This window comes from Novimethylophilus sp., from assembly GCF_036504375.1.
Taxonomy (GTDB): Bacteria; Pseudomonadota; Gammaproteobacteria; order Burkholderiales; family Methylophilaceae; genus Novimethylophilus.
In genome coordinates this window covers 1-52,291 of sequence record NZ_DASXVH010000104.1, presented here as the reverse complement: position 1 = coordinate 52,291, position 52,291 = coordinate 1, and the positions used below count along the sequence as shown (strand labels likewise).

50 protein-coding genes and 1 pseudogene are annotated in these 52,291 nt (G+C 60.4%); 23 read left to right on the top strand and 28 right to left on the bottom strand.

The genetic code is table 11. From position 1 onward, the window contains the following. Positions 1-102: 102 nt before the first annotated feature. Together VGK14_RS14450 and VGK14_RS14445 are read left to right on the top strand one after the other, a co-directional pair. A complete protein-coding gene (locus tag VGK14_RS14450) occupies positions 103-1,965 on the top strand; it encodes a methanol/ethanol family PQQ-dependent dehydrogenase (RefSeq protein WP_331509806.1) in 1,863 nt (620 codons plus the stop codon). A 239-nt stretch (positions 1,966-2,204) separates the two neighbouring features. After that, positions 2,205-4,040: a diguanylate cyclase gene (locus VGK14_RS14445; protein ID WP_331509805.1), complete on the top strand. Its 1,836-nt coding sequence runs from the start codon at positions 2,205-2,207 to the stop codon at positions 4,038-4,040. Here VGK14_RS14445 and VGK14_RS14440 read toward each other — a convergent pair. The 3 genes from VGK14_RS14440 to VGK14_RS14430 form a co-directional block, all read right to left on the bottom strand. After that, positions 4,037-5,392, bottom strand: a complete 1,356-nt coding sequence (locus tag VGK14_RS14440; protein WP_331509804.1) for an ATP-binding protein — start codon at positions 5,390-5,392, stop codon at positions 4,037-4,039. The genes VGK14_RS14445 and VGK14_RS14440 overlap by 4 nt on opposite strands. Continuing rightward, the gene (locus VGK14_RS14435; RefSeq protein ID WP_331509803.1) at positions 5,389-6,102 is read right to left on the bottom strand and encodes a response regulator transcription factor; all 714 of its coding nucleotides are present in this window, start codon (positions 6,100-6,102) and stop codon (positions 5,389-5,391) included. The genes VGK14_RS14440 and VGK14_RS14435 overlap by 4 nt, the downstream gene beginning before the upstream one ends. Before the next feature lie 105 nt (positions 6,103-6,207). Continuing rightward, positions 6,208-7,053 (bottom strand): 23S rRNA (adenine(2030)-N(6))-methyltransferase RlmJ, encoded by an 846-nt coding sequence (locus VGK14_RS14430; RefSeq protein ID WP_331509802.1) that lies wholly within the window; start codon positions 7,051-7,053, stop codon positions 6,208-6,210. Positions 7,054-7,317: 264 nt separating this feature from the next. On the opposite strand from VGK14_RS14430, the gene VGK14_RS14425 reads away from it, so the two are divergent. From VGK14_RS14425 to VGK14_RS14700, 3 genes are all read left to right on the top strand, one after another. Further along, entirely contained in the window at positions 7,318-7,470 is a 153-nt protein-coding gene (locus VGK14_RS14425; RefSeq protein ID WP_331509801.1) for a hypothetical protein, read from the top strand. 52 nt (positions 7,471-7,522) lie between these two features. Next, positions 7,523-7,678, top strand: a complete 156-nt coding sequence (locus VGK14_RS14420) for a hypothetical protein (protein WP_331509800.1) — start codon at positions 7,523-7,525, stop codon at positions 7,676-7,678. Positions 7,679-7,931: 253 nt separating this feature from the next. Beyond that, a complete protein-coding gene (locus tag VGK14_RS14700; protein ID WP_331509798.1) occupies positions 7,932-8,516 on the top strand; it encodes a hypothetical protein in 585 nt (194 codons plus the stop codon). Here the strand turns inward: VGK14_RS14700 and VGK14_RS14410 are convergent. From VGK14_RS14410 to VGK14_RS14345, 14 genes are all read right to left on the bottom strand, one after another. Beyond that, the gene (locus tag VGK14_RS14410) at positions 8,443-8,640 is read right to left on the bottom strand and encodes a (2Fe-2S)-binding protein (protein ID WP_331509797.1); all 198 of its coding nucleotides are present in this window, start codon (positions 8,638-8,640) and stop codon (positions 8,443-8,445) included. The two genes, VGK14_RS14700 and VGK14_RS14410, sit on opposite strands and share 74 nt — an antisense overlap. Positions 8,641-8,791: 151 nt before the next feature. Beyond that, on the bottom strand, positions 8,792-9,274 hold the full coding sequence (bfr, locus tag VGK14_RS14405) for a bacterioferritin (protein ID WP_331509796.1): 483 nt from the start codon (positions 9,272-9,274) through the stop codon (positions 8,792-8,794). 12 nt (positions 9,275-9,286) lie between these two features. Next, positions 9,287-9,769 carry a bacterioferritin gene (bfr, locus tag VGK14_RS14400; RefSeq protein ID WP_331509795.1) on the bottom strand — a complete coding sequence of 161 codons (483 nt, stop codon included), beginning with the start codon at positions 9,767-9,769 and terminating at the stop codon, positions 9,287-9,289. 256 nt (positions 9,770-10,025) lie between these two features. Next, a complete protein-coding gene (locus VGK14_RS14395) occupies positions 10,026-10,670 on the bottom strand; it encodes a PepSY-associated TM helix domain-containing protein (protein WP_331509794.1) in 645 nt (214 codons plus the stop codon). A 7-nt stretch (positions 10,671-10,677) separates the two neighbouring features. Then, positions 10,678-11,334 (bottom strand): hypothetical protein, encoded by a 657-nt coding sequence (locus VGK14_RS14390; protein WP_331509793.1) that lies wholly within the window; start codon positions 11,332-11,334, stop codon positions 10,678-10,680. A gap of 33 nt (positions 11,335-11,367) precedes the next feature. Then, positions 11,368-13,482, bottom strand: coding sequence for a TonB-dependent siderophore receptor (locus VGK14_RS14385; protein WP_331509792.1), 2,115 nt, complete (start codon positions 13,480-13,482; stop codon positions 11,368-11,370). 203 nt (positions 13,483-13,685) lie between these two features. Further along, a complete protein-coding gene (locus VGK14_RS14380; RefSeq protein WP_331509791.1) occupies positions 13,686-14,909 on the bottom strand; it encodes a DUF2325 domain-containing protein in 1,224 nt (407 codons plus the stop codon). Next, a complete protein-coding gene (locus VGK14_RS14375; RefSeq protein WP_331509790.1) occupies positions 14,906-15,190 on the bottom strand; it encodes a hypothetical protein in 285 nt (94 codons plus the stop codon). Before VGK14_RS14375 ends, VGK14_RS14380 begins: the two co-directional genes overlap by 4 nt. Before the next feature lie 42 nt (positions 15,191-15,232). Further along, entirely contained in the window at positions 15,233-15,655 is a 423-nt protein-coding gene (locus tag VGK14_RS14370) for a biopolymer transporter ExbD (RefSeq protein WP_331509789.1), read from the bottom strand. Positions 15,656-15,657: 2 nt separating this feature from the next. Further along, on the bottom strand, positions 15,658-16,413 hold the full coding sequence (locus VGK14_RS14365; protein ID WP_331509788.1) for a MotA/TolQ/ExbB proton channel family protein: 756 nt from the start codon (positions 16,411-16,413) through the stop codon (positions 15,658-15,660). A 50-nt stretch (positions 16,414-16,463) separates the two neighbouring features. After that, positions 16,464-17,132, bottom strand: a complete 669-nt coding sequence (locus tag VGK14_RS14360) for a TonB family protein (RefSeq protein WP_331509787.1) — start codon at positions 17,130-17,132, stop codon at positions 16,464-16,466. After that, positions 17,122-17,364 (bottom strand): hypothetical protein, encoded by a 243-nt coding sequence (locus VGK14_RS14355; protein WP_331509785.1) that lies wholly within the window; start codon positions 17,362-17,364, stop codon positions 17,122-17,124. Before VGK14_RS14355 ends, VGK14_RS14360 begins: the two co-directional genes overlap by 11 nt. 122 nt (positions 17,365-17,486) lie before the next feature. After that, entirely contained in the window at positions 17,487-17,672 is a 186-nt protein-coding gene (gene hemP, locus VGK14_RS14350; RefSeq protein WP_331509784.1) for a hemin uptake protein HemP, read from the bottom strand. Between the two features lie 174 nt (positions 17,673-17,846). Then, entirely contained in the window at positions 17,847-18,050 is a 204-nt protein-coding gene (locus tag VGK14_RS14345) for a cold-shock protein (protein WP_331509783.1), read from the bottom strand. A gap of 292 nt (positions 18,051-18,342) precedes the next feature. Between VGK14_RS14345 and mfd the strand changes: the two genes are divergently transcribed. Both mfd and VGK14_RS14335 read left to right on the top strand, forming a co-directional pair. Continuing rightward, complete coding sequence (gene mfd, locus VGK14_RS14340) at positions 18,343-21,741, top strand: transcription-repair coupling factor (protein WP_331509782.1); 3,399 nt, start codon at positions 18,343-18,345, stop codon at positions 21,739-21,741. 188 nt (positions 21,742-21,929) lie between these two features. Then, on the top strand, positions 21,930-24,977 hold the full coding sequence (locus VGK14_RS14335; RefSeq protein WP_331509781.1) for a bifunctional diguanylate cyclase/phosphodiesterase: 3,048 nt from the start codon (positions 21,930-21,932) through the stop codon (positions 24,975-24,977). A 12-nt stretch (positions 24,978-24,989) separates the two neighbouring features. Here the strand turns inward: VGK14_RS14335 and ybiB are convergent, their stop codons facing one another. After that, positions 24,990-25,940 (bottom strand): DNA-binding protein YbiB, encoded by a 951-nt coding sequence (gene ybiB, locus VGK14_RS14330; protein ID WP_331509780.1) that lies wholly within the window; start codon positions 25,938-25,940, stop codon positions 24,990-24,992. A gap of 176 nt (positions 25,941-26,116) precedes the next feature. On the opposite strand from ybiB, the gene xseA reads away from it, so the two are divergent. Beyond that, entirely contained in the window at positions 26,117-27,394 is a 1,278-nt protein-coding gene (xseA, locus tag VGK14_RS14325; protein WP_331509779.1) for an exodeoxyribonuclease VII large subunit, read from the top strand. Here xseA and VGK14_RS14320 read toward each other — a convergent pair whose 3' ends face one another. After that, a complete protein-coding gene (locus tag VGK14_RS14320) occupies positions 27,395-29,707 on the bottom strand; it encodes a GAF domain-containing protein (RefSeq protein WP_331509778.1) in 2,313 nt (770 codons plus the stop codon). After that, positions 29,704-30,261: a hypothetical protein gene (locus tag VGK14_RS14315; RefSeq protein WP_331509777.1), complete on the bottom strand. Its 558-nt coding sequence runs from the start codon at positions 30,259-30,261 to the stop codon at positions 29,704-29,706. The genes VGK14_RS14320 and VGK14_RS14315 overlap by 4 nt, the downstream gene beginning before the upstream one ends. A gap of 160 nt (positions 30,262-30,421) precedes the next feature. On the opposite strand from VGK14_RS14315, the gene VGK14_RS14310 reads away from it, so the two are divergent. From VGK14_RS14310 to prmB, 14 genes are all read left to right on the top strand, one after another. Further along, positions 30,422-30,580 carry a hypothetical protein gene (locus VGK14_RS14310; protein WP_331509776.1) on the top strand — a complete coding sequence of 53 codons (159 nt, stop codon included), beginning with the start codon at positions 30,422-30,424 and terminating at the stop codon, positions 30,578-30,580. Positions 30,581-30,592: 12 nt separating this feature from the next. After that, positions 30,593-30,829, top strand: coding sequence for an EAL domain-containing protein (locus tag VGK14_RS14305; RefSeq protein WP_331509775.1), 237 nt, complete (start codon positions 30,593-30,595; stop codon positions 30,827-30,829). A 108-nt stretch (positions 30,830-30,937) separates the two neighbouring features. Then, entirely contained in the window at positions 30,938-31,237 is a 300-nt protein-coding gene (locus tag VGK14_RS14300; RefSeq protein WP_331509774.1) for a hypothetical protein, read from the top strand. A gap of 61 nt (positions 31,238-31,298) precedes the next feature. After that, on the top strand, positions 31,299-33,188 hold the full coding sequence (locus VGK14_RS14295; protein ID WP_331509773.1) for a potassium transporter Kup: 1,890 nt from the start codon (positions 31,299-31,301) through the stop codon (positions 33,186-33,188). 45 nt (positions 33,189-33,233) lie between these two features. Next, positions 33,234-33,689 (top strand): EF-hand domain-containing protein, encoded by a 456-nt coding sequence (locus VGK14_RS14290; protein ID WP_331509772.1) that lies wholly within the window; start codon positions 33,234-33,236, stop codon positions 33,687-33,689. Positions 33,690-33,774: 85 nt separating this feature from the next. Continuing rightward, complete coding sequence (locus tag VGK14_RS14285) at positions 33,775-34,614, top strand: M48 family metallopeptidase (RefSeq protein WP_331509771.1); 840 nt, start codon at positions 33,775-33,777, stop codon at positions 34,612-34,614. 97 nt (positions 34,615-34,711) lie between these two features. Further along, positions 34,712-35,290 carry a hypothetical protein gene (locus VGK14_RS14280; protein ID WP_331509770.1) on the top strand — a complete coding sequence of 193 codons (579 nt, stop codon included), beginning with the start codon at positions 34,712-34,714 and terminating at the stop codon, positions 35,288-35,290. Between the two features lie 67 nt (positions 35,291-35,357). Next, entirely contained in the window at positions 35,358-36,185 is an 828-nt protein-coding gene (gene dapD / locus VGK14_RS14275) for a 2,3,4,5-tetrahydropyridine-2,6-dicarboxylate N-succinyltransferase (RefSeq protein WP_331509769.1), read from the top strand. A gap of 65 nt (positions 36,186-36,250) precedes the next feature. Then, positions 36,251-37,582: an alkaline phosphatase family protein gene (locus VGK14_RS14270; protein ID WP_331509768.1), complete on the top strand. Its 1,332-nt coding sequence runs from the start codon at positions 36,251-36,253 to the stop codon at positions 37,580-37,582. Positions 37,583-37,625: 43 nt separating this feature from the next. Beyond that, a complete protein-coding gene (locus VGK14_RS14265; protein WP_331509767.1) occupies positions 37,626-37,970 on the top strand; it encodes an ArsC family reductase in 345 nt (114 codons plus the stop codon). 253 nt (positions 37,971-38,223) lie between these two features. Continuing rightward, entirely contained in the window at positions 38,224-39,411 is a 1,188-nt protein-coding gene (locus VGK14_RS14260) for a methyl-accepting chemotaxis protein (protein WP_331509766.1), read from the top strand. A 22-nt stretch (positions 39,412-39,433) separates the two neighbouring features. Continuing rightward, positions 39,434-40,276, top strand: coding sequence for a hypothetical protein (locus tag VGK14_RS14255; protein WP_331509765.1), 843 nt, complete (start codon positions 39,434-39,436; stop codon positions 40,274-40,276). A gap of 60 nt (positions 40,277-40,336) precedes the next feature. Then, positions 40,337-41,461: a succinyl-diaminopimelate desuccinylase gene (dapE, locus tag VGK14_RS14250; RefSeq protein WP_331509764.1), complete on the top strand. Its 1,125-nt coding sequence runs from the start codon at positions 40,337-40,339 to the stop codon at positions 41,459-41,461. Positions 41,462-41,516: 55 nt separating this feature from the next. Then, complete coding sequence (gene prmB / locus VGK14_RS14245) at positions 41,517-42,413, top strand: 50S ribosomal protein L3 N(5)-glutamine methyltransferase (protein WP_331509763.1); 897 nt, start codon at positions 41,517-41,519, stop codon at positions 42,411-42,413. Positions 42,414-42,451: 38 nt separating this feature from the next. Here the strand turns inward: prmB and VGK14_RS14240 are convergent, their stop codons facing one another. Continuing rightward, positions 42,452-44,224 carry a putative bifunctional diguanylate cyclase/phosphodiesterase gene (locus VGK14_RS14240; RefSeq protein ID WP_331509762.1) on the bottom strand — a complete coding sequence of 591 codons (1,773 nt, stop codon included), beginning with the start codon at positions 44,222-44,224 and terminating at the stop codon, positions 42,452-42,454. A gap of 166 nt (positions 44,225-44,390) precedes the next feature. On the opposite strand from VGK14_RS14240, the gene VGK14_RS14235 reads away from it, so the two are divergent. Further along, positions 44,391-44,747, top strand: coding sequence for a helix-turn-helix transcriptional regulator (locus tag VGK14_RS14235; RefSeq protein ID WP_331509761.1), 357 nt, complete (start codon positions 44,391-44,393; stop codon positions 44,745-44,747). Positions 44,748-44,825: 78 nt separating this feature from the next. Here the strand turns inward: VGK14_RS14235 and VGK14_RS14230 are convergent, their stop codons facing one another. The 7 genes and pseudogenes from VGK14_RS14230 to VGK14_RS14200 all read right to left on the bottom strand — a co-directional run. Beyond that, positions 44,826-46,700, bottom strand: a complete 1,875-nt coding sequence (locus VGK14_RS14230) for a potassium transporter Kup (RefSeq protein WP_331509760.1) — start codon at positions 46,698-46,700, stop codon at positions 44,826-44,828. A gap of 32 nt (positions 46,701-46,732) precedes the next feature. After that, positions 46,733-47,419: a two-component system response regulator KdpE gene (gene kdpE / locus VGK14_RS14225; RefSeq protein WP_331509759.1), complete on the bottom strand. Its 687-nt coding sequence runs from the start codon at positions 47,417-47,419 to the stop codon at positions 46,733-46,735. Beyond that, positions 47,416-48,969 (bottom strand): DUF4118 domain-containing protein, encoded by a 1,554-nt coding sequence (locus VGK14_RS14220; RefSeq protein WP_331509758.1) that lies wholly within the window; start codon positions 48,967-48,969, stop codon positions 47,416-47,418. The genes kdpE and VGK14_RS14220 overlap by 4 nt, the downstream gene beginning before the upstream one ends. 200 nt (positions 48,970-49,169) lie before the next feature. After that, complete coding sequence (locus VGK14_RS14215) at positions 49,170-50,216, bottom strand: pseudouridine synthase (protein WP_331509757.1); 1,047 nt, start codon at positions 50,214-50,216, stop codon at positions 49,170-49,172. Continuing rightward, a complete protein-coding gene (gene scpB / locus VGK14_RS14210) occupies positions 50,213-50,764 on the bottom strand; it encodes an SMC-Scp complex subunit ScpB (protein WP_331509756.1) in 552 nt (183 codons plus the stop codon). The genes VGK14_RS14215 and scpB overlap by 4 nt, the downstream gene beginning before the upstream one ends. Then, entirely contained in the window at positions 50,757-51,545 is a 789-nt protein-coding gene (locus VGK14_RS14205; protein ID WP_331509754.1) for a ScpA family protein, read from the bottom strand. Before VGK14_RS14205 ends, scpB begins: the two co-directional genes overlap by 8 nt. Further along, positions 51,542-52,291 (bottom strand): annotated as a pseudogene (locus VGK14_RS14200) (tryptophan--tRNA ligase); the annotation flags it as partial. The pseudogene VGK14_RS14200 and the gene VGK14_RS14205, both read right to left, overlap by 4 nt.

Below are 52,291 nucleotides of genomic sequence, written 5' to 3'. Positions count from 1 at the left end.
GCATACCGCTTGCGTTTATGTGTTGTGTTGATGATACGGCACAGTCCCTATTGCGACAAATAATATCAATTTTTGGAGGCGATTATCTTGAGAAATAGGAAGATGAAATTGCAGCTCGCTTTGAGCACGGCGCTGCTGGGCATGGTCGCGCTGCCGGCCGGGGCGAACGACGAGCTGATGAAGCTCATGAAGGACGACAATCAGTGGGCGCACCCGCGCAAGGACTTCAGCAATACCGGTTACAGCGGCCTGTCCCAGATCAACACGGGCAACGTCAAAAACCTCAAGCTCGCCTGGACCTTTGCCACCGGCGTGAACCGCGGCCACGAGGGCGCGCCGCTCGTCGTCAACGACATCATGTACGTGCACACCGCGTTCCCCAACAATGTGTACGCGCTGGATCTCAACGACAACCAGAAGATCAAGTGGGCCTATTTCCCCAAGCAGGATCCTTCGGTGCAGGCCGTGCTGTGCTGCGACAACGTGAACAAGGGCCTGGGCTACGGCGACGGCAAGATTTTCCTGCAGCAGAACGACGGCATGCTGGTGGCGCTGGATGCCAAGACCGGCGCCAAGATATGGGATGCGAAGGTCAACGACCCCAAGGTGGGCGCGGCCAACACCAACGCTCCGCACGTCATCAAGGACAAGGTGATTACCGGCTGTTCTGGCGGCGAATACGGCGTGCGTTGCCATATCTCGGCCTACAGCATCAAGGACGGCGCACTGGTGTGGCGCGCCTACAGCACGGGGTCCGACGCCGAGGTGATGATCGGCAAGGACTTCAACCGCGAAAACCCGCATTACAGCGCGCTTTCGCTGTACCAGGACGTCAACGGCGGCAACAAGCAGGGCGGCTCGTTCAAGGCGCTGCCCAAGGAACAGCTGAAGTTCCCCGAAGCCAACCTCGGCATCAAGACCTGGCTCAAGCCGCAGGCCAACCAGGATGGATGGCAGCACGGCGGCGGCCCAACCTGGGGATGGTATTCCTACGACCCCAAGCTCAACCTGATGTATTACGGCACCGGCAATCCCGGCACCTGGAACCCGGACGTGCGCCCCGGCGACAACAAGTGGGCGATGACCATTTTCGCGCGCGACGTCGACACCGGCATGGCCAGGTGGGGCTACCAGATGACGCCGCACGACGAGTGGGACTATGACGGCATGAACGAAATCGTGCTGTGGGAAGCCAACGGCAAGAAGCTGGCATCGCATTTCGACCGCAACGGTTTCGGCTACACCTTCGATCGTACCAACGGCACGCTGCTGGTGGCTGAAAAGATGAATCCCTTCGTCAACTGGGCGACCGGCATCGACATGAAATCCGGCGTTCCTATCAAGGATCCGAAATTCTCCACGCACCAGGACTATAACGCCCAGGGCATCTGCCCCTCGGCGTTGGGCGTCAAGGACGAACAGCCCTCGGCCTATTCGCCCAGGACCAAGCTGTTCTACGTGCCGCTCAACCACGTCTGCATGACCTACGAGCCGACGGAATCCAAATACATCGCCGGCCAGCCCTGGGTGGGTTCGACCTTGACCATGTTCCCCGGCCCCGATGGCGTCATGGGCGGTTTCATGGCCTGGGACGGCTTGAAGGGCAAGGCCAAGTGGTACAACAAGGAGAAGTTCTCGGCCTGGGGCGGCGCGCTGGTCACGGGTTCCGACCTCGTGTTCTACGGCACGCTCGACCGCTGGTTCAAGGCGCTGGACGCCAACACCGGCAAGGAACTGTGGCGCTTCCAGGTGGGTTCCGGCGTAGTCGGCAACGCGATTACCTACGGCCACAAGGGCAAGCAGTACGTCGGCGTGCTGTCCGGCATCGGCGGCTGGGCCGGCGTGGCGATGAATCTCGGCCTCACCAATGAAACCGACGGCCTCGGCGCCGCCGGCGGCTACAAGGAACTCACCAAGTACAACGCGGCGCCCGGCGGCGGCGCGATGAACGTGTTCAGCCTGTAACCGATGCTTTAACCATATGCGTCCGGTCGGCCGGGCCCGGCGACCGCCTGACCGCACCGGATGAATACGGCTCCATGTTAAATCTCCATATCCGGTGATTTAACCCTTCTCCCCTCTCCGCTCAGGAGAGGGGATTTTTTTATTCATATCCATCAGCAGAAAACGGGAGAAACGTACAAGTGACTTGAACCCCGTTTCCATGCAAGAATTAAGAGGTCATTGCAACGTAGCATTCGCCCATGTCAGATCCTGCGGTTATCCTGAATTCCAAAGCCGGTAGCCGGCCAGCCTGGTCGAGCATGCTGACGGCCATTGCCGGTTTGATCCTGATGCTGCTGGGTTTGTCGGTCATGGTCGGCTGGCATACCCATAATACCCTGCTGATCCAGATCGATCCCCACTATGTGCCCATGCAATACAACACCGCTGTCGCGTTCATGCTCAGCGGCTTGAGCATGATGATGATCACCTTCGGCGCATTGCGCCTCGCGTCTGCATGCGGCATTGTGGTGGCACTTCTCGGCGCGCTGACGTTGATCGAGTATCTTTGCGGCCTCGATTTTGCCATCGACCAGAGATTGATCACACCCTATACCACGGTCATGACATCCTATCCGGGCAGAATGGCGCCCAATAGCGCTTTGTGCTTCACGCTCGCAGGCATTGCATTTCTGCTTCCGGGGCTGGCATCCGGTCACCGCAACACGCCCATTGCAATAGGCGTGCTCGGCGCACTGGTGCTGGGGCTGAGCCTGGTGGCACTTTCCGGCTACGCGATGGGCATCGAAACCGCTTTTGGCTGGGGCGCGCTGACGCGGATGGCCATCCATACCGCCCTGGGCTTTAACATTTTGGGAATAGGGCTGCTGACGCTGGCCTGGCAGGAAGCCTCGCGGCATGAATCGGGGCTGCTGCATTACTTTTCGGCTCCGATCGCCATCAGTATTCTGACGGCTTCGGTGCTGCTGTGGCAGGCGCTGCAAATTGGATCCGGCGGCAGCATATATTACGAAAACACCTATCCCAATCTTTTGCTGGCCTTCGGCGCCATTCTGGCTGCGGCGCTGGCATGGACGATGAATCGCGCCTATGCAGCAAAAACACAGGCACGCGCAGCCGAAGCGGCAAGGCAGGCACTGGAAGCCGACATTGCCGAACGCAAGCGAGCCGAGGCCGCACTGAAAGAAAGCGAAGAACGCTTTCGCAGCCTGTTTGAACAGGCCGCCATCGGCATTGCGCAAATCTCCGTTGAAGGCCGTTTCCTAAAAATCAATGACGGCTTCTGCCGTATCATTGGCTACAGCCAGCAGGAGGTTCTGGCGCAGGGCCTGACATTCCAGCAGCTCACGTTTCACGAGGACCTGGCATCCGACATGACTTTCAAGCAGAAACTGCTCGCCGGCCTGATTGAAAACTATTCGGTGGAAAAACGCTATATACGGAAGGACAGAAGCCTCGCCTGGGTGCATCTGTCAACGGCGCTGGTACGGGACGCGGAGAAAAAGCCCTTGTACTTCATCAGCGCGGTGCAGGACATTACCGAGCACAAAAATCTGCAGGCGGAAATCGAGCGCCAGGCCCGCATCGACTATCTGACCGGCCTCGCCAACCGGCGCCATTTCATGGAACTGGCGGAACAGGAGCTGACCCGGGCGATGCGCTACGGCAGCCCGCTTTCAATCGCGATGATGGATATCGACCATTTCAAGCGCGTGAACGACACTTACGGGCACAAGACCGGCGATGTCGTATTGCAGAAGCTGAGTCAGCTATGCCAGGCAACGTTGCGCGAGGTGGATATCATCGGTCGTATCGGCGGCGAGGAATTTGCGATCATACTGCCGGAGACCGACGGCGAAAAGGCCGCCGAAGTGGCCGAACGTCTGCGCGCTTCCATCGCCAAGACCGAAATACCGCTGGAAACCGGCCTGCCGCTGCATTTTACCGTGTCCATCGGCATCGCCACGCTCCAAGGCAGCGACGTCAATGTCGACATGCTGCTCAATCTGGCGGATAAGGCGCTGTACGAAGCCAAGCATTCGGGCCGCAACCGGGTGCGCGTCGCGCATTTTTAGCATACCGCCAGCGACAGCGTGACTTCCAGCCCTAACCCGCCGGTTCGGATATTGCGCAGCTTGAGCGTGCCGCGATGCTTTTCGGCAATATTGCGGGCGATCGTCAGCCCCAGCCCGGTGCCGCCGAATTCGCGCGAGCGCGAGGTTTCCAGGCGGTAAAACGGCTGGAATACCGCGTCCAGCTGTTCGTTTGGAATACCGGGGCCGCCGTCGACGATGGAAACCACGACCCTGTCCCCGTCCCGCTTCGCCGCCACATGGGCGAACTGGCCGTACTTGACGGCGTTTTCGACCAGATTCAGCAGGCAGCGCCGCAAGGCGCGGGGCCGCGCCATCACCGAGACCTCAACCTGGCTGTTATGCGTCACATCCTGACCGGCTTCGGCGGCGTCGCTGCAGATGCTGTCGATCAGCGAATCCAGGTCCAGCATCTCGAACGACTCTTCCGCGTCCAGGCTGCGCGCCAATTCCAGGCCTTCCTTGACCATGGCCTGGGTCGCGGAAAGATCGGCGATCAGTTTCTCCTTCAACTCTTCATCGGAAACTTTTTCCAGGCGCAGCCGCATCCGCGTCAGCGGCGTCTGCAGGTCATGCGCGATTGCCGCCAGCATATGGGTGCGCTCCTGGATGTAATTGCGGATGCGCAGCTGCATGTCGTTGAACGCCGCCGCCGCCTCGCGCACTTCGGCGGGGCCGGCATTCTCAGCCAACGGCGGGCGCTCGATATTGTGTCCGAGATCGTTGGCGGCCTGGGCCAGCTTGCGTAGCGGCCGGGTCGATATCAGCGCCACCAGGAAAGCCAGCGCCGCGACGCACAGCACGAATACCAGCAGATAGGGCAGAAAATCCTTGCTGAAAGGCGGCGGCAAGCGGTTGGATTGGAGTGCGACGTCCAGCCTGATCGGCGAGCCATCCGCCAGATGCATGAACACCGTCCGGCAGCGCCGCGGCTCATTGTTTTGAATCGGCTCGCTAGCGCGGGCCGGGCAATCGTCGCCCGCCCTCTGGAACGCGACGATGTGACGGTCTGCGCCCAGCACCCGCATCAATTCAGCGACAAATTCGCTGTCCGTCGAAGCACCGGGAACGACCGCGTATGCAGAAAAATCGGCGCGGGTGCCGGATTTCTGCGCAATCGCCGCCAGCACAGGACGTGACGCAACTGGCACGGCGTCCAGCGCCAGCACCAATTGCTCGACGCGCTCGGCGGCGTGGCGACTCCTGATCTGGGTGACCATCCCGCGCTGCGCATATGCCGCCAGAGCCAAAGCCAGCGCCGCCGAAGCGATGACGCCGGCGATCAGCAGGATGAACACCCGCCCGCCCATCGAGCGGAAAAACGATTTGATCACGGCCACACCCGCGCTGCCAGCACATAGCCTTCGTTGCGCACGGTCTTGATGATCTGCGGCGCGCGTGCATCCTCGCCCAGTTTTTGGCGCAAACGGCTGACTTGTAAATCTATCGAACGGTCGAAAGGATCGGCATCGCGGCCCTGGGCCATGTTCAGAATCTGGTCGCGGTTGAGCACGTGGTTGGGATGGGTGGCGAATATCTTCAGCAGGCGGAATTCGGCGCCGGACAGCGAGACGATCACGCCCTGCGGACTGACCAGGTGCCGTGCGGGAAGATCCAGCGTCCAGCCGGCGAAATGCAGCTGGCCGGATTCTGCCGGGCCTTTGCCGGACGTGGATTGCGTACGGCGCAACACGGTGCGGATGCGCGACAGCAATTCCCGCGGCTCGAAAGGCTTGCCCAGGTAATCGTCCGCGCCCATTTCCAGCCCGACGATGCGGTCCAGCGTGGCGTCGCGGGCGGTCAGCATGATCACCGGCATATCCGAGCGCACCCGCAATTCGCGGCACAAGGCCAGGCCATCCTTGCCCGGCAGGTTGAGGTCGAGCACAATGAGATCGACCGCGTGCACGTCCAGCATTTGCCACATGCTTGCGCCATCCGCCGCCGTCGCGGCGCGGCAGCCGTTGCCTTCGAGGTACTCGGCCAGCAGCATCCGGATGTCCGGGTCGTCGTCCACGATCAGGATATTGGCCTGTGCATTCATCTGGGCATCCCCGTTCACTCCAGTATCAAGCGCATTTGAGCAGATGTATGTATCGGCCGTTTGTCCGCATGGCCGATTTTTGTAACGCTTTGTATCAGGACCTCGCTAGTTTTCATGAAATTCCAGCTGGTAGGCCGCGCCCGCATCCTGGCCCAACACCCTGACGAGATAAGGCATCGCGTCTTGCAATGCAGCTTTCAATGTCCATGGCGGGTTGAGCACGAACATACCGCTGCCGTGCATGCCGAAGCCGTCCGCAGACGGCGTCGCGACCGTCAGGCTCGCATGCAGCCAACTGTTGGCCGGCAGTGTCTTGAGTTTTTCGGGCAACTGGCGCGATTCCTGGCGCTGCAACAGCGGATACCATACCGCGTAGCTGCCGGTTGCGAAACGCTTGAGCGCGCCCTGCAACGCTGCCGGCACGCGCTGGTAATCCTGTTTTTCCTCGTAAGGCGGGTCGATCAGCACCAGCGCGCGGCGCGGCGGCGGCGGCAACAGCGCCTTCAGGCCGGCAAAGCCGTCCGCCGCCTCCACCGTTGCACGTCGGCCGGCATCGCGAAAATTCTCTTGCAGCAACTCGTGGTCGCTGGGATGAAGCTCGAACAGACGCAGCCGGTCATCTTGGCGCAGCGTCTGCAATGCTATCCATGGCGAGCCGGGATATAACCTGAGCCCGCCGTTCGGGTTCAAGCTGCGTACCAGCGCCGCATACTCCGCCAGCGGCGCCGGCAAGTCGTCCCGTGCCAGCAGCCGGCCGATACCGTCCGCGTATTCGGCATTTTTTGCCGCATAGCCTTGATCCAGCGCATACACTCCGGCCCCGGCATGCGTGTCGATATACCAGTAAGCCTTGTCTTTCTGGTTGAGGTACTGCAGCAATTGCAGCAGCATGAAATGCTTCAGCACATCGGCGTGGTTGCCGGCATGGAAGGCGTGGCGGTAGCTCAGCATCGGGAAATGGCCATTGGTAGCACAAGCGCTATTGTAACCGCTGCGAGAAGCCGTCCAACTGTATCAGGCGCGAGAGCCGCCGAATGGGCTCATGATATTCATGACCTTAAAATCAATACCTGGCATATCTTTTGCATGGAACAAATAGTACAGCACGGCACTCTTACCCGGTATGGTTGGAGTTATTGATGAATTTGAAGGAGCACTGCCATTAGCTACCTAGGATACAAGATTCATGTTCGCAACGTCTGGCAAAGTGACGGCGTGGAGGCCGATATTGTCGGCAAGGACGGCAATTATATTTCCATCCAGGACTGGAACCGGATAACCGCCGAAGAAACGGCGCGTGAGATTGTGAATTACGCAACAAGCCACAATATCAGTCTCGATGTTGCGTCGAAATACGTATTGGTCTGATCCCGCTTTCCCGCATCACCGGTCCTTCCCCCGCTTTCGATTAAGCAATCTGATGACGAACGATTGCGCGGCCCATGCGCTTGCGGCCCGCAGGATCGTTTTGCCCATTTACAGGCCGAAGTTGTGCCACAGCTTCGTCGAGCTACTTCGCGTGGTCGTCGTGTTCGGCATCGCCATTGGCCTGGAGCGCAATGCGGCAAATCGATAACCCGCTGCCGATTCTGGCCGGGCTCGTCTGTCCTTTCTATGGCTTATGGGTATCGTATGGCCGGCAATAGGGTCATCAGCGCGCGCACCGAGTCAAAACCATCTCTCCGGCAATGCAACCGCGCCGTTCTCCGCTGACGCAGTGTGCGCTGCAGTACAGACTTACGGCCGCCACTTTGGATAAATAGCCGACAGATTCAGGCTGCGTCGCACGCAATGCCCGAACCAGGACGATTTCTCTTGCGGAGAACATCATGGCAAACATCTGTCGGAATGCTCACCTAACGGCATCGCGCCTTTTCCCGGCCCTTTTGCTGGCGGCCCTGCTGCTAGTCTTTCCCCCGCTTTGCGCCGCATGGACGATCAGGAATCTCGGCACGCTGGGCGGTGCTTACTGCGAACCGTTGGGCGTCAACAATCTTGGACAGGTCGTGGGGATTTCGCAAACGGACGCCGGCCTGTTTCATGCCTTCGTCACCGCGCCGAATGGCGGGCCGCTGACTGATCTTGAAACCCTGGATGCAGTGGTTCAGGCCGGCTGGAGCAAGATTACCGTGGTAGCCATCAACGATTGGGGGCAGATGGCCGGCACCGGCTTCATCGACGGCAAGCAGCGGGCGTTCTTCTTTGTCGCCCGTGCCGGAGCCTGCCACCAGCGAGCTCATACTGGGCGGACTGGCGATACTGGGAATGGTTTATGGAGGCAGGCGCGGAATGAATTCGATACCCGCCTTCAGGTAACCAAGAGAATGGCCACGGCGCCTTTCAGGCACAGGCCGGAGAGGCTTCCTCCATGGACGTGCCGTGTACATCCCGCAGGCATTGCCGCGCGCAAGTAGCGCAGCGCCCGCACTCGGCCGTAACGCCGAGATCGCGACGCAAATCCTTGAGCGTCTTTGCCCCATCTCTGGCGGCCTGATGAATCTGGCGCTCGGTTACTGCAAGACACACACAAACGTACATGAATGTTTTCCCCTGTTACTGATTCAGCGATCAGGCACACATGAGAAGCATTCTCATTTAACTGAAAACCAGTGTCAAGTATTTCTTGCGCTTGCGGGCATAAAAAACCGCGGACTTGGCCGCGGCTTTGAGTGATGGCGGTTGGCGATTGTCAGTCGCCGGCCGGTTCCATGTGGGATTGCAGATAATTGGGCAGAGTGACGTCCTCAATCAGCGTTTGCTGGGTTTCCAGCCAGTCGATGGCCTCTTCGCAATGTTCCAGCAATTCCTCCAGCAAGTCGCGGCTGACGTAATCCTGCCTCTCTTCGCATAGCGCGATAGCCTCTACCAGCAAGGGACGCTGGATATCTTTCTCGCATTTCAGGTCGCCTGTCAGGCATTCGACCGCGTTTTCACCGATGAGAAGCTTGCCCAGGTTCTGCAAATTGGGCAACCCTTCCAGAAACAGGATGCGCTCGATCACCTCATCGGCTTCCTTCATCACCCGGATGGACTGTTTATATTGGTAGTCGTTGAGCTTTTCCAGCCCCCAGTTACGGAACATGCGGGCATGCAGGAAATACTGGTTGATTGAGGTCAGTTCGTTCTTGAGCACCTTGTTGAGAATGTCGATGACTTTTTTGTCGCCTTTCATTGTCGCTCTCCTTTAAGCCGAGACCGGTTTCATCTGGCTCTGCTGATAGTTCTCCAGCCCCACCAGCCCGATCAGGCGGATCTGCTGCTCCAGCCAGTAGGCATGATCCATTTCCGTGTCTTCCAGTTGCACCGCCAGCATGTCGCGGGACACGTAATCCTGGGCATCCTCGCAGGCGGCAATGGCCTTTTTCAGTTCGCCGACGACATGGTATTCCACCGCCAGGTCGGCCTTGAGCATTTCCGGCACCGTCTTGCCCACCGTAATGGGCAGGCGCTTGACCATGTTGGGTACCCCCTCCAGGAACAGGATGCGCTGGATCAAGGCGCGTGCATGGCGACGTTCATGATCGGATTCATGCAGGGATTTTTCCGCGAGATGCGCGAAACCGGAGTGAGAGTACATCTCGCCGTGGATCAGATATTGGTCTACTGCGGCAAGCTCCCCGGCCAACAGGCCGTTGAGTATTTCGAGTATCTTTTTGTCACCCTTCATGGTTGCCTCCTTGTCGATGGACGGGGTATCCGGATGTCAGACACGATGTGCAAAAAATAATACTCCAATCTGAGCAGGTGGTTGATATCTTTACATGGAGAAGCCGGAGCGAGGAAGACCGGAATGTACAAACAGTGCATGAGGATTTCGACAACGCAGTTACGGCGCAGGTTAACCCGCATAGCGACGTGCGGCGACCGTAGCCAACATCGCGCAACGCCGCAGACGGTCTCCGCAGTAATTTTTAAACGGCTTCTCAGACAGACTGCAACACAAACAATACCGCCAACCCCAGCGAAGCACCGCACAGGCCGGCCATGACGAGCCGCGAGCCGCGCATTTTCGCCCACAACAGCACGCCGGTAACGGCCAGCATGATGAGGGCGCCCGCCAATGAATCGACCAGCAATATCCAGCCCTTGTCCATGCCGACACCCTTATGCAGTCGCATTAAAAATCCGAGGGCGTTGACTTCCTGGCGCTTGACGCTGACGTAGCTGTTGCCGACCAGATATTCGGCGATCCAGGAGCTTTGCAGCGTATGAAACTCCACCCGCCATTGCGCCGGCTGCGGGATCGTCCTGCCGCCCCAATGCAACTGCTTTTCCGGCTCGCTGCTGACCTTGTATGGCGGATGGCCGGTTAGCAACTCATGCTGCAGCCAATCCGCCATGGCCTGGGCACTGGCCAGACGCGCCGCCGGAAGAGCCAGTTCAAACTGGTTCTGTTCCATCCGCAACGCCGGGATCTTCATCACGGCGCGGTGATTGAGCAGGAATCCGGTAACCCCGAACAACAGGCCCAGCACCGCGCCCCACAGCCCCATCCAGCCATGTACGCGGCGCAGCCAGCGCAGGAATTTCCCACGGCCGGGATGCCGTGCCGGCAACGTCGTTGCCACCGTCATCTCAGTGGACGAAGCTCAACGTGCCGACATGGCGTATGCCTTCATAAGCATCGCCCTGGTATTCGCCTTTATCTAGTTCGACATAAGCGACTTCCAGCACATACAGCCCCGGCCAGGGCGTCTCGACGGCCGCTTCGCCACTCGCGTCGGTTTCGTATTCGCGCAACCATTGATTGGGTGCAAAGGCGGTCAGCTTGGCCTTGGCCAGCGGTTTGCCGTGCAAACTGACGCGCACCCTGCCCTTACCCAGCGGCTGGATATCGAGCGCCAGGGGAGATGTCCCTTCGGCATCGGCCGCGGCAAACCGGGTGTAGTACATCGGCTTGACGATGCCGATGTTATTTTTGCGCAGGTCTTTCACCTTCATGGTGATTTCCTGGGCGATCAACGGCGCACCGGCCGCCGCCTGCATGGCGAAATGATCCGCCTTGCGCTGCACCGCCACCGCCGCGCGCTTGCCGTCGTTGGTCTGCGCCTCCGGCATGGCGATACTGTCCAGCCGCCCGCCAGCCTTCTCGCGCAAGCCCTCCTGATATTCGCCGAAACACAGATGCGCCGCGCCGTCGACCGGCTCGATCCAGAGGTAGTGGGCTTGCGCCGGCAAGGCTTGCAACAGCGCCAGCAATGCCAGCGCGAACGGGTATTTAGTGAGTTTCATGACAGTACCTTCTTTAAATAATGGGAGTCGTTTCTAAAACTTGTAGGTCAGCGTGACCTGGATTTCGCGCGGTGCGCCGGGGACAATCAAATTGTCGTTACTGCCGTGCGCCGACACGATGTATTTCTTGTCGGTGACGTTCTTCAAGTTGATTGCCACGTCATACGGCTTCGAGCGATAGTAGGCCGCCAGATCAGCCGTCAGAAACCCTGGCAACACCACGGCATTGCTGGGGGATGCAAAGCGATCGGCCGAGTAGTTCAGCCCGCCACCGGCACTGAAGCCGCCACCCAATTGTTTGACGGCCCACACAAAGGCCGAGTGCCTGGGCGTCAGGCTGGGGCGGTTGCCCTCCAGCGAAATTTGCACCACTGGCGTTTGGGGTGAGGCCTGTTTTGAATTGGACTCCGTGATGCGGCCATCCAGATAGGCATAGCCGGTAGAAATATCCCAACCCTGCGGCAAGCGCCCGTTGGCGGTCAGTTCCAGACCATTGGTGCGTTGCTCGCCCACGTTGATCAAGACAGAAGGCTTGGCCGGGTCTATCGTTTTGATGTCGCTGCGCACAAGATTGAACAAGGCGCCTGTGACCGAAAACGCGCCCTCAAGAAAATCCAGCTTGGTTCCTATCTCGCGGTTCTCGGTCTGCTCGGGGCCATTGACGGCGTTGTTGGCGGCAAGTGCAAACGATTCGCCCGATGGCTGGTACGATTTGCTGTACGACACGTAATAAGACGCAGATTCACTGGGCTGCCAAATCAGGCCGGCACGCGGGCTCCAGTTTTTGTCCGTACGTGCCAGCGGGGCAAACTTGCGTTCAAATTCAGTGTCCTGCTTGAACGAGTCGTAACGTATGCCCAGCAACGCCTTCCATTCCGGCGTCAGCGCAATCTGGTCTTGCGCATACACACCCAGCACCTTGAACACGCTGCTCGTGGGAATGGCAGCGTCACCATTCAATACCGCAGCCGAAATCGGCGGGGCGACCTTGCCGCCAGGGTTGAAGATGGATACCCGATCAATATTGGACTGATTGGCAAACTGTGCATCTTTGGTTTGCCTGCCCACTTCCAGGCCAAACAGCCATTCCTGCTTGAGACCGCCCAGAGCATTCTTGAAGGTGAAATCGGTCTGGTTGAAATAACCGTGTTCCTGCCGTCCGATTTCGCCGCGGTTGCGGCCTACCGTCAACGTTGCCGTATCCACCGTGCCGCCCGGCAAGGTGTTATTGCGGTCAAGATCGTAGTCGTAGTAGCGCGTTGCGTTACGCACCGACAGTGCATCATTGAAGCGGTGATCGAACACCACGGCCAAAGAAGAAACTTCCGTGGCGGTGGTATCGTCGCGCCGTGCATTGCCGGAGCCGTAGTAGGTGCTTCTCGGCACATCCACCGGGCGGCCGTCGAACGACGGGATACCGAAGTCGGTAATGCGCTTGTCCTTGGCAAACTCGCCCTGCATCAGCAGCCTGGTGTCCTCGGTGAATCTGATTGAAACCGCAGGCGCAATGCTACTGCGCTCGACAAAGCCCTGATCCCGGTAACTGCCGGAATCCTCGTACGCACCCGTTACCCGCAGATTAATGTGTTCATTAACGCTGGTATTTGCATCAAAAGAAGTACGCTTGAGGTCATTGCTACCAAAATTCATCGTCACTTCACCAAACGCACCGGCCTGCGGCTTTTTGGTCACCCGATTGATCAAGCCACCCGACGATCCGCGCCCATACAGAACGGCTGCCGGGCCTTTCAGCACCTCGACACGTTCAATATTCGACAAGTCGCGGAAGTAAAGCGCATCGTCACGAATGCCATCGATGAACTGGTCGGCGATGGCCGTGAAGCCACGGATCGTCACCTGGTCGCGCTGCCCGTCGCCGCTGCTCATACCCACACCTGGCACGTTGCGCAGCACGTCCTGCATTGACCGCGCGCCCTGATCGCGAATCAACTGCTGCGGGACGATGTTGACCGTCTGAGGTACATCGCGCAAGGGTGCATTGGATTTGGTAGCACTTGTTGAAAACATCGTGGAATAGCCGGCGTCCTTGTTGCCTTGCACCTTCACTTCCGGCAACGAAGCCTCGGTTTTCTGGTCGGCTGCGCCATCTGCCGCTGCCGCATACAGCGGCATGGCCGTCAGCGTCACCAGCACCGCTACGGGGAGGTGCCTGCGTTTGAATCCGGATGAATCTTTAGTTATGGCCGCTGCGCTTAACGCCGATAAAACCGGCGTTAGCCTCCTCTGAAACTTCGTTTTCATGGTTAAAGCTCCTGTCGTTTTGTATTGATTGGCTGGCGTTACAAGCGACAAGGCTTATTGGCTGGCTCTTAGTTGTAATTACCGAAAAATTATCGCCTTTCAGGCTCGTGCTCTTCTTCTATGGGTTCCGTCCTGTGCCGGGCCAGTTCATCCAGTACCTGGAGAAAACTGCTCAGGCTGGGGTTGGCGACGAAGGTACACGGCTTGCCGGTGCGCTTGCACTGCTCCTTGACGCGCCAGTAGGCGTTGTGGCTGATGCAACCGGTCTGGCAGATGACGGCATCGGCGGCGGCAACCACGGATTCCAGGCGCCGGATGTTTTCTTCGGCACCGCCGTCATGATGAAGGAACGCACCGCCGCGTTTCTCGACCAGGGTGCGGTAGCGGGGAGTGGCGCTGCCCAGTCCGCCCACGCACAGCACCGTGCACCCATCCAGTTGCACGGCATGCATCCGCTGCGAGTCGAGGATGGGCTGCCCGCCCGCCTCCGGTCCGGCCAGGCGCGCCAGTTCCGTTTCGAGACGGCGGTTATCGGCCTCGGCCTTGCCCAGCTGCGTTTCAAGCTCCGCCACCCCGGCCTTCAGAGCCGTGCATTCCGCTTCCGCCGTCAGCATTCGGTACGACAGCCGCAGATGGTCGTCGGCATCGGCGATCATGCCGCGCAGGCTGTCCAATTCGGCGGCGCATCTCGTTGCCGTGCTTTCGTGCCGGACGACATCCGCCCTGGCTGCGGCCAGTTGCTCTTTTAGCGCGGAGATTTCAAGCGTCCGTTCTTCACAATATTTGGTGAATCGGCTCTGGATATCGGCCAACTCCCTCCCCAGCGCAGCATTCTCGTGACGCAGCCGCAACAGGGCGCGCTGCTCGACCCGATGCCCGGCGCCCACCTGGTGTTGCAGCATGTGAACATCGCAATAAACCGCGTGCAGCAGCTCCTCGGTGCAGGAAGCATGGCTGAGGATCGCCCACAGCGGCCCGGCGATGTCGCCGTCCTCCATCGCCTTCTGCCACAGGGCGTATAACCCCTCCGCATCCTTGACCGTCTTGTGGCGCTGTACATAAAGCGCGTATTTCTTCTCCAGCTCCTTGTGCAGCAGACTGGCAAGCGGCGTGTGCGCCTCGCATTCGCGCACAGCGGTGACATGGATTTCGAAATCGTTGGGACGGCCGGGCACCTTCATCACCTTGCCCAGCAGCTTGCGAATTTCGCCCATATCGAAACAAACGCCGACGATCGGGCAATGGCATTTGTGTTCCATCTCCCACAGGCGCGGGCGGCGCGAACCGGCGGGATGCTGAAGTTCGCCGCTCATGGCCGCCCCGCCTGCCGTTGCGATGGCCAGCGATCTGATTGCTGGCGATCCACGACCAGCAGCCAGGCCTCGGACAGTTCGTCGCATGTCCGGCGCAGCAATTCGGGCATATCCTCGCGCCTCGCCAGCTCTTCCAGATGCAGGAAAATACGCTGGCTGAGACGCTGGCAAGACTGCCCCGCCGGCTCGTGCACGGCGTAATGATGAAACAGGCAGAGCAAGGCGGAAATAGCGGCTTCCGGGGCAATCGCAGCGACTGGCTGATCTAGTTCGGGCGGCATGGCGGAGACTCCTTGTCAGTAAATGGTTGGATGTAAACCGTGCTATTGCACGTCGTTCGGGTCGGTGACAAAGCCGATTTTCACCAGCCCGGCTTGCGCGGCATCGCTCATTACCCTGGCCACTTTTTCGTAATGGGTGATGCGGTCGGCGCGCAGGTGCAGTTCGGGCTGCGGGTCGAGCCTGGCCGCAGCCGCCATGCGGGTGCGCAGGCTGGCCTCCTCGACGATTTCACCGTTCCAGTAGACCGTTCCCTGCGCGTTGATGGCGATCTGGATTTTTTCGGCCTGGCTGATGTTCGGGTTGCTGCTGGCGCGCGGCAGGTCGATCTTGACCGCGTGCGTCAACAGCGGCGCGGTGACGATGAAGATGACGAGCAGCACCAGCATCACGTCGATCAGCGGCACCATGTTGATTTCGGCCATGGGCTGGTTGCTGCCGGAACTGTTGAATCCGCCGAACGCCATGCTCAGGCTCCCGCTTTCACGGTAACAGGCTGGATGCTGTTGACCAGGCGCAGATCGCCGGCGCCCGCCCGGTTGCCGGTGGACATGAACGCGAAAAGATCGTGCGCAAAGCCGTCAAGCTGCGCCAGGATGACGCGGTTCTGCCGGGTGAAGGTGTTGTAGGCGAGCACGGCGGGTATGGCGACGGCCAGGCCCAGCGCGGTCATGATCAGCGCCTCGCCCACCGGCCCCGCCACCTTGTCCAGCGTGCCCTGCCCGCTCATGCCGATGGCGAGCAGCGCGTGATAGATCCCCCACACCGTGCCGAACAGGCCGACAAATGGCGCGCTTGATCCCACCGAGGCAAGGAAGGTCAGCCCGGCCTCGCGCCGGGAAGTTTCCTGTTCATAGGCCCGGCGCAGGCTGCGGGTGAGGAATTCGTCGGCCGAACCGGACTCCACCATGCGGTTTCCGTCTTTTTTCGAGAACTGCTCGATGGCGCGGAAACCGTGCGCCGTCATGTGGCTGAACGGGTCATTCACGCCGTCGGCCTTGACATGCGCCTGAATCGCCGCGAGGCTCGGCGCCTCCCAGAAATAGCGCTCGAAATGCGCGCTGCGGCGGCGCTCCAGATAATGACGGACGGACTTGATGGCAATGATCGTCCAGCTCACGACGGACATGAACGTCATGATGGCCAGAATGGCGATTGCCACGCCGTCGGCGTGACTCAGAAAATGGGCGAAGCCCAAGGCTGGTGGTGTTGCAGGTACAGGCATCAAAGAGTTCCTTTGCTTGAAAAATGGTTGCTTGAAAATTTTTTAATGGGTCAATTATTCAGCGACCAGTTCCACGGCACGGTCACGCAGCCGGGCACCGGCTCGTCGCCCCGGCGGGCAGGCTTGAAGCGCCATTGCCGCAGAGCCTCCACGGTGGCGCGGTCGAGCCGCTCGAAACCGCTGGATTTGTTCACCGTGGCGCTCGATACCGTGCCGTCCACCCTGACGCAAACGCGCACCTGCAAACGCCCTTCTTCGCCCAGCCGTCGTGAAATCGCGGGATATTGCGGCAGCGGATTGTTGGCGTAGTCGGCGGAAGTTTCCGGCGGCGTAACCGGCAATATCGGCGGGGCGGCCACCGGCGCGGGCGGGGACGGTGGCAGCGGAGGCGCGTCAATGGCGACCGGTTGCGGCTCGGGTGGCGGAACGTACACTTCTTTAACCGGGGACGGCAAAGGCGTTTGCGCCGCCAGCGGTACCGGCTGGGGTTTCGGCCTCACCGGCTGCGGACGTGGCTTGGGCGGGATGATCCTGGGTGGCTCGGGCGGCGTTTCAGGCTTGACCAGGCTGAACATCAACGTCGTCGCCTCGCTCATCGCCGCGCGGGCGGGTACATATTGCATCAGCGCCCACAGACCCAGCGCGTGCAACAGCGCCACCGCACAGACGGCGGCATAATCGCTGCCGGAAAACCTGGGCATTGCCACGCTAATGGACATTTCTGTCCATCCATCCGGCATTTTCGCTCGCCGCCGGTGCCACATGCAGCCGGTCCAGGTTATAGAGCGCGCCCGCCAGGGTCATCGCCAGCGTGCGCAACGCCAAGCCGTCGAAACGCATGCTCAACGGCCCCACCGAAACTTCGGCCACGCGGCATTCCAGGCAATACTCCACCCGGCAAGCCTCGTTGCTGGCCAGCAGCACTTTATCGCCATGTTTTTCTGAATTCATCGTAGCCACCTTTGCCATTCAATCATCGCTTGGGGTGTTTTCTCACACCCATCCGTATTGGCTGGCTTCCCGGGCACTGGGACCCCGGTGGCTGGCTGCCCACCCTGAGAGTGGGAGAAGAATTATTTGGTAAGAATGAGCTTGCCCTGGCTGGTCACACGCAGCAGGTACTCCTGCCCGGCATGCTCGATCACCACTTCCCGCGCTCCGCCAAACAGCTTGCCGCTGTCGAGGCGGGGGCGCAGTGCAGATATCTGGCGCGCATTGAGCGCTGGAAATTCATCACGGCATGAATTTTTCTTATCCATAACGTTAATGATAATTGTTCTCATTTAAATGTCAAGTTTTTGGGCAGATTGTTTGGGAGCCGATAGAGAAACTTGGGCAGGAGATGCCGGGACGATCTGAAGAATTAACAGCCCCGGCGGATGCCAGGCATAAAAAAACCCCGGCATGCCGGGGTTTTTAATATTCGCCGAGGATTACTCAGGAATGATGTTCGCAGCTTGCTTGCCCTTGGGGCCAGTAGCTTCGTCGTAGGTCACACGCTGGTTTTCACGCAGCGTCTTGAAACCGTCGGACTTGATTGCGGAGAAATGTGCGAAGAGATCTTCGCCGCCGCCGTCTGGAGTAATGAAACCAAAACCCTTAGCGTCGTTGAACCACTTAACGGTACCTGTTGCCATGCTATCTTCCTTAACTAAATTTAATGTGGACGGATGTCCGTACTGTACGAAATCAAGGGAAATATTGGTCAACTAGCGATGCCGCAATTCTACAACTTGAATCCTACAGATGGAGGCATCATACATAGAAATTGAATCTGTGCAAACAGTTTGTGAAAAAAATTGCAAACATGGGCGCCAGACGGCCGATTTGAGCGAAATAACCGAACAGAATTGAAGGTTTCTGCACATTCTTGCATCAAGATAACCGCCTCAAACGCTTATAATATCGCTTTCGTTTGTTGTATCCGACATGGCTTTTCGTATCTCCTTCCCCAAGCCCGGCGCCCTGTTGCGCCAGCCGCGCCAGCACGGCTCGGCAGACAGCCTGTATTTTGCACAGCTGAAGGCCGCCTGCACACAGACTTTGGTCGTCATCACCGAAACGCCGGCCGACGCGCAACGGCTGGTGGAAGAAATCCGTTATTTCGCGCCGCAGTTTGCCACGCATCTCTTGCCTGACTGGGAAACGCTGCCTTACGACCATTTTTCGCCGCATCCCGATCTGGTGTCCGAACGTCTGGCTACTTTGTACCAGATCAGCCAGCGCGCCTGCGATATCGCGGTGCTGCCGGTAAGCACCGCGCTGATGCGGTTAGCACCGCAGCCCTATTTGGCCGCGCATAGTTTTCTGCTGAAAAAAGGCGAACGGCTGGATCTGGATGCCCTAAGAGCGCAGTGTGCCAAGGCCGGCTACACGCATGTGAACCAGGTCGTCACGCCGGGCGAGTTCAGCGTGCGCGGCGGCTTGATCGACTTGTTCCCCACCGGCAGCGCACTGCCCTACCGCATCGACCTGTTCGACGACGAAATCGAAACCATCCGTACCTTCGACGTCGACAGCCAGCGCAGCCTGTATCCGGTGGCGGAAATCCGCCTGTTGCCGGCGCGCGAGTTTCCGCTGGATGAAGCCGGTATCAACCACTTCCGCCAGAGTTTCCGCGAGACGTTCGAAGGCGATCCGTCCAAGTCGCGCATCTATAAGGATGTGAGCAACGGCCTCGCCCCCGGCGGCGCGGAATGGTATCTGCCGCTGTTCTTCGATGAAACGGCCACGCTGCTCGATTACCTGCCGCAAGACACCTTGCTGTGCCTGCACGGCGACCCCAACCGCGCTGCGGAAGCCTACTGGATCGAGACCCGATCGCGCCACCGCCTGCTCGACTACGACCGCGAACGCCCCATCCTGCCGCCGGAGCGGCTGATGATGGCAACTGAGGATTTCTTCAAGGCTACCCATGTTTTCGCCCGCATCGCCCTCGGCGAAGGCAAGAGCAGTGCCCGGCCGGTTGCGGATATCGGCATCGACCGCCGCGCGGAAAACCCGCTGGCAAAACTGCAAGCGTTCGTCGACGGCTATCCCGGCCGCATCCTGCTGGCGGCGGAGAGCCTGGGCCGGCGCGAAACGCTGGCGCAACTGCTCGCCAGCCACGGCCTGAATTCCCATCCCTGCGAGGATTGGACTGCCTTCTCAGAAGCCAGGGATCGCCTGATGCTGGGCGTCGCGCCGCTGCATTTGGGTTTTGTACACGCCGGGTTCACGGTCATCACCGAAGGCGAGCTCTACCCCAGCCAGGTGCGCCAGCAGCGTCGGCGCGAGAAGGAGAAAACACGCAGCGCCGAGGGCATGCTCAAGGACCTGGCCGAACTGCGCGAGCACGACCCAGTGGTGCACGAGCAGCACGGCGTGGGCCGTTACCGCGGACTGGTCAACCTGGATTTCGGCGAAGGCGAGACCGAATTCCTGCTGCTGGAATACGACGGCAGCGACAAATTATATGTGCCGGTTGCGCAGCTGTTCCTGATCTCGCGCTATTCCGGCGGCCCGGCGGAATCGGCCCCGTTGCACAGGCTGGGCAGCGGCCAATGGGACAAGGCCAAGAAAAAAGCGCTCAAGCAGATCCGCGACACCGCCGCCGAACTGCTCAATCTCTATGCACTGCGCGCCGCACGCCAGGGCCACGCCTTCAAGCTCGGCCTGCACGACTACGAAACCTTTGCCGACGGCTTCCCGTTCGAGGAAACGCCGGACCAGGAAGCCGCGATCGAAGCGGTCATCCACGACATGCAGTCGGGCAAGCCCATGGACCGGCTGGTGTGCGGCGACGTCGGCTTCGGCAAGACCGAGGTCGCGCTGCGCGCGGCTTTCGTCGCGGTGATGGGCGGACGCCAGGTAGCGGTGCTGGTGCCGACCACGCTGCTGGCCGAGCAGCACTTCAACAATTTTTCCGACCGTTTTGCCGAGTGGCCGGTGAAAATCGCCGAGATTTCCCGTTTCCGCACCGCCAGGGAACAGGCCGCGGCGCTCGAAGGGCTGCAAAACGGCGACATCGACATCATCATCGGCACCCACCGATTGATTCAAAAGGACGTCAAGTTCAAGAACCTCGGCCTCACCATCATCGACGAGGAGCACCGCTTCGGCGTGCGGCAGAAGGAACAATTGAAGGCATTAAGGGCCGAAGTCGACGTATTGACGCTGACCGCGACGCCGATTCCGCGCACGCTGTCGATGGCGATGGAAGGCCTGCGCGAATTCTCGGTAATCGCCACGCCGCCGCAGAAGCGGCTTTCGATCAAGACTTTCGTCACGTCGTGGTCGGAAGGCGTAATCCGCGAAGCGGTGCTGCGCGAATTGAAGCGCGGCGGGCAGGTATATTTCCTGCACAACGAGGTCGACACCATCCACAGCATGCGCGAGAAACTGGAAAAAATGCTGCCGGAAGCGCGCATCGGCGTCGCCCACGGCCAGCTGCGCGAGCGCGAGCTGGAACACGTGATGAAGGACTTCTACCAGCAGCGCTTCAACCTGCTCTTGTGCACCACCATCATCGAAACCGGCATCGACATCCCCACCGCCAACACCATCGTCATCCACCGCGCCGACAACTTCGGCCTCGCCCAGCTGCACCAGCTCAGAGGCCGCGTCGGGCGCTCGCATCACCAGGCTTACGCTTACTTATTGACAGACCCCAACATCAAGCTCAAAGCCAATGCCGAAAAACGGCTGGAAGCGATCCAGCTGCTGGAAGATCTGGGGGCGGGCTTTCACCTGGCGATGCACGACCTGGAAATCCGCGGTGCCGGTGAACTGCTGGGCGACAATCAATCCGGCGAAATGCACGAAATCGGCTTCGCACTTTATGCCGATATGCTCAACCACGCCGTCAAGCAGCTCAAGGCCGGCAAGGAGCCCGATCTTTCCGCGCCGCTGGGCGTTACCACCGAAATCAACCTGCACACGCCAGCGCTACTGCCGGACGATTATTGCGGCGACGTGCACGAGCGGCTGGTGCTGTACAAGCGCCTCGCCAGTTGCACGCGACTTGAAGATCTGCAGGACATGCAGGAAGAGCTGATCGACCGCTTCGGGTTGTTGCCTATCCAGGCCGAGGCACTGATGGAATGCCACCGCCTGCGCATCCTCGCCAAGCCGCTCGGCATCCACAAGATCGACGCCAGCGGCGAGGCGGTGCAGCTGCATTTTTCGCAGAACACGCCGGTGGAGCCGGACATCATCCTCAAGTTGCTGCAGAAAAGCCCAACCTACCGCATGAACGGACCGGACAAGCTGCGTATCGCGGCCAAGCACGAGCGGATCGGGCCGCGGGCGGATTTCATCGAAGGGCTGCTGCGCGAACTATCCACCTGAAGCAGCCACAGGCCATGCGCGCAATGCGTCCGTTCAGCACATTTGTTTCCTGCTGCAATCGGCCCTACACTGCCAGACACCGATCTCAGTAAATCGGCGCCATGACCAACAAGTCGATAAAAAATGCTTCGTTGCCAGCCGGCCTCTTCCAACGGCCTCGGCTCGGCGCGCTGCTGCCCTGGATAATCTTGGCAGTTTCGCTGACGATCACTTACCAGTTGTGGCTCGGCATGCGCAAGGCCCAGCTGCACGAACTGCAGGCCGAGTTTGACTTCAGCGTGGAAAGAGCCTGCGCACTCATCGAGCAGCGCATGGTGGCCTATGAGCACATCCTGATAGGCGCGCGCGGCTTATTCTATGGCTCCACGAGCGTAGGGCGCGACGAATTCAGCGCCTATGTCACTTCGCTACACCTTGAGCAGCACTATCCCGGTATCCAGGGCGTGGGCTATGCGCAGATCGTGCCGCTATGGCAAAAAAACGCCCATATCGCCGGAATACGCAAACAGGGCTTTCCCGAATATGCCATCAAGCCGGAAGGCAAGCGGGAACTGTATGTCCCCATCATCAACATGGAACCGTTTTCCGGTTCCAATCTGCGCGCCTTCGGATATGACCCCTACACGGTGCCGCAGGCTCGCAGCGCGATGGATCAGGCGCGGGATTCCGACACTGCGGCAATCTCGAAAAAATTCACGCTCGTGCAGGAAACCGGGAACATTAAATCAGCCGGGTTTGTGATGTATCTTGCGGTTTACAAGCGAGACCTGCCACATGGCACGACTGCCGAGCGACGAGCCAACATCATCGGCTGGGTAGATGCGCCTTTCCGCATGAACGACCTGATGTCGGGGTTGTTTCTCAACGCTCGCGCCGGCCTGGACATAAGAATCTATGACGGCGACGAGATATCGGACCAGGCAAAACTTTACGACAACCACCGTCTGGCCCCCGGCGGGGCGGCAACGCCGCTCATCAGGGCAGCCCGCCAGATCAGGATCACCAACCACCCCTGGACGATGGTGTTCCAGTCCACTCCCGCTTTCGAAGCGCGGCTCACCTCAAGAGGACCCGACTTCATCGCTGCCGCCGGCATTGCCATCAGCCTGTTGCTGGCATTCTCGACCTGGCTGCTGGCGACCGGGCGGGAACGCGCGCTGGCGTTGGCCCAGAACATGACCGCCGAGCTGAGGGCCAGCGAGGAGCGCTGGAAATTCGCGCTGGAAGGCGCCGGAGACGGCGTGTGGGACTGGGACATCAAAACCAGCAAAGTGCTGTTCTCCAAACGCTGGAAGGAAATGCTGGGATTTGCCGAAGAAGAAATCGGCCACAGCCTCGACGAGTGGAAAACGCGCCTCCATCCCGAGGACATGCCACGCACGCAGGCGATTCTGCAGGCGCATTTCGAAGGTAGGACGGCGGCCTACGCCGACGAATATCGCATTCTTGGCAAGAACGGCAGCTGGGTATGGATACTTTCCCGCGGCATGGTCGTCAGTCGCGATAACAACGGCGCGCCGCTACGCATGATAGGCACGCATTCCGACATTACCGGGCGCAAATTGACCGAAGAATCCATGTCTCTGGCCGCCCTGGTCTACCAGGCCAGCAGCGAGGCGATGATGGTCAGCGATGCCGAAGGCAACATCATCACCATCAACCCGGCTTTCACCAGGATAACCGGCTACACGCTGGAGGAAATCGTCGGCAAAAACGCCAAGACGTTAAGCTCCGGCCGCCACGACAGGATGTTCTTCGAAAGCATGTGGCACGCGCTCAACTCCACCGGCAAATGGCAAGGCGAAATCTGGGATCGGCGCAAAAACGGCGAAGTCTTTCCCGGCTGGCTGACGATCAACACGACCTTCAATGCCGATGGATCTCCGCATCGCCGGGTCACCCTGTTCTCCGACATCACCGACAAGAAAAAATCCGAGAAGCTGATCTGGCAGCAGGCCAATTTCGATTCGCTCACCGGCCTGCCCAACCGCCGCATGTTCCACGACCGCCTGGAACAGGAAATCAAGAAATCGCACCGGACCGGGCTACCGCTGGCGCTGATGTTCATCGACCTCGACCGCTTCAAGGAAATCAACGACACCTTGGGCCACGACACCGGCGACACTCTGCTCAAGGAAGCGGCGCAGCGCTTGAGCGCCTGCGTGCGCGAAACCGATACCGTGGCGCGGCTGGGCGGAGACGAGTTCACCATTATTGCCGGAGAGCTGGACGACCTCCGCAACGTCCAGCGGGTCGCGCAGAAAATACTGCTTGCGCTGTCCGAGCCGTTCCAGCTGCGGGACGAATGGATCTATGCCTCCGCCAGCATCGGCATCACCCTCTATCCGGAAGATGCTACCGGCATCGAAGAGCTGCTCAAAAACGCCGACCAGGCCATGTATCTCGCCAAGAATACCGGCCGCAACCGCTTCAGCTACTTCACCAAATCCATGCAGGAGGCCGCGCAAAACCGGATGCGGCTGGTCAGCGACATGCGCAGCGCACTGGCTGTCGGGCAATTCTGGCTCGCCTATCAACCCATCGTGGAGCTGACCACCGGCGACATTCACAAAGCCGAGGCGCTGATCCGCTGGCAGCACCCCGAGCGCGGCCCGATCAGCCCTGCCGAGTTCATTCCGCTCGCGGAAGATACCGGGCTGATCATCGACATCGGCGATTGGGTATTCCACACCGCGGCGCAGCAGGTGCAACACTGGCGAGCGGCGTTCCATGCGGAATTCCAGATCAGCGTGAACAAGTCTCCAATGCAGTTATATGACGAGAACGCGACCGGCGCGGCATGGTCCGATCATTTGCGGCAACTGGGCCTGCCCGGGCAGAGCATCGTGGTGGAAATCACCGAAGGCTTGCTGATGGAGGCCGGCCCGGCCGTGATCGACAAATTGCTGGCTTTTCGCGATGCCGGGGTGCAGGTGGCGCTGGATGATTTTGGCACCGGTTATTCATCGCTGTCCTACCTCAAGAAGTTCGATATCGACTACCTCAAGATCGACCAGTCCTTCGTGCGCAACCTGACGCCGGATTCCAGCGACCTGGCATTGTGCGAGGCCATTATCGTGATGGCGCACAAGCTCGGCATCAAGGTGATCGCGGAAGGCATCGAGACGCCGCAGCAGCGCGGCCTGCTGGCCGCCGCCGGCTGCGATTACGGGCAGGGATACCTGTTCTCGAGACCGCTGCCGGCGGCGGAGTTTGAAAGCTTATTCGGCGGATGAGGGGCGCCGGGATCATGAATGACGCTGCGCGGCATCCATGCTCGCCTCCGCGCCGGAGGCATACAGGCAGCAGGCCAACTGCTTCAGGATCGGTCCCGGAATAGGCGTCTCCCCGGCCAGCGCCTGCCGCGTCCAGCGCACGGTGGTCTCCACGTCGAAATCCTCGGCCAGTTGCGGAATTTCGACATCGCCTTCGTCCTGCGGCATCACCACTTCGCCTTGACCATCGTGGAAAAATTCGATACGCGGGCAGCGTTTGGGGTTGGCATAGGGTTCGCCTTCGGCGCCGCGCATCAATAAACCGCGCGTGTTGGTCGCCTGCATGAACGAAGCCATCCTGACCATATAAGGCGGATGCGTGACGCTCACCACGCGCACCGATTCGCCGCCGAACGGATCGACCAGCTTGGCGAGCGTATGGGTGCTGCCGCGCACGCCGAGCCGCCAGCGCAATTCCAGCTGGTCGTCCATCTGCGTGGAAAGCCCGCGTGCGGTAATGAAGGCAAGGCCGGTCTGGCCGAGTTGCGCCTGTGCCTCGGCCGCAGAAGTAGAAATCGGCACGTCCATCGCCGCCAGCGTTTCCGCGGCTGTCACCCGCTTCGGGTCGCGGGTGACGCCATGCACCAGCACCGGCACGCCATGGCGTTGCAGCAGGAATGCCAGCAGCGGCAGCAGGTTGGCCTGCTTGCGCGCACCGTTATAGGCGGGCAGCAGCACCGGCAGCGGTTTGCCGGCGGGTCGCCGAATAGGGTTGATGCGCTCGCCGAGCGCACGATGAAAACCCAGCATTTCGGCTTCCGATTCGCCCTTGATGCGGAAAGCGACGAGTATCGCGCCCAGTTCCAACTCCGAAACCTGCCCGTCCAGAATCGCGCAATAGAGGGCATAGGCCGTGGCCTCGTCGAGATTGGTCGCGCCTTTCACGCCGCGGCCGATTTCCTTGATGATGTTGGTGTAGTTCATTTTGCTATTTTACCGCTCATCATTCCAAAAACCGAATTAACCGCCGATGAACGCCGATAAATGCAGATAAAACAGCAGGAAGCCGTAATGCTTCTTTACTTTACCAGTGCCAAAAATGGGGCAAATCAATATCGGCGTTCATCGGCGGTTCAATGTTTTTCAGGGATAATGCTCGCATGTCCGACGACCTCTTTCACACCCAGCCGACGGTGCTCTCCGTCACCGAACTCAACCGCTCCGTGCGCGAGTTGCTGGAAGCCGGCATCCCGCTGCTTTGGGTAGGCGGCGAGATTTCCAACCTGACGCGCGCGGCGTCCGGCCACTGGTATTTTTCGCTCAAGGACGCCAGGGCCCAGGTGCGCTGCGTGATGTTTCGCAGCCGCAACGCCTGCCTCAACTGGCAGCCGAAGGAGGGCGACCATGTCGAGGCGCGGGTGCTGGTGTCGCTGTACGAGGCGCGCGGCGAGTTCCAGCTGACCGTCGAAGCACTGCGCCGCGCCGGGCTGGGGGCGCTGTTCGAAGCTTTCGAGAAACTCAAGGCCAGGCTGCAGCAGGAAGGCCTGTTCGACTTCGCAAAAAAACGCCCGCTGCCGGCGCATCCCCGCCAGATCGGTATCGTCACTTCCCCCGACGCCGCCGCGCTGCGCGATGTGCTGACCACGCTCAAGCGGCGCATGCCGCATATTCCGGTGGTGCTCTACCCCACCCCGGTGCAGGGCAAGGGCGCGGCGGAGCTGATCGCCAAAGCCATACGCGCCGCCAGCGAACGCGCCGAGTGCGACGTGCTCATTGTGTGCCGCGGCGGCGGCAGCCTGGAAGACTTGTGGCAGTTCAACGAGGAAATTGTCGCCCGCGCCATCGCCGCCTGCACCATGCCGGTGGTCAGCGGCATCGGCCACGAAACCGACTTCAGCATTGCCGACTTCGCCGCCGACGTACGTGCGGCCACGCCCACCGCGGCGGCGGAACTGGTCAGCCAGGACCGCGCGATCTTGCAGCAGCAAATCATCCAGATCAGAAACCGGCTGGCGCGACAGATGGAATACCTGCTGGCCGAGCGCATGCAGAAGCTGGATTACCTGAGCCGCTGTCTGGTGCATCCCGGCGAAAGAATCCGCCAACAGCGGGAATTATTGGGCCAGCTACACGCCCGGCTGGGCAATGCGGTGCAGCGCAGGCTGCATACCGCCCAGGCGGGGCTTGCCCCGATGCCGCAGCGCATGCATCTGGCCGCTGCGTATGATTTCGAACGGCGCCAGTCGGGATTGCAGCGCCTGGCGCAGAGCCTGCAGCACCTGAGTCCGCAGGCGGTGCTGGAGCGCGGCTATAGCCTGGTACAGGCGGCGGACGGCACGGTGGTACGCTCCAGCCGGCAAATCGCCGCCGGCGACAAGCTGCAACTGACGTTCGCGCAGGGTAGCGCGGGCGCCGCGGTGGTCGATACCAGAAACTGACTACTTGGATTCCATTACCCACACGCCGCTCCAGTCCCTGGCCGGCGGGTTCTGCTTGAGGTGCTGCGCGCGTTCGAGGTAGATCTGCGAAGGCTTGTCGTCCGGATTGAGCGCGGCGCATTCCCCGAATAGCCTGATCGCCGACTCCCAGCGCCGGTTGCGGTACGCCGCCAGGCCATCCTTGAACAGGCCCAGCAGTTCGGTGATATTGGGGAAAGTTTCGTCGGTGTGGAAGGCGAGAATTTCATACACAGACACCGGCTGCGTCTTGCCCTTGACCACGACCAGGTCGACTTCTCTTTTACGGTACGTTCCTTGCAGCTTGTGGACGGTGAATTCGCTGACCAGGATTTTCGCGCCGTACTGCTTGCAGGCCGATTCCAGGCGCGAAGCCAGGTTGACGCCGTCGCCGATGATGGTGAAATCCATGCGCTTCTTGGAACCGATGTTGCCGGACACCACGGTGTCGGTATTGAGGCCGATGCCGATATTGACCGGCAGCTTGCCCTCGGCTTGGCGCTGGCGGTTCCAGGTCTCCAGCGTCTTGATCATCGCGATCGACGCGCGCACCGCGCGATCGGGGTCGTCCTCGTGGCCGACGGGTATGCCGAAGGCCGCCATGATCGCGTCGCCGATGAACTTGTCCAGCATGCCCTGCTCGCGCTGGATGCAATCCACCATCAGCGTGAAATATTCGTTGAGTAGCGCCACCGTGCCCTGCGCGCCGAGCTGTTCGGTCAGCGGCGTAAAGCCGCGAATGTCGGAAAACAGCACGGTGGCCTCGATATTCTGCCCGCCCAGCATTTCCGCGCCGCTGGCGACCAGGCGATCGGCGATGCCGGGGTCCATGTAGCGCGACATCGTCGATTTCATGCGCTTTTCGGAGCTGATATCCTCGATCACCATCATCGAGCCGATGCGCTTCTGGTCGATGTTAAGCAAGGACTGCACAGTGAGATTGACCGACAGGGTTTCGTCGCCGATCGCCAGCGGCGCATCCATTGAGGTCTGCTGCTCACCGGTTTCGGCGACCTGCTTGAACTTTTCCACCACCCAGGCGTTGGGGCCGGTGAAGAATTCGGCGACCGGTTGGTGCAGAATCTCCTGCGCCGCCGCACGCAGAATGCGCAGGCCGGCGGCGTTGCAGGTGGCGATACGCTCATTTTCATCCAGCGTGATGAGGCCGTTGGACATCGACTCCAGCATCGCCTCGTTATAGTTCTTCATCGCCTGGACATCCGCAAATAACTTCGCGTTTTCCAGCGCGATCGACACCTGCGCGGTGAAGGCTTTCAACCGCGCCTCGTCCTCCACCGAAAACGGCCCGCCGCGCTTGTTCAATACCTGGGTCACGCCGATGATGCGGCCTTCCTTGTTGATTACCGGCACGCACAGGATGGAGCGGGTGAAAAAACCGCTTTTCTTGTCGAACGCCGGGTTAAAGCGCAGGTCGGCGTAGGCGTAGGGAATGTTGATGGTCTTGCCGGAAGTGAACACCGCACCGGCGATGCCGACATGGTTGGGCAGGCGGATGCGCATGGTTTCCATGCCCTGCCCCACCTCCATCCACAATTCATTGGTTTTTTCGTCGTTGAGAAACAACGTGGAGCGTTCCGCATTCAGCATGCGCGTAGCCTCGCCCATCACCTTCTGCAGCAGCGAGCCGAGCTTGATGTCGGAGGTCATCTCCGACACGATGTTGATGAATTCCAGTTCCTGCTTCCGCACCCGTTCCATGCGCTCGATAAACTGCGCACTTTGCAGCGCCAGCACGCCTTGCGCGGCCATCGCCTCGAACAGGTGCAGGTCGGCGCGGGCGAATTTTCCGCGGCGCTTGTTGAGCGTCTGCGCCACGCCAATCACCTCGCCCCTGGAGGTGCGGATAGGCACGCACAGGATGCTATGCGTGACGAAACCAGTCTGCTCGTCGACCGAACGGTTGAAGCGCGGATCGGCATAGGCGTCGTGGATGATCACGCCTTCGCCGGTAGTGAACACATGGCCCGCGATGCCGCTGGTGTTGAGGATGCGAATTTCGCGCTGGAAATTGCCCTGCGCCACGCGCGAATACAGCTCGCCGGTATCGGCATCGTTGAGAAACAGCGAGCCGCGTTCGGCGTTGAGCTCGCTGGTGGTCATTTCCACCAGCGCGTTCAGCACCGCGTCGAGGCTGTCCATGGCCGAAATGCGGCGCGAAATACCCAGCAGCAGTTCGGATTCGCGCAGGCGGCGCCGGACATCGACGGAAGCGGCAACGGGCTGCGGCCGGGCGGCAGCTTTGGCCGCGGGCTTGATTTCGGTGTCGATTTTCATGCCTTCCTCCCCTCATCCATTGCATCGCGCATGGCCTCGATGGTATCGCGCAATTGCTGCTTTTCCTGCTCGGCCACCAGGCGTTCGTCCTGCACGGTCTGCTCCTGGCGCGTCCGCATCATTTCCAATTGCTCGCGCAGCGCCCCGGCAGTGGCCTTGAGCTGGGCAGTTTCGTTGGCGGAAGCCGCCAACGCCGCCTGTACCTGGGTTTGCTGCTCGATACTAGCGTATTCCAGTTCGTCGCGCAGCGCGGCTACGGTCGTCCTCAGCTGATGGATTTCATCCTGCCCGGCCGCCTGCGCGCGCTGTACTTCCTGTTCGCGCAGGATCTGGGCATGCTCCAGCTCGTCGCGCAATGCCGCAACCGCAACCTTGAGCTGGGCGGCTTCCTGCCCGGCAATAGTTTCCGCCGCCCGCACTGCACGATCTTTTTCGACGTGCGCAGCTTCCAGCGCATGCCGCAACGATTCCACGGTACGCTGCAGGTCGCGCACTTCGGTGCGCACCTGGGCCAACTGCTGCGCAAGCTCGATGCCGGAAATAGCTGAACTCATGATAAAGGGCATTCTAGCCCATGAGGCATGACTCTTGTATTGCCTGGTATATGATTAGATAATAATATCCGTTGATCCTAACAATGAATTTTTAGGTATCCGCCCGCATTCTCGCCCTTTGCCTACCGCAACATCAGAGCCCGGCGAAGGATATTTTCCCTTGCCGACATTCGTGGTTCCGGGAATGGCGATCAGCACTCCGGTCACCATGGCAGGACTCGATCCTGCGATGCCGGAACTGGAGTTGACGGAAAGTATCGCCATGGAAAACCAGGCATTCACCATCGATATGGTAGATAGATGCACGCGCTGGGCATGACACTTGCAATAGATGTTCGGTACCGGTTATTCGTCCCTCGGCTATCTCAAGCGCTTCAAGATCGACAAACTGAAAATCGACCAGTCTTTCGTGCGCGACCTCGGCAAGGATACGGAAGATAAAGCCTCGTCATCGTCATCATCGGCCTGGCCAAAAGTCTGGGCTAAGGTTATCGCCGCAGGCGTGGAAACTGCGGAACAGCTTGCTCTGCTGCGTAAATGGCAAATTTCGGGGTCAGCAGCACGGTAGGCAAAGGCACCAAATTCCGCAACTAGCTGCCGATCGGCCAGACGGATGCAGAATCCGCGTTTCGCTGGACGCGAATGTTAAACTTACGGAAATCCAACGAGAACAATTATGGAACCTCCCGCCCGTCATTACCGCGTTCTGCCAACGGACGACGAAAACAATGTGCTCAACACGCACAAGTTTATCGTTTACACTTCCGCCTCGCCGCAAAAAGCACTGCAGGCGGCACAGAAAATACCTTACCATTGCGCGATTTCCGATTTCCGATTTCCGATTGCCGCTGCCAGGCATGGACGGCGTCGAATTGAAATCTTCGATCGTTCAAGCCATTGCGCAGCGCAATCTGCCGATAGAAAAACATTTGCTGGCAAATACCCTGAAAAAACGCCCGCCCATCAACTGAAATAGCTCCGATAGCCGCCCGGCTCGCCAACAGACCGGGGCGCTTCGAATCCATACAGACCCCAACATGTCCACCTCCTCCGCCGAAAACTCCAACACTCGCCTCGCATCGCTCTCATTAGCCGCACTGGGCGTGGTTTACGGCGACATCGGCACCAGCCCGCTGTACACCATGAAGGAGGTGTTCGCCGGAGCGCACCACCAGGTGCCGGTGACGCCCGACAACGTGCTGGGCATCCTGTCGCTGATTCTGTGGTCGCTGATCATGGTGGTATCGGTGAAATACGTCGGCTTCGTGATGCGCGCAGACAACCGCGGCGAAGGCGGCATCATGGCACTGATCGCGCTGGCGACGCGCCAGGCAGGCGACAACCATGCCAAGCAGCGCTTCATCATGCTGGTGGGCATCCTCGGCGCGTGCATGTTCTACGCCGACGGCATGATCACCCCGGCGATTTCCGTGCTCTCGGCGGTGGAGGGCATGGAAATCGCCACGCCCGCGCTGTCGCACTGGGTAGTGCCGATCACATTGCTGGTGCTGCTGGGACTATTCCTGGTGCAGCGCCGGGGCACCGCCACGATAGGCGTGTTGTTCGGCCCCATCATGGTGCTGTGGTTCGGCACGCTGGGCGCGCTCGGCATTATCAACATAAGGCACGCGCCGGATGTGCTGGCAGCGGTGAATCCGCTATATGCGCTGCATTTTTTTGCGCAAAACGGCACGCTGGCGTTTATCGCGCTGGGCGCGGTGGTACTGGCGGTGACCGGCGGCGAGGCGCGGTATGCCGACATGGGGCATTTCGGCCGCAAGCCGATCCGCATCGCCTGGTTCGGTTTCGTGCTGCCGGCGCTGATGCTGAACTATTTCGGCCAGGGTGCGGAAATCCTGCATCATCCGGAATCGGTCAAAAACCCGTTCTACCTGCTGGCGCCGGACTGGCTGCTGATTCCGCTGGTGCTGCTTTCCACCGCCGCTACCGTAATCGCTTCGCAGGCGGTCATTTCGGGCGCGTTCTCGGTGTCGCGCCAGGCGCTGCAACTGGGCTACTTGCCCAGAATGCTGGTGCAGCACACCTCGGAGCAGGAAGTCGGGCAGATTTACCTGCCGCGCGTGAACTGGACCCTGATGATCGCGGTGATGGCGCTGGTGATCGGGTTCGGTTCTTCCAGCAATCTGGCCGCCGCTTACGGCATTGCGGTGACGGGAGACATGGTGATCACCTCCATCCTCGCCGCAATCGTATTCCACGGCATCTGGGGCTGGAGTTGGGTGCGCACCGCGGTGCTGATTGCGCTGTTCCTGATCGTGGACCTCGCCTTCTTCGGCGCTAACGTGCTGAAAATCCCCGCCGGCGGCTGGTTCCCCATCCTCATGGGCGTGGTCATCTTCACCCTGATGACCACCTGGAAAACCGGGCGCGAGCTGCTCAACAAGCGGCTCAAGGACGACGCAATGGATCTGGAACCTTTTATCGAAGCCATCAGCGCAAATCCGCCAACCCGCGTGCAGGGCACGGCTATTTTCATGACGCAAAACCCGTACTCCGTGCCGCACGCGATGCTGCACAACCTCAAGCACAACAAGGTGATGCACGAGCAGGTAATCCTGGCCACGGTGAAAGTGCAGGACGTGCCCCATGTGCCGCAGCCGGAGCGCGTTGCAGTACAGAATCTGGGGCATGGCTTCTTCCGGGTCATGGTGCACTATGGCTTCAAGGACGACCCGGATCTGCCGCACGAACTGGAAGACTGCGCCCAACATGGATTGCCGCTCGACGTGATGGACACTTCGTTCTTCATCGGCAAGGAAACCTTGATTCCCAGACCGCGTTCGGAAATGGCTTTCTGGCGCGAAAAACTGTTCGTCACGATGTTCCGCAATGCCGACAGCGTGACCAATTATTTCAAGCTGCCCCCCAATCGCGTGGTGGAACTGGGCGCTCAGGTCGCGCTCTAATCACCCAGCTGGTGGTATATTTAATCCTTTGACGTGGAGACTGCAATGCGCAAACTCGGAACCGCAATCCTGACCGCCACCCTGTCTTTTTCACCTTTTGCCCTGGCCAGTCCCGACAGTACCAGCGGCGACCATTGCGACCGCCAAGGCATGAGCCTGACCAAAGCCGACAAGAACGGCGACGGCTTCATCGACAGGGAAGAAGCCAAGGCGATGCAGGAAAAGCATTTCAACGAGATGGATGCCAACCATGACGGCAAGCTATCCAAGGAAGAAATCATGGCCTGCAAGCGCGACGGCATGAAGCACAACAGCATGCATGACAAAGGCACCCATGCCTTCATGGGCGCCGACAAGGACAACAACGGCACACTGGACCGCGAAGAGGCGAAGAAACTGCCGCGCGTTTCCAAGAATTTCGACGCTATCGACACCGACAAGGACGGCACGGTGGATCGCGAGGAAATCCACAAGTACATGACCGATCACCCGAAAAAGTAATTCCAGCCACGGATGAGCGCAGTTTTTATATGATTCAGCCGCATTTGTCCGTGCTCATCCATCCGCGGCCAATTCAGGTTTTAGAATGAAAAAACACTTCTTCAGCTTATTGATTGCCACAGCCGTTGCCCTCGGCGGCTGCGTGCCCGTGCAGACGACAAAATCCGGCACGGTAGGCGTGGAGCGCAAACAGTACATGCTGCTTTCCGAAAAGCAGGTGGAAGCCATGTCGGCGCAAAGTTACGTGCAGACATTGCGACAGGCCGATGCGAAAAAAGCGCTTAATCCCGACTCCGCCGAAACCACGCGCGTTCGCGCCATTGCCCAGCGGCTGATTGCGCAAACTGCAGTGTTCCGCCCCGATGCGGTGAACTGGAAGTGGGAAATCAATGTGCAGGAAAGCAAGGACATCAATGCCTATTGCATGGCGGGCGGCAAGATCATGGTGTATACCGGCCTGATCGACCAGATCAAGCCGACCGATGACGAGCTCGCCGCCGTCATGGGCCATGAGATCGCCCATGCCTTGCGCGAGCACAGCCGTGAGCAGATGTCGGAAGCCTATGTCCAGCAGATCGGCCTGCTGGGCCTCGCTGCCGTGATCGGGGTCACATCCAAGGACTCGAACAAGGCTAACACCACGCTGGCGCTGGGTAGTACCGTCGCCGCCGTGGCCCTGACCCTGCCGCACAGCCGCCGCGCCGAACACGAAGCCGACCAGATCGGCCTTGAACTGGCTGCGCGTGCCGGCTACAACCCCAACGCCGCCATCTCCTTATGGGAAAAAATGGCAAAAGCGGGCGGCGCCAAACCACCCGAGTTCCTCAGCACCCACCCCTCTGACGCTTCGCGCATGGCGGATATCCAGCGCCTGATTCCCACGGTGATGCCGCTTTACGAAGAAGCCAAGGCCAAGCACTCCTGATCCCAGACCATCAGCGCCCCTCGCCTCGACCCGGGAACGCACTCCCGCTAAGCGCGTTCTCGTTGATTCACGCCCTTAACCATGCGCAGGAGCAGCCATGAACACCAGAATCAACGAGATCGTCAACCGCATCAAGGGCATGCAGCTTGAACTCGATGCGGAACTCGACCGCGCGCGGGAAAACCTTAACTACCACCTGGTCAACCACAAAGTGCGCTTCGAACAGGGGGTGCGCGAACAGCATCGCCGTTTCAAGATCAACCTGCTGCGCTATGCGCTGTTTCCACGGCTACGCCATGTGCTGGTGGCGCCGTTCGTCTATGCCGTGCTGCCGACGCTACTGCTGCTCGATCTAATGGCCAGCCTCTACCATGCCGTAGGCTTCCCGCTGCTAGGCATCCCCAAGGTCAAACGCAGCGATTATTTCGTCTATGACCGCCATCATCTCACCTATCTCAACCTGCTGGAAATCGTAAACTGCGCCTACTGCTCGTACGGCAACGGCCTTATCTCCTACATCAAGGAAATCGTCGGCCGCACCGAGCAGTACTGGTGTCCGATCAAGCATGCGCAGCGCGTTCTCGATGCGCATTCGCGTTACCCGATATTCACCGAATACGGCAACGCCGAGGCTTATCGCCGCGAGCTCGACAATATCCGCCAGTTCAAAGACTGACGAAACGCGCTTATCCAAAGTCAAATCCAAGGTAAAATCACGTTTTTTTCAAGCTTAAGGGTCCACCATGCAGGAACTGCAATCCACCATCGAAACCGCGTTCGAGAACCGCGCCAACATCAACCCCGCCAACGCCGACAAGAAGGTCAAGGACGCCGTGTTCGCAGTGCTGGAAGAACTCGATGCCGGACGCCTGCGTGTTGCCACCCGCAAGGGCGACAGCCAGGAGTGGGAAACCCACCAGTGGATCAAGAAAGCCGTGCTGCTGTCGTTCCGCCTCGAAGACAACCATATGTCGGGCGCCGGCTTCACGCACTTTTTCGACAAGGTACCGTCCAAGTTCGCCCATTATTCCGAGGAAGACTTCCGCAACGGCGGCTTCCGCGTGGTGCCGCCGGCCATGGCGCGACGCGGCTCCTTCATCGGCAAGAACGTGGTGCTGATGCCGTCTTATGTCAATATCGGCGCCTACGTCGATGAAGGCACCATGGTAGACACCTGGGCCACCGTCGGCTCCTGCGCGCAGATCGGCAAGAACGTGCATCTCTCCGGCGGCGTCGGCATCGGCGGCGTGCTGGAACCGGTGCAGGCCGGCCCCACCATCATCGGCGACAACTGTTTCATCGGCGCGCGCTCGGAAGTGGTGGAAGGCGTAGTGGTCGAAGACAACTCGGTAATTTCGATGGGCGTGTACATCGGCCAGTCCACCAGGATTTACGACCGCGAAACCGGCACAGTCAGCTATGGCCGCATCCCGGCAGGTTCCGTAGTGGTCAGCGGCAATCTACCCTCCAAGGATGGCAGCTACAGCCTGTATTGCGCGGTGATCGTGAAAAAGGTGGATGCCAAGACGCTCTCCAAGGTCGGCATCAACGAACTGCTGCGCGGCGTTTAACGATCCTGTCATCGTTTCGCCATAAGCGCATGGTAGCGTTCTCCCAACCGAACGGGAGCCCCGCCATGCGCTTTTTCATGTTTGCCTTTCTACTCGTTTCCTCATCCGTTTTTGCCGCGGAACCGCCCGCCGGGCTGGATAAAATCCGGCATATTGTCGTCATTTATCTCGAAAACCACGGCTTCGACAATCTCTACGGCCTGTTCCCCGGCGCCAACGGCCTGACGGCCGCAGCGCTGCCGCAGACCGACCTCGCCGGCAAGCCCTACGCCGTCCTGCCGCCGGCGATCGATACCGGGCATAAGCCGGCGCAAGCGGATGCGCGTTTTCCCGCGGATTTGCCCAACCAACCTTTTCCCATCGACCGCTATGTGGCGCCCGACCAGAAAACCGGCGATCTGGTGCATCGTTTCTACCAAAACCAGGCGCAGATCAATGGCGGCCGCAACGACCGCTTCGCCGCCGTCTCCGACGCCGGCGGGCTGGCGATGGGCTATTACGACGGCCATAGCCTGCCATTGTGGCAATACGCAGCCAAATACACGCTGGCCGACAATTTCTTCCAGGGCGCGTTCGGCGGCTCGTTCCTCAACCATTTCTGGCTAGTTTGCGCCTGCACGCCGCGCCATGACAACGCGCCGGCAGAAATCACCGCCGTGCTGGACGTCCAGGGCAAGCTGGTCAAGGATGGCGCGGTGACGCCGGACGGCTATGCAGTCAACACACTGCAACCCACCACGATGCCGATCAAGGCGGGAACGACACCCTCCAAGCAACTGCCGGCGCAAACCATGCCCACGATAGGCGACCGCCTGTCGGAAAAAGGCATTACTTGGGCCTGGTACTCGGGCGGCTGGAACGACGCCATTGCCGGGCATCCGGACCAGAATTTCCAGTTCCACCACCAGCCGTTCGGGTATTTCAGCCGCTACACCGCAGGCAGCAAAGAACGCGCATTGCATCTCAAGGACGAAACCGAATTTCTGAAGGCGATCGACGACGGCCAGCTTCCCGCGGTGGCCTTCTACAAACCGATAGGCGAACTGAACGAACACCCCGGCTATGCCGACGTAATGGCCGGCGAACGACACATTGCCGAGCTGCTCGCCCGCATCGAGCACAGCCCGCAATGGCAGGACACCGCCGTCATCGTCACCTATGACGAAAATGGCGGTTTCTGGGATCATGTCGCCCCGCCGGTGAAAGACCGCTGGGGGCCGGGAACGCGCATTCCGACATTAGTCGTTTCGCCTTTCGCCAGGCGCGGCTACGTCGATCACACGGAATACGATACGACGTCCATACTCAAGTTCATCGAAACCCGTTTCGGGCTTGAACCGCTGGGCGAACGCGATGCCAAGGCCAGCGATCTGACCGGCGCATTCGCTTTCAAGTAGCGACCGACTGTAGAATCAGCGTTTTCACGCTCTATTACCCGACATGAAACTCTATGGCATCCCCAACTGCGACACCGTCAAGAAAGCCCGTGTTTTTCTTGAATCCCGCGGCGTCGCCTACGATTTCCACGACTTCAGGAAAAACGGCGTAACCGAAGCAATGCTCGCCGGCTGGCTGCGGCAGATCGGCTGGCAGAAACTGCTGAAGAAGACCGGCCCCACCTGGGGCAAACTGCCGGACGAGGTCAAGGCCGGCATCAAGGATGACGCCTCGGCCCTCGCCCTGATGCTGGACAAGCCCAACATCATCAAACGCCCGGTGCTGGAGCGGGATGGCAAAGTGCTGGCGCTGGGCTTTGCGGAGCAGGAATACTCGGAAGCTGTTTAAAAGAGTTTCCCGCACCCTTGAACCGCCCCTCTATCGTGCATGCCATTCGCAGGCCCGCACCAATATCAGGCATCCCCACCCCGGCATACGCCTTAAATCCCGGTAATTCGGATGGCATCAAACTTGCTGTAACCGAACCATCTCCGGTTAATGGCCAATGGCGGCCAACTGACAACGACGTCTCCCGGCAATAAAAACTTCAAGCCTTCGCGCTTGGGCTGTTTTGTTCCGTTTTCAAGGAGGACGTTCGTAAATGCTGATATCGCCCGCCATTGGCCTGATGCACCGCCTGCGGCTGAAGAACAAGTTCCGGCTGTGTGCTTTCATGCTGCTGCTGCCGACCGCCATGCTGTATCTGCGCCAATATTCCCCGCAATGGTCGGATGAACTGCTCGCTCTGACCGCCATGACCTTGGTCGTGGGCCTGTTTTTTTTCCTGACGTTGTACCTCGCCGCCAAGCAATCCATCGCAACCATACTGGCCGCGGTCAAGGCGATGGCGGACGGCGACCTGTCGGCCAGAAGCAACCTGGACAGCACGGACGAGTTCGGCCTGGTGTCGGTGCGGCTCAACGAAATGGCGCGCGAAACCAGCCGGCTGATCAAGGACGTGCACGCTGCAGCAGACGAAGTGGCCAGTGCGTCCTCCGAACTCGCCGCCGCTGCCGCACGCGTGGTGGCCGGCGCCGACGCGCAAAACTCACTCTCGCAAAAATCGACGCTTTCGATGCAGCACATGCAGGCCAGCGTAAGCCAGGTGGCCGAGGCTGCCGGCCTGTCGCAGGCTATCGCGGAGAAATCGGAAACGCTGTCGGAAGACGGCACTTTGATCGTACATGCCGCCGGCGACGAAATGCAGCGCATCCAGAACTCGATGATACGGCTGACCGAACTGGTGTCGTCGATGGGCCAGCGCTCGGGCGAAATCCGCGGCATCGCCGACGTGATCCGCGGCATCGCCGACCAGACCAACCTGCTGGCGCTGAATGCGGCCATCGAGGCGGCACGCGCCGGCGAGCATGGCCGGGGGTTCGCCGTCGTCGCCGACGAAGTGCGCAAGCTGGCGGAGCGCACCGCCAACGCCACCGGCGAAATCGGCGGCATGATCGTCGGCATCCTGGAAGAAATCGAGGCCACGGTAGCCGGCATGGAGCAAGGCCGCCAGCAGGCCGAAACCGGCGTGCAGATGGCGCAGCAGGCCGCGGCCGCGCTGCAGAGCATACGCGAAGGCGCGCACAGCACGATGGACCGCGTGCGCGCAATCGCCAACGCCACGCTGGAACAGACCCGCAGCAGCAACGAGGCGGTGCAGAGCATGGCGGACATCGCCAGCATGGCGCACGAGAACACCGCCGCCAGCACCGAGGCCGCCTCCGTCTCCAAATACCTGGAAACGCTGGCCTCCGAACTGCGGCTGTCGGTGCAGCGTTTTCAAATCTGATGATAGGCCCAAGGAAATTGACATGTTGATTATTGGCCTCTGCATACTAGCCCTGACCGTACTTTTTGCTGCGCTCGGCATTGCCGAGCGCAGCCGGCGCAAGCGCAAACAACAGCGCCAGGAGTACGGCCTCACCGTGCTCAAATCCGGCCTCGATCTGATGGCCGCGATCCAGCAGCATCGCGGCATGTCGATCGCGCTGCTCAACGGCGACACGGCGTTCAAATCAAAAATGATGCTCAAGCGGCAGGAAATCCAGGGCATCCTCGGCAAAATGCCGCCGGTGCTGTCGCACACGCCGGAGCTGCACCCGGACGAGGCCAGCCTTTCCGCCATCATCAAGGGCTGGGAGGAACTGGTGCGCACCTCGGAAGGCCAGATTCCCGAGAAAAGCTTCAAACAGCATACCGCGCTGGTGCGCGCGGTGATCCACCTGATGGGCGACATGGGCGAGCACCTAGGCCTCTTGGACGGCGAAGGCACGCCGCTGGCGCGGCTTTCCAACACGCTGCTGCTGAAGCTGCCGCTGCTGCTGGAAAGCATAGGCCAGGCGCGCGCACTGGGTTCGGGATATGCCGCCCGGGGCCAGTGCGGCGCGGTCGGGCGCATCCGCCTGAGCTTTCTGGAACAGCGCATCCGCGAGTGCCACGAAGGCGTGCAATCAGCCTCGGCAGAGGACAACGCCATCACAAAAAAGGTCGGCGCCCTGCTGGACACCTTGCAAAGCCGCTTCATCGAGGCCGACCATGTGGACATCTCGCCGACGCTGTTCTTCCAGACCGCGACCGATGCCATCGAAGCCTGCCTGGCGCTGTGGAAGGAGATCGCGCAGCATACCGGCGCGGCGGTGGTGAATCGCGCCTAGCCATGGTGTCTGGAATGCGCCCGGAATGCTATGCTTCCGGTTTTGCATTCCAGACCTGCCATGACTGCCACCCTTGACCTCGCCCGCGCGCTGATCGCGCGCCGCTCGCTAACTCCGGATGACGCCGGTTGCCAGGAAATTCTCATCGAACGGCTCGAGAGGCTCGGCTTCAGGATTGAGAAAATGCGTTTCGGCAATGTCGACAATTTCTGGGCCCGGCGCGGCGGCGCCAGCCCGCTCGTCGCGTTTGCCGGCCATACCGACGTGGTGCCCACCGGCCCCGTAGAGCAATGGACGAGCGACCCGTTCGAACCCACCATCCGCGACGGCATGCTGTTTGGGCGCGGCTCGGCGGACATGAAGACTTCCATTGCCGCCTTCATCGTCGCACTGGAGGAATTCCTGCCGCAGCACCCCGATCACAACGGCTCCATCGGCCTCCTGATCACTTCCGACGAAGAAGGCGTGGCGGTGGATGGTACGGTGAAGGTGGTCGAGGCGCTTAAAGCCAGAAACGAACTGATCGACTACTGCATCGTCGGCGAGCCGACTTCCAACAAAAAAGTCGGCGACATGATCAAGAACGGCCGCCGCGGCTCGCTCTCCGGCAAGCTGATCGTGAAAGGCATTCAGGGCCATATCGCCTATCCGCATCTGGTCAAAAACCCGATCCATCTGGTTGCCCCGGCCATTGCCGAGATTTCCACCACGGAATGGGACCGGGGCAACGAGTACTTTCCGCCGACTTCGTTCCAGGTGTCCAACATCCATGGCGGCACGGGGGCGACCAACGTGGTGCCCGGCCATGTCGAAATCCTGTTCAACTTCCGCTACTGCACCGCCAGCACCGAACAGAGTTTGAGGGAGCGCGTGCTCGCCATTCTCGACAGGCACGGGTTGGAATACGACCTGGAATGGGAGTCCGGCAAGCCCTACCTCACGCCCAAGGGCAATCTGGTAGCGGCCATCAGCACCGCCATTGAGCAAACCTTCGGCGTCACCCCCGAGCTTTCCACCACCGGCGGCACGTCCGACGGCCGCTTCATCGCCGACATCTGCCCGCAGGTGATCGAATTCGGTCCGCTCAACGCCACCATCCACAAGCTCAACGAATGCGTGGGCGTGGCGGATATCGAACCATTAAAGGATACTTACCGGCTGACGCTGGAAAAACTGCTGAAATAAACCGCCGGGAAAACCATAAGCTGCTTTCCCGTTTTCCTTCCCGTGGTAGATAACAATGTCAAATCATACTCACACAGAACTCTTCACCATCCGCGACTGGCTGCGCTTTGCCGTGAGCCGTTTCGAGGAAGCCGGCCTGTTTTACGGCCACGGCACGCAGAACAGCTTTGACGAGGCGGTCTGGCTGGTGATGGCTACACTGCATTTGCCGCACGATACGCTGGAAAATTTTCTGGATGCGGTGATCACCGAGCCGGAACGGCGCGAGTTGCTGCACCTGATCGAGCGCCGCGTCACCGAGCGTATTCCCACGGCCTATCTCGTCCGCGAAGCCTGGCTTGGCGAGTACAAGTTCTACGTGGACGAGCGCGTGATCGTGCCGCGCTCCTTCATCGCAGAAATGCTGCACGAACAGCTGGCGCCGTGGGTGACGGACCCGGAAACCGTGGTCAGCGCCGCCGATATATGCACCGGCAGCGGCTGCCTGGCAATCCTGCTTGCGCACGCCTTCCCCAATGCGGAAGTGGACGCGGTGGATATTTCCGACGATGCGCTGGCGGTAGCGCACCGCAATATCTCCGACTACGGACTACAAGACCGGGTGCAGGCGTTGCAATCCGACATGCTCACCGCGCTTGCAGGCAAGCGCTACAACGTCATCATTTCCAACCCGCCCTATGTCAATGAGGAATCGATGGAAGCGCTGCCGCCGGAATATCGGCGCGAACCGCAACTGGCACTGGCCTCGGGCGACGATGGGCTGGAACATGTGCGAATCCTGCTGGAGGAAGCTCCCGGCCACCTGCATCGCGGCGGCCTGCTGATCGTGGAAATCGGCCATAACCGCGATGCGCTGGAAGCGGCTTTTCCGCAGCTGCCCTTCACCTGGCTGGAGGCCAGTGCCGGAGACCAATTCGTATTCATGCTGACACGCGAGCAACTACCGGCATGACGGCGGAGGCCGAAAAACCGTTAAGAAACCAATTCCGGTCATTCAGCCGCAGGGCCGGACCAGTTGTAATCATGGCCGGAACCGATACCGGTTTCTGCTACTGGAAATCTTCCATTGTTTTCGGCTAGGTATGAGACCAGAGCTTCAGGCGGCAACGGCCGGCTGAACAAGTAACCTTGGCATTGGTCGCAACCATGGCTGCGCAGGAAATCCAGTTGCGCCAATGTTTCCACACCCTCGGCGATGACATTCATTCTCAGCGTTTTGGCCATCGCGATAATAGTGGCCGCAATCGTGGCATCATTGGGGTCAGTCGGGATATCCCGGACGAAGGATTGGTCTATTTTGAGTGCATCGAAAGAGAAATGCTTGAGGTAGGACAGGGATGAATAGCCAGTCCCGAAATCGTCCAGAGCCAACCTGACGCCGAGCGCCTTGAGGGCTTGCAACTTTGCGGCTGTTTCCTGAATGTTGTCTACCAAAGCGCCCTCGGTTAGCTCCAGTTCCAGCGCGGGGGGAGCCACGGCGCTTTCTTCCAGTATGCCGGATACCAGCTGCACGAAGTCTGCCTGCTGGAACTGATGGGGGCTGACATTGACCGCAATATGCGAAATGATATTGCCAAGCCCGCTCTGATCCCATCGTTTCTTTTGCCGGCAAGCTTCTTTGAGCACCCATGTCCCGATTGCCACGATCATCCCTGTTTCTTCCGCAACCGGAATGAATCTGGATGGGGGAAAATGGTGATTGTTGTTCCAGCGAAGCAATGCTTCGACGCCCATCGGTTTCCCGGTATGCGTCTCGACTTTGGGTTGGTAATACAGAGTGAAGGCAGAACACTCTAGAGCTTTGCGCAATTCGTGCTCGATCTGCAGCCGCTCCAGAGCTACGATGTTCATTTTTGCCTTATAGAACTGGTGTGTGTTGCGCCCAAGCTTTTTCGCGTGGTACATGGCGGTGTCGGCATTACGCATCAGATCGCTGGCGTTGTCTGCATCATCGGGATAAATTGTGATGCCGATGCTTGGTGTGATAACAAATTCGTAGCCATTGAAGGCGAAAGGCATGGATAACACTGTACCTATTTTTTCGGCGGCTGCGGTTGCAGACCGCGACACATCCATGAGCTCTTCGCCCAGCGCAGGCAACAGAATGATGAATTCGTCCCCGCCCAGCCGGGCCAGAGTGTCTCCCGCACGAATGCATTTATTCAAACGGCTGGCGACCTGTTTCAAGAGCGCGTCCCCGACCTGATGCCCCATGGAGTCATTGATCGATTTGAAATTGTCGAGATCGATAACAAGTACGCCGAGTCTTTGCCCGGATCGATGTGCTGCAGAAATGGCGAGCTTGAGCCGGTCCTCCAGCAGCGGGCGATTGGGTAGTCCCGTCAACTGGTCGTGGAATGCCAGCCGGTGAATCTCCTGCGCCTGTTTCTGGCCGGAAATATCGATAAAAATTCCGACATAATGCGTATGGCCTTTCTCCCCTGAGACTATCGCGCTAATGCTCAGCCATTCCGGATAAATCTCCCCATTTTTCCGCCGGCTCCAGATTTCGCCGCTCCAGTGCCCGCGTTTCCTCAGAGTACGCCATATTTTTCGATAAAATGCCTTATCATGCCGACCCGATTGCAAAGTACCGGAGCTTTTCCCGACAATATCCTGGATGGAAAATCCGGTCATGCGACAAAATGCCTGGTTAACGCGCAGAACGACGCTCCGGCTGTCGGTTACGACAATACCCTCGGTGCAACGATCGAAGATGGCTGCGGAAAGCGACTGCCAGTTAGCCAAGGCGGGATTTTCCATGGGTGATTTCTCGTATTGTTTTTGTTTTACTCGTGAAGGCTTGTTGCAATGATCGATAAAGTAACCCGACTAAACATAATATGTCCACAAACCAATCAACATATTAGTCTCTTACTGGAAATCCTGACAAGCACAACCATGACCGTTGGTTTGCTGGTAAACATTTATGGTCGGGAACGCGGTGCATATACTGAATGTCAGATTGGGACGTAATCTCGTTCATTGCAGGAAAGCGCTGGCATTGACGCAGGAACAGCTTGCCCATCGTCTGGGGGTGGAGACGGAAACCATTTCCCGGTTCGAACGAGGCGCCACTCTGCCATCGCTCAAGACATTAGAGAAAATGGCGTCAATTCTGAATGTACGAATGGCCGATCTGCTGGACGAAAGTCAACCCAAGCCATGCGATGAAACGTTGTTGATGCATGCATGGCTACAGCAATTGAGCCCGCCGGATAAGGAGTTTGTCCTGAAGCAACTGAAAACACTGTGCGACCATCTGTCGAACAATGGAGGCAAGTGAAGATGTCGAGCAAGTTTGATGATCGGCGATTTGGCGCGCGCCGATCGGGGGCCTATGAACGCGCCCTTGCCGTCTCCGCTACAGCACCACCTGCGCCCCCAGCTCGACCACCCGGTTCGGTGGCAGCTTGAAGTAAGCCGCTGCGCTGCCCGCATTGCGGAACATCGCCACGAACAGTTTTTCCCGCCACAGCGACATCTCCGATGCGGCCTTGGGAATCAGCGTCTCGCGGCCGAGGAAGAAGGACGTGTCCAGCATGTCGAACGCCAGGCCCTGTGCCGCACAATATTCCAGCGCTTGCGGCAGGTCGGGTTTGTCCATGAAGCCGTAGAACACCCTGAGCCTGGAAAACTGCCCATCGATGGGCTCGACCTCCACCCGCCGGCTGTCGTCCACCGTGGGCTCGTCGACCGAAACCACGGTCAGCAGCACGATACGTTCATGCAGTGCCTTGTAGTGCTTGAGGCTGTGCAGCAGCGCGTGCGGCACCACGTCAAGGTTCTGCGTCATGAATACCGCCGTGCCGGGAACGCGCGGTACCGCCGATCCAGCCATGTTCTGCACGAACGGTTCCAGCGGCATGGCCTCGGCCACCAGGCGCGCGCCGAGCAACTGGCGGCCGCGCTTCCAGGTCGTCATCAGCAGGAATACCCCCAGACCGAACACCAGCGGGAACCAGCCGCCATCGTGTATTTTGACGATATTGGCGGAAAAATAGGCGAGATCGACCACCATGAACGCACCCAGCACCAGCGCGCCCGGCAGCCAGTTCCATCCCCACAGGTTGCGCACCACGATGAACGCCAGGATCGTGGTAATCACCATGGTACCGGTCACGGCGATGCCGTAGGCTGCCGCCATGCTGGTCGAGGAGCCGAAGCCCAGCACCAGCGCCATCACCGAAATCAGCAGCACCCAGTTGATGCCCGGCAGGTAAACCTGCCCCTGCGCTTCGCTGGAGGTGTGCTGTACTTCCAGCCTGGGGCTGTACCCCAGTTGCATGGCCTGCTGGGTAAGCGAATAGGCGCCGGAAATGACGGCCTGCGAAGCGATCACGGTGGCGACGGTCGCCAGCGCGACCAGTGGATACAGCGCCCAGGCCGGTGCCAGCAGATAAAACGGGTTCTGGATGCCGGTCGGATCGGTGAGCAGCAAGGCGCCCTGGCCGAAGTAGTTGAGCACCAGCGCCGGCAGCACCAGGCCGAACCACGCCAGCTGCACCGGCCGGCGGCCGAAATGCCCCATGTCGGCATACAGCGCCTCGGTGCCGGTCACCGCCAGCACCACCGCGCCCAGGGCAAAGAAGCCCAGGCTCGGATTGCCGGCCATGAACCCGGCGGCATGCAGCGGGTTGAGCGCCTGCAGCACTTGCGGCGCATGCAGGATATTCACCACCCCCAGCAGCGCCAGCGTGGCAAACCACAGGATCATCACCGGGCCGAACAGCGCCCCGACACTGGCCGTGCCCTTGCGCTGCCAGAAGAACAGCGCCACCAGCACCAGCAGCGTGACCGGGATGACATAGGGCTTGAGCGCGGGCGTGGCGATTTCCAGCCCCTCCACCGCCGACAGCACCGAAATCGCCGGGGTGATCACACCGTCGCCATAGAACAGCGCGGCGCCGAACAGGCCGAGCAGCATCAGCCAAGGCGCGTAGCGCTTGCCCTCCGCACCGCGCAGCACCAACGCCATCAGCGCCATGATGCCGCCCTCGCCCTTGTTGTCGGCGCGCATGATGAAGGCCACGTACTTGACCGAGACCACCACGATCAGCGACCAGAAAATCAGCGACAGGATGCCCAGCACATTGTCCGGCGTGATCGGCACCGGATGGTGTGCCCCGGCAAAGACTTCCTTGATGGTATATAGCGGGCTGGTGCCGATGTCGCCGTAGACGACGCCCAGCGCGGCCAGCGCGAGGCCGGCCGTGCGCTCCCTGGTGGGCTGATGCATTGCGCTTGCTCCCTGATGTTTTGAATATGTGCTCAAAGCTGGAACCGGTAACCCACGCCGGTTTCGGTAAGGATATGTTGCGGCTGCGTGGGATCGGCCTCCAGCTTCTGCCGCAGATGGCCGACGAAGATGCGCAGGTAATGGCTGCTTTCGACATAGGACGGCCCCCACACCTCGCGCAACAGCTGGCGATGCGTCAGCACCTTGCCGGCGCCTGCCAAGAGCACGCACAGCAGTCGGTATTCGATCGGGGTGAGATGCAGCGGCTGACCGTTGCGCGCTACCGTGCGCCGGGCCATATCCACCACCACATCGCCAAAGCTGACGACCGCCTCGGCCGTTTCCGTCAACCGCATCTGGCGCCGCAGCAAGGCGCGCACCCGCGCCAGCAGTTCGCCCACGCCGAACGGCTTGGTCAGATAGTCGTCGGCCCCGGCGTCCAGCGCCGCGATCTTGTCGTTCTCGGCCGCGCGCGCCGACAGGATCAGCACCGGCACGCCCGACCAGGCGCGCAGGTCGCGGATCACCTCGACCCCGTCCCGGTCCGGCAGGCCCAGATCGAGAATGACCAGATCCGGCCTGCGGGTTGCGGCTTCCACCAGCCCCTGCGCGGCGGTCTCGGCTTCAAACACCTGGCAGCCCTCCTCGACCAGCGCCGCCAGCACGAAGCGGCGGATCTGCCGCTCGTCCTCGATCACCACTACTTTTGGCCCGCTCATGCAACACCATCCGGCAACAAGGCTTCATCCTCGATTATCGGCGGTTCGCCCACCGGCAGCGTAAACACGAAGCGAGCACCGCCCTCTGGGCGATTCGACACCGCGATCGTCCCGCCATGCGCATCGACGATCGCCCGGCAAATCGCCAGCCCCAGCCCGACACCGGGCGTGGAGGATTCCGCCGCGCCGCGCACGAACATCGCGAAAATGCGCGCTTGTTGTTCCACTGGAATACCTGCCCCGTAGTCGCTGACGGCAATCTCCACCATGGGGCCGTTGCGCCGCGCCGCGATGTCGATGGCGGAATCCGCCGGCGAATATTTGGCGGCATTTTCCAGCAGATTGCAGAACACCCGCTCCATCAGCACCGCGTCGAATTCCAGCAACGGCAAATCCGCCGGCAGTTCCACCCGTACCGGACGCGCGCCCAGATGGCGCTCCAGCAGCTTGATGCTGGCGCCGATGACTTCCTCCAGCGGCTGCCATTCCTTGCGCAGCGTGACCTGCCCCGCATGCAGGCGAGCCATGTCGAGCAGGTTCTCGACCAGCCCGGTGAGGCGCAGCGACTGGTCGCGGATGGCTTCCGCCGTCTCCTGCTGCGGTCGCGATAAAGGCGGCTTGGCCAGGGCCAGCGAATCCGCCAGCCCCACCAGTATCGTCAGCGGCGTACGCAGATCATGCGACAAAGCCGACAGAACCGAACTGCGCAGCCGCTCGGAGGCCATCTGCACCTGGGCATCCTGCGCCACCGCGACATAATGCAGCCGTTCCACCGCGATGGCGATCAATGACGCCACCGTCTCCAGTAGCGGGTGGTTCTCGTCCAGCAGCGTCTTGTCGCCGTCCAGCGGGGAAACCACCACCACGCCGCGCGAGCGCGTCGTTCCATGCAGCGGGTAATAGCGCACCCCGTCCACTTCCGTGAGCGGATGGCGCCCCGCCTGCTTTTCTCCGTTGAACGCCATCAGCGCCACATGCGGCTCGTACCACACCACCGGCGCTGCCAGCGGCTTGAGCGCGTTATCGGCATCGGGGATCAGCAGCGTGGAATCGACGCCGACCACCTCCCGCAGGAAACGGCTGGAAATTTCCGCGACCTGCGCGAGGCGCAGCGCCCCGGACAATGCCCTGGCCATTTCGTAAAGCGCTCGGGTTCTTTCTTCCTTGAGGGACGCCGTCTCCGCCTGCTGCCGCAGCCCGGCGGTCAGCTGCCCGGTAACCAGAGCAACGGCCAGCATCACCAGAAACGTCAGCAGGTACTGCGCATCGGCAACGGCAAAGGTCAAACGCGGGGGAACGAAAAAGAAATCGAACAGGGCGACGCTGAGAAATGCCGCCAGCACCGCCGGGCGCTGCCCCAGCTTGAGCGACACCAGGAACACCGTGAGCAGGAACAGCATCACGATGTTGACCAGATCGAAGTAATGCCGCAACGGCGTCGCCGCCAACGCTGTCGCCACGCAGGCAAGCGCCGCCAGCAGATAGCGCGCCAGAAGTGCGGGCTTGGCTCGAACCGGCAATCCACCCACCTTGGTCATGTCATGAATCATCAGGAAAGATTAATTCATCCGCTGTAAATCCAAGATAAATTATGACGCCGCCGGCATAAAAGAATTGTAAAAATCCGGCCTGCCCACAACGCGGCGATGGGCACCGACAGGCACCTGGATTTGACGCTCAGATCAAGCGCGAGCCCCGTGAGCGGGATAATCACCGCGGCGAAAGATCGGTCTGGCAGTTGCCGCCGAGCTCAACCCCGGCCACGGTTCCTGTCGTTGCGCCGCTGCTTGGTTGCCGGATTGGCGGCTTTGGCCCAACCGGGTTTCCTGGCTTGCCGCACCTTGGGTTCGGCTGCGGCGGCCACCGGGGCGGCTGCCCTGGATTTCGGCGTGAACGGCTTGCCGATCTGCTCCTTCTCGCGCGCCGACATCTGGCGCTGTTGCGCGCGCGGCACCGGCAGTTCGGCCCACTCCAAGAGTTCGCGCACCTGTTTGTCCTCCAGCGCCAAAAGTTGGCCGCGCTTCAAGCGCGGCGGCAGGTTGATCGGGCCGAAGCGCACGCGCATCAACCGGCTCACCATCAGCCCCAGCGCTTCGAACAGGCGCCGCACCTCACGCTTGCGGCCTTCGCGCAGGATGACCTGGTACCAATGATTGGAGCCTTCGCCGCCGCGGTCCTGGATCACGTCGAAGCTGGCGATGCCGTCGTCCAGCTCGACACCCTGCGTCAGCTGCAGCAGCTGGCCTTCGGTCAGTTCGCCCATCACCCGCACCGCGTATTCGCGTTCGACTTCATAGCGCGGATGCATGAAATGGTTGGCCAATTCACCCGAGGTGGTGAATATCATCAAGCCACAGGTGTTGATGTCCAGCCGCCCCACCGATACCCATTTGGCGCCGCGCACATGCGGCAGCTTATCGAACACCGAGGCGCGCTTTTCCGGGTCGTCCTGGCTGACGATCTCGCCTTCCAGCTTGTGATACAGCAGTATCTGCGGCAGGCGCGGCTCGGTCTGCAAGCGCACGGCGCGGCGGTCGATGCGCACGATGTCGCTGCTTGACACCGTCATGCCCAACTTCGCCGGTTCGCCGTTGACGGTAACGCGCCCGCTGGCGATCAGCTCTTCCATGTCGCGGCGCGAACCGAAACCCGACAGCGCCAGCACTTTCTGCAAGCGCTGCGGCGCGGCGCTTTCCTCTTTCTTGCGCGGACGGGCGTCCAGCTCCCGCTGTTGCAAGTCTTTGGCGGAACGCCTCAAGGGCGAGGCCGGCGCGGTGGCCCGTGTACGTTTAATCATATTTCCAGTTTAATTTCCTGTTGGGCCAGCGTCTGTAACGGCGGCAATTCCTGCAACGAACGCAGATTGAGGTCGTCGAGAAAGGTTTTGGTGGTGGCATACAGCGAGGGCCGCCCCGGCACTTCGCGCTGGCCGACGATATCGACCCAGCCGCGTTCCTGCAAGGTGCGCATCACGTTCTGGTTGACCGCGACGCCGCGGATTTCCTCGATATCGCCGCGCGTGACCGGCTGTTTGTAGGCGATGATCGCCAGCGTTTCCATCACCGCGCGCGAATAGCGCTGCGGCCGTTCCGGCGTCAGCCGGGCGATGAAGGGCGCATACTCGGGCCTGGCCTGAAAACGCCAGCCGCTCGCCACCTGCGTGAGTTCCAGCGTGCGGCTATGCCAGTCTATTTTGAGCTCGTCCAGCAGCATGCGCAGCGTGGCGCGCTCCATCCTGGCCTCGAACAGGCGCAGCATGTCGTCCAGCGACAACGGCTCCGGACTGGTCAGCAGAGCCGCTTCCAGCACATTCTTCATTTCCTGTATGGTCTGCGGTTCAGGCATTTTCCGGCATCTCTACCGGCTGCAAATAGATCGGGGCGTAGGGTTCTTGCTGGGTAATGCGCAGCAGGCCCTCGCGCGCCAGCTCCAGCAGCGCCAGAAAATACGCCACCAGCCTGGGCACGCCTTCTGCCGCATCGAACAGCGCCGCAAACTCCAGCATCCCCTCCTGGTTGAGCCGGCGCAGGATCAGCGTCATGTGCTCGCGCACCGACAATTGCTCGCGCGTAATGCGGTGGTGGGTGAAATTCTTCGCCCGCTCCAGCACCGCATGCCAGGCGGAGAGCAGGTCGTCCATGCCGACGCCGGGCAGGTTCTGCTGCGGAATGTGCTCGAAATACGCCTGCGCCACCATGAGTTCGCGCCCTACCTGCGGCAAGGCATCCAGCTGTTGCGCCGCCAGCTTGATCGACTCGTATTCCAGCAGGCGCCGCACCAGTTCGGCGCGCGGATCGTCCTCCTGCTCCAGCTCAACCGGTTTCGGCAGCAGCATGCGCGATTTGATTTCGATCAGCATCGCCGACATCAGGAGATAATCCGCCGCCAACTCCAGGTTGCCGGCACGCATCTGTTCGACATAATCCATGTACTGTCGCGTCAGTTCCGCCATCTGGATGTCGAGAATATCCAGGTTGTGCTTGCGAATCAGGTACAGCAGCAGGTCGAGCGGGCCCTCGAAGGTTTCCAGGTAGACTTCCAGCGCGTCCGGCGGAATGTACAGGTCGTGCGGCAGGGCGGCGAGCGGCTCGCCATGGATGCGCGCACTGGCCTGCGGGACGATCACGAGTAGGCCAGCCCCATCACTTCGCGCACCTCGCGCATGGTTTCGCGCGCCATCTTGCGCGCTTTTTCGCAGCCGTCGGCGACGATGTTTTTCACCAGCGTCGGGTCCTCTGCGTACTGCGCGGCGCGCTCCTGGATCGGCTTGAGTTCGGCCAGCACCGCGTCGATCACCGGCTGCTTGCATTCGATGCAGCCGATGCCGGCGCTCTTGCAGCCCGCCTGCGCCCAGGCTTTGCGCTGTTCATCGGAATACACTTCGTGCAGCTGCCACACCGGGCATTTGGCCGGGTCGCCGGGGTCGGTGCGGCGCACGCGCGCCGGGTCGGTGGGCATGGTCTTGATCTTCTTCGCCACCACGTCCGGGTCTTCGCGCAGCGAAATGGTATTGTCGTAGGACTTGGACATTTTCTGCCCGTCCAGGCCCGGCATCTTGGAAGCCGGGGTGAGCTTGGCTTCCGGCTCGACCAGGATGATCTTGCCGCCGCCTTCGAGGAAGCCCAGCAGCCGTTCGCGGTCTCCCAGGGAGAGGCCCTGCTGCTCCTCGATCAATGCCTGCGCCGATTGCAGCGCCTCGTCGTCGCCGGATTCCTGGTAGCGCGTGCGCAGTTCTTCATACAGCGCGCCCTTCTTGCTGCCCAGCTTCTTGATCGCGGCCTCGGCCTTTTCCTCGTAGCCCGGCTCGCGGCCGTAAATATGGTTGAAGCGCCGCGCAATCTCGCGCGTAAACTCGATGTGCGGCACCTGGTC

Coding starts and splice junctions, on each gene's coding strand:
- VGK14_RS14270 (WP_331509768.1), top strand. CDS start 36,251: ATGCGCTTTTTCATGTTTGCCTTTCTACTCGTTTCCTCATCCGTTTTT.
- VGK14_RS14365 (WP_331509788.1), bottom strand. CDS start 16,413: ATGCCTGTACCTGCAACACCACCAGCCTTGGGCTTCGCCCATTTTCTG.
- VGK14_RS14445 (WP_331509805.1), top strand. CDS start 2,205: ATGTCAGATCCTGCGGTTATCCTGAATTCCAAAGCCGGTAGCCGGCCA.
- mfd (WP_331509782.1), top strand. CDS start 18,343: ATGGCTTTTCGTATCTCCTTCCCCAAGCCCGGCGCCCTGTTGCGCCAG.
- VGK14_RS14390 (WP_331509793.1), bottom strand. CDS start 11,334: ATGAAACTCACTAAATACCCGTTCGCGCTGGCATTGCTGGCGCTGTTG.
- dapE (WP_331509764.1), top strand. CDS start 40,337: ATGACTGCCACCCTTGACCTCGCCCGCGCGCTGATCGCGCGCCGCTCG.
- VGK14_RS14220 (WP_331509758.1), bottom strand. CDS start 48,969: ATGATTCATGACATGACCAAGGTGGGTGGATTGCCGGTTCGAGCCAAG.
- dapD (WP_331509769.1), top strand. CDS start 35,358: ATGCAGGAACTGCAATCCACCATCGAAACCGCGTTCGAGAACCGCGCC.
- VGK14_RS14420 (WP_331509800.1), top strand. CDS start 7,523: ATGACGAACGATTGCGCGGCCCATGCGCTTGCGGCCCGCAGGATCGTT.
- ybiB (WP_331509780.1), bottom strand. CDS start 25,940: ATGAACTACACCAACATCATCAAGGAAATCGGCCGCGGCGTGAAAGGC.
- prmB (WP_331509763.1), top strand. CDS start 41,517: ATGTCAAATCATACTCACACAGAACTCTTCACCATCCGCGACTGGCTG.
- VGK14_RS14355 (WP_331509785.1), bottom strand. CDS start 17,364: ATGAATTCAGAAAAACATGGCGATAAAGTGCTGCTGGCCAGCAACGAG.
- VGK14_RS14315 (WP_331509777.1), bottom strand. CDS start 30,261: ATGAGTTCAGCTATTTCCGGCATCGAGCTTGCGCAGCAGTTGGCCCAG.
- bfr (WP_331509796.1), bottom strand. CDS start 9,274: ATGAAAGGCGACAAAAAAGTCATCGACATTCTCAACAAGGTGCTCAAG.
- VGK14_RS14320 (WP_331509778.1), bottom strand. CDS start 29,707: ATGAAAATCGACACCGAAATCAAGCCCGCGGCCAAAGCTGCCGCCCGG.
- VGK14_RS14240 (WP_331509762.1), bottom strand. CDS start 44,224: ATGGAAAATCCCGCCTTGGCTAACTGGCAGTCGCTTTCCGCAGCCATC.
- VGK14_RS14430 (WP_331509802.1), bottom strand. CDS start 7,053: ATGCTGAGCTACCGCCACGCCTTCCATGCCGGCAACCACGCCGATGTG.
- bfr (WP_331509795.1), bottom strand. CDS start 9,769: ATGAAGGGTGACAAAAAGATACTCGAAATACTCAACGGCCTGTTGGCC.
- VGK14_RS14235 (WP_331509761.1), top strand. CDS start 44,391: ATGGTCGGGAACGCGGTGCATATACTGAATGTCAGATTGGGACGTAAT.
- VGK14_RS14285 (WP_331509771.1), top strand. CDS start 33,775: ATGAAAAAACACTTCTTCAGCTTATTGATTGCCACAGCCGTTGCCCTC.
- VGK14_RS14360 (WP_331509787.1), bottom strand. CDS start 17,132: ATGTCCATTAGCGTGGCAATGCCCAGGTTTTCCGGCAGCGATTATGCC.
- VGK14_RS14265 (WP_331509767.1), top strand. CDS start 37,626: ATGAAACTCTATGGCATCCCCAACTGCGACACCGTCAAGAAAGCCCGT.
- VGK14_RS14290 (WP_331509772.1), top strand. CDS start 33,234: ATGCGCAAACTCGGAACCGCAATCCTGACCGCCACCCTGTCTTTTTCA.
- VGK14_RS14215 (WP_331509757.1), bottom strand. CDS start 50,216: ATGATTAAACGTACACGGGCCACCGCGCCGGCCTCGCCCTTGAGGCGT.
- VGK14_RS14345 (WP_331509783.1), bottom strand. CDS start 18,050: ATGGCAACAGGTACCGTTAAGTGGTTCAACGACGCTAAGGGTTTTGGT.
- VGK14_RS14370 (WP_331509789.1), bottom strand. CDS start 15,655: ATGGCGTTCGGCGGATTCAACAGTTCCGGCAGCAACCAGCCCATGGCC.
- scpB (WP_331509756.1), bottom strand. CDS start 50,764: ATGCCTGAACCGCAGACCATACAGGAAATGAAGAATGTGCTGGAAGCG.
- VGK14_RS14230 (WP_331509760.1), bottom strand. CDS start 46,700: ATGCATCAGCCCACCAGGGAGCGCACGGCCGGCCTCGCGCTGGCCGCG.
- VGK14_RS14375 (WP_331509790.1), bottom strand. CDS start 15,190: ATGCCGCCCGAACTAGATCAGCCAGTCGCTGCGATTGCCCCGGAAGCC.
- hemP (WP_331509784.1), bottom strand. CDS start 17,672: ATGGATAAGAAAAATTCATGCCGTGATGAATTTCCAGCGCTCAATGCG.
- VGK14_RS14450 (WP_331509806.1), top strand. CDS start 103: ATGAAATTGCAGCTCGCTTTGAGCACGGCGCTGCTGGGCATGGTCGCG.
- VGK14_RS14700 (WP_331509798.1), top strand. CDS start 7,932: ATGGCAAACATCTGTCGGAATGCTCACCTAACGGCATCGCGCCTTTTC.
- VGK14_RS14305 (WP_331509775.1), top strand. CDS start 30,593: ATGTTCGGTACCGGTTATTCGTCCCTCGGCTATCTCAAGCGCTTCAAG.
- VGK14_RS14410 (WP_331509797.1), bottom strand. CDS start 8,640: ATGTACGTTTGTGTGTGTCTTGCAGTAACCGAGCGCCAGATTCATCAG.
- VGK14_RS14260 (WP_331509766.1), top strand. CDS start 38,224: ATGCTGATATCGCCCGCCATTGGCCTGATGCACCGCCTGCGGCTGAAG.
- xseA (WP_331509779.1), top strand. CDS start 26,117: ATGTCCGACGACCTCTTTCACACCCAGCCGACGGTGCTCTCCGTCACC.
- VGK14_RS14280 (WP_331509770.1), top strand. CDS start 34,712: ATGAACACCAGAATCAACGAGATCGTCAACCGCATCAAGGGCATGCAG.
- VGK14_RS14255 (WP_331509765.1), top strand. CDS start 39,434: ATGTTGATTATTGGCCTCTGCATACTAGCCCTGACCGTACTTTTTGCT.
- VGK14_RS14435 (WP_331509803.1), bottom strand. CDS start 6,102: ATGAATGCACAGGCCAATATCCTGATCGTGGACGACGACCCGGACATC.
- kdpE (WP_331509759.1), bottom strand. CDS start 47,419: ATGAGCGGGCCAAAAGTAGTGGTGATCGAGGACGAGCGGCAGATCCGC.
- VGK14_RS14300 (WP_331509774.1), top strand. CDS start 30,938: ATGGAACCTCCCGCCCGTCATTACCGCGTTCTGCCAACGGACGACGAA.
- VGK14_RS14380 (WP_331509791.1), bottom strand. CDS start 14,909: ATGAGCGGCGAACTTCAGCATCCCGCCGGTTCGCGCCGCCCGCGCCTG.
- VGK14_RS14295 (WP_331509773.1), top strand. CDS start 31,299: ATGTCCACCTCCTCCGCCGAAAACTCCAACACTCGCCTCGCATCGCTC.